General features: G+C 63.1%; 57 protein-coding genes and 1 tRNA gene (1 of these 58 only partly in view). 31 read left to right on the top strand and 27 right to left on the bottom strand.

The genetic code is table 11. From position 1 onward, the window contains the following. Nucleotides 1–19: 19 nt before the first annotated feature. The 4 genes from DRB19_RS12225 to DRB19_RS12210 all read right to left on the bottom strand — a co-directional run bounded on the left by DRB19_RS12225 (nucleotide 20) and on the right by DRB19_RS12210 (nucleotide 2,716). Nucleotides 20–295: a hypothetical protein gene (locus tag DRB19_RS12225; RefSeq protein ID WP_114186311.1), complete on the bottom strand. Its 276-nt coding sequence runs from the start codon at nucleotides 293–295 to the stop codon at nucleotides 20–22. 289 nt (nucleotides 296–584) lie between these two features. Beyond that, nucleotides 585–1,342, bottom strand: a protein-coding gene (locus tag DRB19_RS12220) for an IS5 family transposase (protein WP_114186310.1) whose coding sequence is annotated in 2 segments (ribosomal slippage) — nucleotides 585–1,009 and nucleotides 1,009–1,342 — 759 coding nt in all. Because the reading frame shifts where the segments join, the coding sequence is not laid out codon by codon here. A 119-nt stretch (nucleotides 1,343–1,461) separates the two neighbouring features. Continuing rightward, nucleotides 1,462–1,863, bottom strand: a complete 402-nt coding sequence (locus tag DRB19_RS12215) for a response regulator (RefSeq protein WP_162815672.1) — start codon at nucleotides 1,861–1,863, stop codon at nucleotides 1,462–1,464. A gap of 349 nt (nucleotides 1,864–2,212) precedes the next feature. Next, complete coding sequence (locus tag DRB19_RS12210; protein ID WP_162815671.1) at nucleotides 2,213–2,716, bottom strand: GNAT family acetyltransferase; 504 nt, start codon at nucleotides 2,714–2,716, stop codon at nucleotides 2,213–2,215. A 382-nt stretch (nucleotides 2,717–3,098) separates the two neighbouring features. Between DRB19_RS12210 and DRB19_RS12205 the strand changes: the two genes are divergently transcribed. After that, nucleotides 3,099–3,290 (top strand): hypothetical protein, encoded by a 192-nt coding sequence (locus DRB19_RS12205; protein ID WP_114186307.1) that lies wholly within the window; start codon nucleotides 3,099–3,101, stop codon nucleotides 3,288–3,290. A gap of 53 nt (nucleotides 3,291–3,343) precedes the next feature. Here DRB19_RS12205 and DRB19_RS12200 read toward each other — a convergent pair whose 3' ends face one another. Together DRB19_RS12200 and DRB19_RS12195 are read right to left on the bottom strand one after the other, a co-directional pair. After that, nucleotides 3,344–4,093 (bottom strand): hypothetical protein, encoded by a 750-nt coding sequence (locus tag DRB19_RS12200; RefSeq protein ID WP_114186306.1) that lies wholly within the window; start codon nucleotides 4,091–4,093, stop codon nucleotides 3,344–3,346. After that, on the bottom strand, nucleotides 4,093–4,338 hold the full coding sequence (locus tag DRB19_RS12195; protein ID WP_114186305.1) for a helix-turn-helix domain-containing protein: 246 nt from the start codon (nucleotides 4,336–4,338) through the stop codon (nucleotides 4,093–4,095). The genes DRB19_RS12200 and DRB19_RS12195 overlap by 1 nt, the downstream gene beginning before the upstream one ends. A 201-nt stretch (nucleotides 4,339–4,539) precedes the next feature. Between DRB19_RS12195 and DRB19_RS12190 the strand changes: the two genes are divergently transcribed. Together DRB19_RS12190 and DRB19_RS12180 are read left to right on the top strand one after the other, a co-directional pair. Further along, nucleotides 4,540–5,235 (top strand): MerR family transcriptional regulator, encoded by a 696-nt coding sequence (locus DRB19_RS12190; RefSeq protein WP_114186304.1) that lies wholly within the window; start codon nucleotides 4,540–4,542, stop codon nucleotides 5,233–5,235. Nucleotides 5,236–5,422: 187 nt separating this feature from the next. After that, complete coding sequence (locus DRB19_RS12180; protein ID WP_114186302.1) at nucleotides 5,423–6,472, top strand: tyrosine-type recombinase/integrase; 1,050 nt, start codon at nucleotides 5,423–5,425, stop codon at nucleotides 6,470–6,472. Between the two features lie 41 nt (nucleotides 6,473–6,513). Here the strand turns inward: DRB19_RS12180 and DRB19_RS12175 are convergent. The 6 genes from DRB19_RS12175 to DRB19_RS12150 form a co-directional block, all read right to left on the bottom strand. Then, nucleotides 6,514–6,587 (bottom strand) — tRNA-Gln (locus DRB19_RS12175). Between the two features lie 132 nt (nucleotides 6,588–6,719). Beyond that, a complete protein-coding gene (ruvX, locus tag DRB19_RS12170; RefSeq protein ID WP_245439448.1) occupies nucleotides 6,720–7,235 on the bottom strand; it encodes a Holliday junction resolvase RuvX in 516 nt (171 codons plus the stop codon). Between the two features lie 114 nt (nucleotides 7,236–7,349). After that, entirely contained in the window at nucleotides 7,350–8,480 is a 1,131-nt protein-coding gene (locus DRB19_RS12165; protein ID WP_114186300.1) for an ABC transporter ATP-binding protein, read from the bottom strand. Nucleotides 8,481–8,491: 11 nt separating this feature from the next. Beyond that, entirely contained in the window at nucleotides 8,492–9,316 is an 825-nt protein-coding gene (locus DRB19_RS12160; protein WP_114186299.1) for a carbohydrate ABC transporter permease, read from the bottom strand. Next, nucleotides 9,313–10,278: a carbohydrate ABC transporter permease gene (locus DRB19_RS12155; RefSeq protein WP_114186298.1), complete on the bottom strand. Its 966-nt coding sequence runs from the start codon at nucleotides 10,276–10,278 to the stop codon at nucleotides 9,313–9,315. Before DRB19_RS12155 ends, DRB19_RS12160 begins: the two co-directional genes overlap by 4 nt. 2 nt (nucleotides 10,279–10,280) lie before the next feature. Then, nucleotides 10,281–11,543: an ABC transporter substrate-binding protein gene (locus DRB19_RS12150; protein ID WP_114186297.1), complete on the bottom strand. Its 1,263-nt coding sequence runs from the start codon at nucleotides 11,541–11,543 to the stop codon at nucleotides 10,281–10,283. A gap of 123 nt (nucleotides 11,544–11,666) precedes the next feature. Between DRB19_RS12150 and DRB19_RS12145 the strand changes: the two genes are divergently transcribed. The 4 genes from DRB19_RS12145 (at nucleotide 11,667) to DRB19_RS12130 (ending at nucleotide 14,701) form a co-directional block, all read left to right on the top strand. Continuing rightward, complete coding sequence (locus tag DRB19_RS12145) at nucleotides 11,667–12,368, top strand: metal-dependent hydrolase (protein ID WP_114186296.1); 702 nt, start codon at nucleotides 11,667–11,669, stop codon at nucleotides 12,366–12,368. Nucleotides 12,369–12,482: 114 nt separating this feature from the next. After that, a complete protein-coding gene (gene gatC / locus DRB19_RS12140) occupies nucleotides 12,483–12,770 on the top strand; it encodes an Asp-tRNA(Asn)/Glu-tRNA(Gln) amidotransferase subunit GatC (protein ID WP_114186295.1) in 288 nt (95 codons plus the stop codon). Nucleotides 12,771–12,888: 118 nt separating this feature from the next. Then, the gene (gene gatA, locus DRB19_RS12135) at nucleotides 12,889–14,403 is read left to right on the top strand and encodes an Asp-tRNA(Asn)/Glu-tRNA(Gln) amidotransferase subunit GatA (RefSeq protein ID WP_114186294.1); all 1,515 of its coding nucleotides are present in this window, start codon (nucleotides 12,889–12,891) and stop codon (nucleotides 14,401–14,403) included. A gap of 64 nt (nucleotides 14,404–14,467) precedes the next feature. Continuing rightward, nucleotides 14,468–14,701 (top strand): hypothetical protein, encoded by a 234-nt coding sequence (locus tag DRB19_RS12130; protein ID WP_373867365.1) that lies wholly within the window; start codon nucleotides 14,468–14,470, stop codon nucleotides 14,699–14,701. On the opposite strand, the gene DRB19_RS12125 is transcribed toward DRB19_RS12130, so the two are convergent. Together DRB19_RS12125 and DRB19_RS12120 are read right to left on the bottom strand one after the other, a co-directional pair. Then, the gene (locus tag DRB19_RS12125; RefSeq protein WP_114186292.1) at nucleotides 14,698–15,246 is read right to left on the bottom strand and encodes a hypothetical protein; all 549 of its coding nucleotides are present in this window, start codon (nucleotides 15,244–15,246) and stop codon (nucleotides 14,698–14,700) included. The genes DRB19_RS12130 and DRB19_RS12125 overlap by 4 nt on opposite strands. A 53-nt stretch (nucleotides 15,247–15,299) precedes the next feature. Then, nucleotides 15,300–16,001: an ArsR/SmtB family transcription factor gene (locus DRB19_RS12120; protein WP_373867364.1), complete on the bottom strand. Its 702-nt coding sequence runs from the start codon at nucleotides 15,999–16,001 to the stop codon at nucleotides 15,300–15,302. A 135-nt stretch (nucleotides 16,002–16,136) separates the two neighbouring features. Between DRB19_RS12120 and DRB19_RS12115 the strand changes: the two genes are divergently transcribed. Further along, the gene (locus DRB19_RS12115) at nucleotides 16,137–17,060 is read left to right on the top strand and encodes a DMT family transporter (protein ID WP_114186291.1); all 924 of its coding nucleotides are present in this window, start codon (nucleotides 16,137–16,139) and stop codon (nucleotides 17,058–17,060) included. Nucleotides 17,061–17,130: 70 nt separating this feature from the next. Here the strand turns inward: DRB19_RS12115 and DRB19_RS12110 are convergent, their stop codons facing one another. Continuing rightward, nucleotides 17,131–17,442: a hypothetical protein gene (locus tag DRB19_RS12110; RefSeq protein ID WP_147021741.1), complete on the bottom strand. Its 312-nt coding sequence runs from the start codon at nucleotides 17,440–17,442 to the stop codon at nucleotides 17,131–17,133. A 224-nt stretch (nucleotides 17,443–17,666) separates the two neighbouring features. Between DRB19_RS12110 and gatB the strand changes: the two genes are divergently transcribed. Beyond that, nucleotides 17,667–19,142 (top strand): Asp-tRNA(Asn)/Glu-tRNA(Gln) amidotransferase subunit GatB, encoded by a 1,476-nt coding sequence (gatB, locus tag DRB19_RS12105; RefSeq protein WP_114186289.1) that lies wholly within the window; start codon nucleotides 17,667–17,669, stop codon nucleotides 19,140–19,142. A gap of 2 nt (nucleotides 19,143–19,144) precedes the next feature. Next, on the top strand, nucleotides 19,145–19,645 hold the full coding sequence (locus tag DRB19_RS12100) for a GNAT family N-acetyltransferase (protein WP_162815670.1): 501 nt from the start codon (nucleotides 19,145–19,147) through the stop codon (nucleotides 19,643–19,645). Nucleotides 19,646–19,709: 64 nt separating this feature from the next. On the opposite strand, the gene DRB19_RS12095 is transcribed toward DRB19_RS12100, so the two are convergent. After that, nucleotides 19,710–20,120 carry a DUF4345 domain-containing protein gene (locus DRB19_RS12095; protein ID WP_114186318.1) on the bottom strand — a complete coding sequence of 137 codons (411 nt, stop codon included), beginning with the start codon at nucleotides 20,118–20,120 and terminating at the stop codon, nucleotides 19,710–19,712. 148 nt (nucleotides 20,121–20,268) lie between these two features. Here DRB19_RS12095 and DRB19_RS12090 point away from each other — a divergent pair, with 148 nt between their 5' ends. The 3 genes from DRB19_RS12090 to DRB19_RS12080 are packed head-to-tail and all read left to right on the top strand — an operon-like array spanning nucleotide 20,269 to nucleotide 21,361. After that, nucleotides 20,269–20,775, top strand: coding sequence for a glutathione S-transferase family protein (locus DRB19_RS12090; RefSeq protein WP_162815669.1), 507 nt, complete (start codon nucleotides 20,269–20,271; stop codon nucleotides 20,773–20,775). Next, the gene (locus DRB19_RS12085; RefSeq protein WP_162815668.1) at nucleotides 20,721–20,906 is read left to right on the top strand and encodes a glutathione binding-like protein; all 186 of its coding nucleotides are present in this window, start codon (nucleotides 20,721–20,723) and stop codon (nucleotides 20,904–20,906) included. The genes DRB19_RS12090 and DRB19_RS12085 overlap by 55 nt, the downstream gene beginning before the upstream one ends. Further along, on the top strand, nucleotides 20,903–21,361 hold the full coding sequence (locus DRB19_RS12080) for a GNAT family N-acetyltransferase (RefSeq protein ID WP_114186286.1): 459 nt from the start codon (nucleotides 20,903–20,905) through the stop codon (nucleotides 21,359–21,361). The genes DRB19_RS12085 and DRB19_RS12080 overlap by 4 nt, the downstream gene beginning before the upstream one ends. A gap of 748 nt (nucleotides 21,362–22,109) precedes the next feature. Here the strand turns inward: DRB19_RS12080 and aac(6') are convergent. Both aac(6') and DRB19_RS12070 read right to left on the bottom strand, forming a co-directional pair. Further along, the gene (gene aac(6') / locus DRB19_RS12075; protein ID WP_114186285.1) at nucleotides 22,110–22,559 is read right to left on the bottom strand and encodes an aminoglycoside 6'-N-acetyltransferase; all 450 of its coding nucleotides are present in this window, start codon (nucleotides 22,557–22,559) and stop codon (nucleotides 22,110–22,112) included. Nucleotides 22,560–22,630: 71 nt separating this feature from the next. Further along, nucleotides 22,631–22,882 (bottom strand): hypothetical protein, encoded by a 252-nt coding sequence (locus DRB19_RS12070; RefSeq protein WP_114186284.1) that lies wholly within the window; start codon nucleotides 22,880–22,882, stop codon nucleotides 22,631–22,633. 191 nt (nucleotides 22,883–23,073) lie between these two features. Here DRB19_RS12070 and DRB19_RS12065 point away from each other — a divergent pair, with 191 nt between their 5' ends. Beyond that, a complete protein-coding gene (locus tag DRB19_RS12065) occupies nucleotides 23,074–23,784 on the top strand; it encodes a glutathione S-transferase N-terminal domain-containing protein (RefSeq protein ID WP_114186283.1) in 711 nt (236 codons plus the stop codon). Nucleotides 23,785–23,925: 141 nt separating this feature from the next. On the opposite strand, the gene DRB19_RS31685 is transcribed toward DRB19_RS12065, so the two are convergent. After that, nucleotides 23,926–24,051, bottom strand: coding sequence for a DUF2147 domain-containing protein (locus DRB19_RS31685; protein ID WP_246690417.1), 126 nt, complete (start codon nucleotides 24,049–24,051; stop codon nucleotides 23,926–23,928). Then, nucleotides 24,048–24,281 carry a DUF2147 domain-containing protein gene (locus tag DRB19_RS12060; protein WP_246690418.1) on the bottom strand — a complete coding sequence of 78 codons (234 nt, stop codon included), beginning with the start codon at nucleotides 24,279–24,281 and terminating at the stop codon, nucleotides 24,048–24,050. The genes DRB19_RS31685 and DRB19_RS12060 overlap by 4 nt, the downstream gene beginning before the upstream one ends. A 175-nt stretch (nucleotides 24,282–24,456) precedes the next feature. On the opposite strand from DRB19_RS12060, the gene ndk reads away from it, so the two are divergent. From ndk to DRB19_RS12045, 3 genes are all read left to right on the top strand, one after another. Further along, a complete protein-coding gene (ndk, locus tag DRB19_RS12055; protein ID WP_114186282.1) occupies nucleotides 24,457–24,879 on the top strand; it encodes a nucleoside-diphosphate kinase in 423 nt (140 codons plus the stop codon). 78 nt (nucleotides 24,880–24,957) lie between these two features. Continuing rightward, the gene (locus tag DRB19_RS12050; protein ID WP_114186281.1) at nucleotides 24,958–27,111 is read left to right on the top strand and encodes a molybdopterin-containing oxidoreductase family protein; all 2,154 of its coding nucleotides are present in this window, start codon (nucleotides 24,958–24,960) and stop codon (nucleotides 27,109–27,111) included. 88 nt (nucleotides 27,112–27,199) lie between these two features. Beyond that, entirely contained in the window at nucleotides 27,200–27,562 is a 363-nt protein-coding gene (locus DRB19_RS12045; protein ID WP_114186280.1) for a hypothetical protein, read from the top strand. Between the two features lie 443 nt (nucleotides 27,563–28,005). Here the strand turns inward: DRB19_RS12045 and purN are convergent, their stop codons facing one another. Beyond that, the gene (purN, locus tag DRB19_RS12040) at nucleotides 28,006–28,653 is read right to left on the bottom strand and encodes a phosphoribosylglycinamide formyltransferase (RefSeq protein WP_114186279.1); all 648 of its coding nucleotides are present in this window, start codon (nucleotides 28,651–28,653) and stop codon (nucleotides 28,006–28,008) included. Further along, nucleotides 28,653–29,720 carry a phosphoribosylformylglycinamidine cyclo-ligase gene (gene purM, locus DRB19_RS12035; RefSeq protein WP_114186278.1) on the bottom strand — a complete coding sequence of 356 codons (1,068 nt, stop codon included), beginning with the start codon at nucleotides 29,718–29,720 and terminating at the stop codon, nucleotides 28,653–28,655. Before purM ends, purN begins: the two co-directional genes overlap by 1 nt. A 194-nt stretch (nucleotides 29,721–29,914) precedes the next feature. Between purM and DRB19_RS12030 the strand changes: the two genes are divergently transcribed. The 6 genes from DRB19_RS12030 to ppx all read left to right on the top strand — a co-directional run bounded on the left by DRB19_RS12030 (nucleotide 29,915) and on the right by ppx (nucleotide 36,635). Further along, nucleotides 29,915–30,343, top strand: a complete 429-nt coding sequence (locus tag DRB19_RS12030) for a cupin domain-containing protein (RefSeq protein WP_114186277.1) — start codon at nucleotides 29,915–29,917, stop codon at nucleotides 30,341–30,343. An 81-nt stretch (nucleotides 30,344–30,424) separates the two neighbouring features. Beyond that, on the top strand, nucleotides 30,425–30,955 hold the full coding sequence (locus DRB19_RS12025; protein ID WP_114186276.1) for a CDP-alcohol phosphatidyltransferase family protein: 531 nt from the start codon (nucleotides 30,425–30,427) through the stop codon (nucleotides 30,953–30,955). Between the two features lie 27 nt (nucleotides 30,956–30,982). Then, complete coding sequence (locus DRB19_RS12020; RefSeq protein WP_170148920.1) at nucleotides 30,983–32,113, top strand: AI-2E family transporter; 1,131 nt, start codon at nucleotides 30,983–30,985, stop codon at nucleotides 32,111–32,113. Then, nucleotides 32,106–32,798, top strand: coding sequence for a P-loop NTPase family protein (locus DRB19_RS12015; protein ID WP_174799948.1), 693 nt, complete (start codon nucleotides 32,106–32,108; stop codon nucleotides 32,796–32,798). Before DRB19_RS12020 ends, DRB19_RS12015 begins: the two co-directional genes overlap by 8 nt. A 110-nt stretch (nucleotides 32,799–32,908) precedes the next feature. Then, entirely contained in the window at nucleotides 32,909–35,110 is a 2,202-nt protein-coding gene (locus DRB19_RS12010) for an RNA degradosome polyphosphate kinase (protein ID WP_114186316.1), read from the top strand. A gap of 1 nt (nucleotide 35,111) precedes the next feature. Then, a complete protein-coding gene (ppx, locus tag DRB19_RS12005) occupies nucleotides 35,112–36,635 on the top strand; it encodes an exopolyphosphatase (protein ID WP_114186274.1) in 1,524 nt (507 codons plus the stop codon). Here ppx and rnd read toward each other — a convergent pair. Both rnd and DRB19_RS11995 read right to left on the bottom strand, forming a co-directional pair. Beyond that, nucleotides 36,632–37,801 carry a ribonuclease D gene (rnd, locus tag DRB19_RS12000; protein WP_114186273.1) on the bottom strand — a complete coding sequence of 390 codons (1,170 nt, stop codon included), beginning with the start codon at nucleotides 37,799–37,801 and terminating at the stop codon, nucleotides 36,632–36,634. The genes ppx and rnd overlap by 4 nt on opposite strands. 45 nt (nucleotides 37,802–37,846) lie before the next feature. Next, the gene (locus DRB19_RS11995) at nucleotides 37,847–38,161 is read right to left on the bottom strand and encodes a hypothetical protein (RefSeq protein WP_245439444.1); all 315 of its coding nucleotides are present in this window, start codon (nucleotides 38,159–38,161) and stop codon (nucleotides 37,847–37,849) included. Between the two features lie 554 nt (nucleotides 38,162–38,715). Here DRB19_RS11995 and aspS point away from each other — a divergent pair. Both aspS and DRB19_RS11985 read left to right on the top strand, forming a co-directional pair. Beyond that, entirely contained in the window at nucleotides 38,716–40,524 is a 1,809-nt protein-coding gene (aspS, locus tag DRB19_RS11990; RefSeq protein WP_114186314.1) for an aspartate--tRNA ligase, read from the top strand. Further along, nucleotides 40,521–41,387: a glycosyltransferase family 2 protein gene (locus DRB19_RS11985; protein WP_114186272.1), complete on the top strand. Its 867-nt coding sequence runs from the start codon at nucleotides 40,521–40,523 to the stop codon at nucleotides 41,385–41,387. Before aspS ends, DRB19_RS11985 begins: the two co-directional genes overlap by 4 nt. 12 nt (nucleotides 41,388–41,399) lie before the next feature. On the opposite strand, the gene DRB19_RS11980 is transcribed toward DRB19_RS11985, so the two are convergent. Then, on the bottom strand, nucleotides 41,400–42,020 hold the full coding sequence (locus DRB19_RS11980) for a CatB-related O-acetyltransferase (RefSeq protein ID WP_114186271.1): 621 nt from the start codon (nucleotides 42,018–42,020) through the stop codon (nucleotides 41,400–41,402). Nucleotides 42,021–42,122: 102 nt separating this feature from the next. Between DRB19_RS11980 and DRB19_RS11975 the strand changes: the two genes are divergently transcribed. Next, nucleotides 42,123–44,426, top strand: coding sequence for an NADP-dependent malic enzyme (locus DRB19_RS11975; RefSeq protein WP_114186270.1), 2,304 nt, complete (start codon nucleotides 42,123–42,125; stop codon nucleotides 44,424–44,426). 167 nt (nucleotides 44,427–44,593) lie between these two features. On the opposite strand, the gene DRB19_RS11970 is transcribed toward DRB19_RS11975, so the two are convergent. Then, the gene (locus DRB19_RS11970; RefSeq protein ID WP_114186269.1) at nucleotides 44,594–46,480 is read right to left on the bottom strand and encodes a hypothetical protein; all 1,887 of its coding nucleotides are present in this window, start codon (nucleotides 46,478–46,480) and stop codon (nucleotides 44,594–44,596) included. Between the two features lie 83 nt (nucleotides 46,481–46,563). Further along, nucleotides 46,564–46,890: an iron-sulfur cluster insertion protein ErpA gene (gene erpA, locus DRB19_RS11965; protein ID WP_114186268.1), complete on the bottom strand. Its 327-nt coding sequence runs from the start codon at nucleotides 46,888–46,890 to the stop codon at nucleotides 46,564–46,566. Between the two features lie 80 nt (nucleotides 46,891–46,970). Here erpA and DRB19_RS11960 point away from each other — a divergent pair, with 80 nt between their 5' ends. From DRB19_RS11960 to DRB19_RS11940, 5 genes are all read left to right on the top strand, one after another. After that, nucleotides 46,971–48,185, top strand: coding sequence for a deoxyguanosinetriphosphate triphosphohydrolase (locus tag DRB19_RS11960; protein ID WP_114186267.1), 1,215 nt, complete (start codon nucleotides 46,971–46,973; stop codon nucleotides 48,183–48,185). 48 nt (nucleotides 48,186–48,233) lie between these two features. Next, nucleotides 48,234–49,994 carry an arginine--tRNA ligase gene (argS, locus tag DRB19_RS11955; protein WP_114186266.1) on the top strand — a complete coding sequence of 587 codons (1,761 nt, stop codon included), beginning with the start codon at nucleotides 48,234–48,236 and terminating at the stop codon, nucleotides 49,992–49,994. Between the two features lie 107 nt (nucleotides 49,995–50,101). After that, entirely contained in the window at nucleotides 50,102–51,532 is a 1,431-nt protein-coding gene (locus DRB19_RS11950) for an SPOR domain-containing protein (protein WP_114186265.1), read from the top strand. Between the two features lie 77 nt (nucleotides 51,533–51,609). Then, on the top strand, nucleotides 51,610–52,629 hold the full coding sequence (gene nagZ / locus DRB19_RS11945) for a beta-N-acetylhexosaminidase (protein WP_114186264.1): 1,020 nt from the start codon (nucleotides 51,610–51,612) through the stop codon (nucleotides 52,627–52,629). Between the two features lie 39 nt (nucleotides 52,630–52,668). Next, nucleotides 52,669–53,047 carry the 5' portion of a segregation and condensation protein A gene (locus DRB19_RS11940; RefSeq protein ID WP_114186263.1) on the top strand. Its footprint extends 422 nt past the window's final position, so the window shows 379 of its 801 coding nt (coding positions 1–379); its start codon is at nucleotides 52,669–52,671; its stop codon lies off the right edge, out of view.

Below are 53,047 nucleotides of genomic sequence, written 5' to 3'. Positions count from 1 at the left end.
AGTGCCGTGGCGGACCACCTTACGTGCGAGCGGCCATCAGGTCGTGCGTCAGGACGGTGAGCTTGCCAATAAGAGATGCCATATCGCTCGGCTCGCATGACCACTGGGTTCCGATAGCCGATCCATTTGCAGACACGGACACGACGGCGAGCGACCGCAGCTTGCCTTCACGGGCCAGGCGCAAATGCTCCTGCAACAGGTCGATCATGGAAGCGGCACTTTCATCGACAGGTGCGACTGAGACTGGGTGGAGCTTGGTAACCGGCCCCCCTCGGGTTGTGTGCGTATCGCTCATATCGCGGCGCTATCCATCACTGTTTCTGGGTTCTTGCAACCTTTTGGACGATCGAGGATGCGCACGAGACGTGAACCGAGTGTCAACGCCAGGCCACTACAGCCGAAACATCGGCTGTGTCGCACTCAGGCAACACAGACACGACCCGGATGGCAGGCGCTTCCTGCCGCTCCGCACCTCGATGGGCTGTGAAGCGACGATCGCCTTCGGCCCCTCCCGCAGTCCTCCAAGCGTGCTTAGAGAGGCACAGTTGCCGCAGACGTTCCCGATGTTCTAGGCTCAGGACTCGTTAATTGAGGTAGAAGGCGACGGCCGCTGCGATGCAGATGGCCGAGAAGAAGGTGTGGGCGCAGCGGTCATAGCGGGTTGCAATCCGGCGCCAGTCCTTGAGCTTGGCGAACATGTTCTCAACCTTGTGCCGTTGCCGATACAGCGTCTTGTCATAGGCGATGGGCACCTTGCGGCTCCTGGTCGGCGGAATGCACGGCGTGATGTCCTTCTCGGCAAGAGCTTCCCGGAACCAGTTGCTGTCGTAGCCCCGATCGGCAATCAGGGTTGCGCCTGTCGGCAGCGCCTCCAAGACGAGCCGGGCGCCTTTGTGGTCGCTCATCTGCCCTTCCGACAGCAGTAGGATGATCGGCTTGCCGGCGCCATCGCAGACGGCATGGAGCTTGGAGTTCAGGCCACCTTTCGTGCGCCCGATACGACGGGGAACATCCCCTTTTTGAGCAGGCTCGCCGCGGTCCGGTGCGCCTTCAGGTGCGTGGCATCGATCATGATCCGTTCGGGCTTGGGACCTTCACCCGCCAGCGCGGCGAAGATCCGGTCGAACACGCCCAGCCGGCTCCAGCGCATGAACCTGTTGTAGAGCGTCTTGTGCGGCCCGTACGCCTTGGGTGCATCCTTCCATTGCAGGCCGTTGCGGATGACGTACACGATCCCACTGACCACCCGCCGATCATCCACCCGCGGCACGCCATGGGCCAGCGGGAAGGACGGCGAGATCCGCGCCATCTGGCGCTCACTCAGCAGAAACAGATCATCCATTCAGACCTCCTCGACAGGAGACTCTGAATCACACCTCAGACCAAATTAATAGGTCCTGAGCCTAGAAAGGGAGATACCGACGTGGCCGCAAGAGTAGACGCGGACTGGCTACTATCTGGTCAAACCGCGTGTAGCTCGTTTCCGCTGAAAGAGGGCCGGTTCGATATCTGTCCGATGACACCGACAAGCTGGTGCGGATGGTATGGGGTACGAAGACAAGGCGCCCCAGTGACCTTCTCCCGGTCAGGAAGCTTGCTTGGAGCGCCGCAGGTGTAGACGATTTTGATGGTCGGATCGGCCGTACGGGCGGCTTTCGCGAGCGCTAAGCCATCAGAGGTTTTCTCAAGCCCTACATTGACCACCAGAACGCTAATGCGCCGGTTTGTGTGCAGGAGGTCTAGGGCTTCATCAATGCTGCCGGCCACCAAGACATCGTATCCATAACCTTGAAGACCACCCCTAGTCAGAATGCCAGTCAATCGATCACCGGGAACCAGAAGAACAAGCGGTTGTCTAGCCATCGCTGAAGCTCCCAAAAGAGCATGATCAGCGCGTATGGTTAACAGCTCGTTAACCCTGGGAACCCTGCTCGGAAGTTCAGAGCCGCGCAGGGTTTTAGACCGGGGCGGATACGCAACACGACCCCAGATGACGAATGCCTCTGCTGGGTTAACGGGGTGTAACCAGCAGCACCTCGACAGGCGAGCGCAGCCGAAACTGGGTGGACTGCCGATACTCCTGAGTAGCGGCACCCGAACAGAGACGGCAGGCCTGGTACGACTACTGGCCACCAAACGGGCCCAGAGAGGCACAGCCATCATGACAGACGCTATCGATGTTTTGGATTTGGAGATACTGACGTGCCGTCAGCTAGAACTTGTCTAGCTCCGCCTGCTCTTCCGCTGCTGCTTGTGGCGAACTCCGCACCTCACCTTCAGCGGCCGTACTAAGCCGCTGATACACGCCCAAGCCGACAACCATTGCAACTCCGCCAAACAGCAGGAGAGTGGGGTAGAGCATCATGGACATATCTGCCCCCTTACTCGTTTGGAAGACAGCGACCAGAGCCTCCAGGAAGACGGCGATGCTGATGGTAGAAACGAACTTGGTTATGCTGCGCCGTGCTTGGCCGGCATTCCGCATCTGAGTGGGGTCAATGACCTCTTCTTCAAGGATGTATTTGGCGACCTCAAAGACAGCAATGGCAATGACCATGTATCCCACAGAGTCAAGAAGCGCTCGGCCGATATCCTGTTCCGGCGCGCTGAAGGCGGAGACCTGTTGCAAGCCGGCATAGACGATGAGTCCGCCCGCGACCACCATCAGTGCCATGCTGACGGCGCAAAACACCGCTCGCGTGAGGAGTTGATACATCCACATACAGTGCTCCTGGGGCCTCATACCCAAGTGACGAAGTTCTGATCCGTAGGATCGGCGGCGTACCTCGTCACCAGCTCGCCTCTGAAGTCAGAACTTCCATGAATGGGTATCAAGCGCTAATTAAGCCTCAACAACCCAGACGATGCCACGATGACCGACGGGGTCTGCAGGTGATGTTCTACGCAGCCGAATACCTGTTGTCAGATGATGAGGTCTAGCCGGATCTCGTGGCTGCAGCAGACAGGCCGTGGGGCTGATCGGGCGGCTGAGGCCGTGGCGGCCACAAGCTAGGAGTGTCTTAACCGCGACACAGTCCTCGCTTATGCATGTCGGCAATCACAGGGGAAGGAGAGGCCAGGCAGCGGGAGATACCCCAATGCCGCGCGTGGTCTATTTCGCCTCGATCGTTACCCTAGCCTGTCTGTCAGCCGCGCTGGTGACGAGTACGGCCCTGCACGCCCTCTCGATCTCGCCCGACAATAGGATTGTCACGATATACCTGACATCGACAGCCTTCGGCCTGTTTGTTGTCGGCTTGATGGAGGGAGCCAGACGGCACCTGCCTTGATGAAGAGGCGGGGACTAGTTCGCAAGGCTGCCCGACCTTTTTATGTGAAGCGATCACACATCAGTGGCATGGATGCTCCAGAGGCGATCTTGAACATCCTTTTCGATAGCCTTCAGCAATTCCTGCCCTTTGCCGTTTAAAGCCTTCTGTTTTCCACGCTCGCGAGGCCTGATCTCGAGTTCTTCGTTTCCCTCATGCTCGATCAGAGCATTCCAAAGGATATCGCTGAACTCCGTAAACTTGGATTTCAAAGGATCTGGGATGAAGATCCCATTCTGCATCAGATAGACGTTGAAATCTCGAAATGCTTCACGCGCCCTTGCGGCATGATGCCAATAGATTGCCTTTCGATAATATTCATGTTTGTCGTATGACTCATGAAGCTCTGCCTTCTGCCATCCGGCAAGTGGTGAATTCGCAAGAAACTCCTCTAGATGGGCATCCGACATCCGCTTGATGTCAGGATACTGTTGGAACGCGGAGGTAAACGACTGAATGGCTGCATTGGCATAATTTAATTTGGCCCATGTCTCTGGAATGACGTCGAACTCGCGCTGATGCAGCTTTGTTGTCCGATCCATTAGCGTGTTGATCTTAAGCTTCAACCGCTCAAGTTCTTGCTGTTGGACGTGCTTATAAGCAGCTAGACGCTCCTCGAATTTCGCATTGATCCACTTCTCACCGAGGAAGCGGAAGAACAGGAATGCGACAGCAGCTGCGCCGCCGCCTACTGCAACTACGGTCCCGAGAGCAGCCATAGTGCTGGACCACATGGCCCAGAGAGTGTCGAGAGTGGTGGGCATTACTGATGCGCCTTTTTCAGCCGAACGCCTGGCCCTTCGCCATTCTCGGCAATGAAGATCACGCCGGCCGCCTGGAATGCCATCTCGAGGGCTTCGAGTGTGCCGGCCTTGGCTGATCGGAGTGGCCCTTCCAATCGCTCCAGCCGCTTGATGGATTCGACACTCACTCCTGATTGCTCGGCGGCGGTGGACTGATCCCAGCGGAGGAGAGCCCTGGCGGCTCTGAGCTGTTCGGCAGTAAGCAAGTTGGGTCCCCTAAAAATGGCGCGACTGAGGCTTGACTACCTCTGGCGCGTTACGTATTAACCTTTAGGTGTAACGGATGCCCCAGTCGGGCGCAACTTAGCCTTAATTGATCCACAGGAGCAGCGCGCCAGAGCTTTTTGAGCTCTCGACCCTTGCAGAAAGCACAAACTGCTTTATGCTTTCTATCAGGGAAGGTGCTTATGGCTGAGTCGTACACGATTGGCGAGATCGCCGCTGCTCATGACGAGAATGTCCGAACTGTTCGGTTTTGGGTCGACTCGGGCGTGATCAGACCCATCGAAGGCACCGGTCACGGAGGGAAGGGTTCGTCTCGGCGCTTTGATGAGGCCGAGATGCGCTTCGCCGGCCTTGCTAAGCGCCTCGCAGCTATGAACTCGCCTGTTGGCGAGATAGGTACAGTTATCGAAGCCATCCGATCGATGGAGCCTTGGAGCCTGTTCGCCGATCTTCAGGAGCAGGCAGGCCGAATGCAACAGGAGGCGTCTGAAGCTCTCGCCGGAGGGCCAAGGCCAACCCGTTTCGTAGCTCTCAACAAGCTTTTGGCCCTCCTGAGCAGAGCTGCACTTTGTAGTGCCAAAACAGAGATAGAGTTAATCATCAGCTACTATCAAGAAGCAGGTGAGGTTAAATCTCGGATCATCTTTCTGCCGAAAACGCCAGACCTGCGTGTGGATGGCATTGCCCGCGTAGCACTACATGGTTTTATCGGTTTCAAGGCTCTCACGCTAAACCCTGATAGGGATATCTGGGTCAGCTTCAAGCCGGATGCTGAAACAATAGAGATTATGAATACTGGCTATTCGATTGTCCTCCGCATGACGGCCAACATGATCGGCGCTTACAAGGACACCGCTAAGAAAAAGGCGGAGGCTTAAATGGCCCGCCGCAGGCCGCCGGTTACACAGGCTGAAATGTCCCGGGTCCTTAAGGCGGCCCAGAGTTCCGGCCAGAAGGTCGATCGGTTTGAGGTAGATCCCGTCACAGGCAAAATGACGGTGGTGTTTGAGAATGGATCTCAGACAGCGCCCCTGAGCCCATTCGATGCGTGGAAGGCTAAGAGCGATGCGCGTTCGGCTTAAGGGGATCAATCCGAAGCGGAAGAGGCTCGCAGACGGCACGTTCCGCACCTACTACTACGCCTGGAAAGGTGGCCCGCGGCTACAAGGCGAGCCCGGTACTCCTGAGTTCATCGCCTCTTACCATGCGGCCGTAAACACCAGGAAGGCGCCGCCTCAGGGTGTCATGCTTTCGATCCTGCAGGGCTTCCAGGCGAGTGACGATTTCTTCTCCAAGTCAGAGCGATACCGCGCCGACATGGTGCAGCACATCAGGAAGATTGAAGCCAAGTTCGGAGACTTCCCGCTAGGTGCGCTTGCCGATCGGCGATCACGTGGGGAATTCATGGCCTGGCGCGACCAGCTCGCGCTGCGGTCTCGCCGACAGGCCGACTACACTTGGACCGTTCTGGCGCGGATCCTCTCATGGGCGCTCAATCGCGGTCTGATCGCCGCAAACCCATGCGAGCGGGGAGGGCGCCTGTATCGGGGATCCCGAGCCGACAAGGTGTGGACGGATCAGGATGAGGCAGCATTCCTGCGGTCCGCCCCGGCTCACCTCCACTTGCCACTCCTGCTTGCTCTTTGGACCGGGCAGCGCCAGGGCGACCTCTTACGGCTGCCGTGGTCAGCGTACGACGGGACGCACATTCGGCTGAAGCAGGGGAAGACTGGCGCTCGGGTGGCAATCCCCGTAGGCGCTCCCCTGAAGGCTGCTCTCGATGGGATGCAGCGCCGAAGCACAGTGATGCTGGTGAACTCGGACGGAATGCCTTGGACAGGACACGGCTTCCGCTCGTCTTGGCGCAAGGCCTGCGCCGCGGCAGGCGTCTCTGGTGTCACTTTTCACGATTTGCGCGGGACGGCTGTCACCCGCCTGGCGATTGCGGGCTGCACTGAGGCCCAGATTGCGGCGATCACCGGCCACTCGCTCAAAGACGTCGGGGCGATCCTCGACGCTCACTACCTGAAACGCGATCCGGCCTTGGCCGAGGAAGCCATCAGGAAGCTCGAAACCAGAACACAAATTCCCGACCGGACACCCGACCGGGCCTGAGTGTTCTAACTGTGGAGAGGGAAAAACCTAGTAATTTCAAGTGGCTGGGGGACCTGGATTCGAACCAAGACTAGCGGAGTCAGAGTCCGCTGTTCTACCATTAAACTATCCCCCAACGTAAGCTCTTGAACCGTTTGCCTTTTCCGGAGAATGTCTCGATCCGGGCTTGGGCCGACGAACTTGCGTGAGTGGCGGTCAGATAGGATGCTTTTTGAGGAGCGTCAACCCCATTCTGAGGGAATGGCCGCTAAAGATCCTTATCGTCGTAATCGTCGAGCATTCGGCCTTCGGACGACGCGTCCATGTGAGAGTCCGCTCTTAAGCGAGCCTCATCCTCGGCATGCTCCGCATCGGCGGCGATGCGCTCATAGCGGTCGAGCGCCCCCTGCAGGATATAGGCAGCAGCCATCTTGTCGACTGCGTTGGCCCTTTTGGCCCGGGAGGCGTCTGCCTCGAGGAGGGTGCGGGTCACCACCATCGTGGAAAGGCGCTCGTCCCAGAACAGGATCGGGAGCGGGAGGATGGGCTTGAGGTTGCGCACGAAGGCGCGGGTGGCCTGCGAGCGGGGGCCCTCCGTTCCATCCATGTTGAGAGGCAGGCCGAAAACGAGGCCCCCGATTTCGTAGCGCTCGGTCAGCGCCTTGATGCGCTCGGCATCCGGTGTGAATTTCACCCGCTTGATCGTCTCAAGGGGCGTTGCGATCCGGCGCTCCACATCGGACAGGGCAACGCCGATGGTCTTCGTGCCGAGATCGATGCCCATGAGGCGGGCACGGGCGGGAAGGCCGTCGATCAGGCCAATCAGTTCATCGTCCTTGGCGTTCACGGGCTGCCTCCTCAGTGGCGCACCATATCCGGGAAGCCCTGCCGGGTCGAGTTAGGCAAGGTTCATCCGGGGTGACGAACCGGCGGGCGTCGGGCTAGACCCACGCGCTGCGAGCGCTTCTCCGGAAGCTTTGAACAGATGACAAGATTGCGCATCGAAGGTCACGGACACTCTCTCGCCAATCCGATGCCTTGCATTGCCGGGCGCCCGTGCGGTGAGGCGAGGGCCGTGCTCGGTGTCGACATAGAGGAGATGGTTTTCGCCAAGTTCCTCGACCAGCGCCACGCGGCCGGAGATCGGGCCTGCCGGGCCCACGGTAACGTGGTCAGGCCGAATGCCTACGGTAATCGGTTCGCTAGGCCGAAGATCGTCCGGCATCAACGGGAGCGATAGGGCGCTGCCGCCCGCTATGCGGACCTGAACATTGCCCGGCCCCGTCTGCGTCACCTCCGCAGGAATGAAGTTCATCTGCGGCGATCCGATGAAGCCGGCGACAAAGAGGTTGGCGGGGCGATGATAGAGCTCCAGCGGCGTACCCACCTGCTCGATGCGGCCCGCATTGAGGACGACGATGCGGTCCGCTAGGGTCATGGCCTCGACCTGATCGTGCGTTACGTAGATCATCGTGGCCTTCATGTCGGAGTGAAGCTTGGTGATTTCGATCCGGGTCTGGACCCGCAGCGCCGCGTCGAGATTGGACAGGGGCTCATCAAAGAGAAACACCTTTGGGTCCCGCACGATGGCGCGGCCGATGGCGACGCGCTGGCGCTGTCCGCCCGAAAGCTGCTTCGGCTTTCGGTCCAGAAGAGTGTCAATCTGAAGAAGGCGCGCCGCCTGCCGCACGCGCTGATCGATCTCCGATTTGGTCGCCTTCGCCAGTTCGAGGCCAAAGGCCATGTTGTCGTAAACGCTCATGTGCGGGTAGAGCGCGTAGGACTGGAACACCATGGCGATGCGGCGCTTGGCGGGAGGCAGGTCGTTGACGCGCTCCGCATCGATGAAAAGATCCCCGGCGGTAGCATCCTCGAGTCCCGCGATGAGCCGCAGGAGCGTGGACTTCCCGCAGCCGGACGGGCCCACGAACACCACGAACTCGCCGTCCCTGACCGTCAGGTCGACCCCATGGATGACCTTCACTGAACCGAATGATTTTTCGACGCCCTTGAGAACCACCTCCGCCATCGCAGCCTCCCTTAGCCCTTCACCGCGCCGGCCGTAATCCCGGCTACGATCCTGCGCTGGAAGACGAGCACCAGGGCGATGATCGGCAGCGTCACGATGACGGAGGCGGCCATGATGGCGCCCCAGGGCAGTTCATACGCCGTGCTGCCCGTCATCAGGGCGATGGCAGGCGGCACGGTGCGTTGTTCGTTGGTCAGCGTGAAGGTGAGAGCGAACAGGAACTCGTTCCATGAAACGATGAAGGCGAGAAGTCCCGTGGTGACGGCAGCCGGCGCCATGAGGGGCAGGAAGACGCGGCGCACGACGATCCAGGGCGTTGCGCCGTCTACGAATGCGGCTTCTTCGATTTCCTTGGGCAACTCGCGCATGAAGGTTGTGAGCACCCAGATCGTGAAGGGCATGGTCAGCATGAGATTGGCAAGGATCAGACCTGGAATCGTGTTGTAGAGGCCAAAGCTGCGGATCAGCTCGAACATGCCGGACAGCACCGCCACTTGCGGAAACATGGACACCCCAAGAATGGTGAAAAGCAGCAGCGAGCGGCCCCTGAAGGAGATCCGGCCGAAGGCATAGGCTGCTGTGATCCCGAGCGCCAGCGACAGCGCGACGACGGAGCCCGCCACCGCGATCGAGTTCAGGATGTTGCGCCCGAAGGGCTGGCGCTGGAACACGGCGAGATAGTTCACAAGGTCGAACCGCTCCGGCAGATAGGCGACGGAAAAGAGTTCCGTGCCCGACCGGAACGACGAGATAACCGCGTAGTAGAACGGGAAGAGCGAAAACATCGCGATCATGAGAACGAGAAGCCAGAATCCGATGCGGGCGAGGATCTTCATCGTGCATCCTCGCCGAAGCGCAGGCGGCCGACCGTCATGGTGACAACGACCAGAAGCGCGATGATGAGGAAGATCAGGGTCGAGGCCGCCGATCCGAGGCCGACCTCCTGGAAATCGACGAGTTGCTGGCGGGCATAAACCGACATCGACATGGTGTCGCGGGAATTGGCCGTGAGAACGTAGATCAGATCGAAGACCCGCAGGGCATCGAGCGCGCGAAAGATGACCGCAACGAGGAGAGCTGGCCTGATCAGCGGCAGCGTCACCCGAAAGAAGACCCGAATGGGATGGATTCCATCGACCCGCGCGGCCTCGTAGATGTCCTGAGGCAGCATCTGGAGGGCTGCCAGGATGAGAAGCGCAATGAAGGGCGTCGTCTTCCAAACGTCCACCATGACCACCGTCCACAGGGCCGTGTCGGGACTGGCCGTCCAGGTGATCGGTGCCGAAATCAGGCCGATGCGCAAGAGCATGTCGTTGATCACCCCGAACTGGTCATGAAGCATCCAGTTCCACATCTTGGCGGAGACCACCGTGGGAATTGCCCAGGGTATCAGGATGATGGCGCGCATGATCCCGCGGCCGGGGAACGCCGCGTTGAGGATGAGAGCGACCAACATGCCCAGCACCGTCTCGATGGATACGGACACGAGAGCGAACCACACGGTGTTCCAGACCGAGCGCCACCAGTCTGGATCGGTCAAAAGGCCGAGCCATTCGCCATCGTAGTTCGCGAGGTAGTTCTCGAAGCCGATGAACTCGTATTCGCGGAGATTGTTGAGGTTCGCATCCGTGAAGCTGAACCAGATCGTGCGAGCGAGCGGCCAGCCCGCGACCAGGCCCAAAACGATCAGTGGCGGCGCAATGAAGAGCCACGCGGCTCTGACACGGGAGCGAGAAAGCGAAGAGCGACGCCGGCGCGCGGATGCCGGCGTAATGCGGCCTGCGACGGCGTCGCTCATGGTCACCAGCCGCTGCGCTTGATCCGCTTCAGGTCACGGTCGAGCCGTGAGAGCGCCTGTGCGGGCTCGGCCCGCTTCGACAGAACCTGGTGGACCGTATTGAAGAACTCGGTCGAAACCTTGTTGTAGTTGTCGCCCGTCACGGTGGCCGGGCGTGCAACCGCGTTCGTGAAGACGTCCACGAGATCGCCGATGAAGGGGTTTGCTCTCGCGATGTCGTTGTCCCCGTAGAGGGACACGATGGTCGGGTTGAAGGAGCCCTGGATGCCCCGTCGCTTCTGCTCCTCCGGGCCCGTCAGGTACATGACGAGGTCGGCCGCCGTATCCGTGTTCTTTGAGTATTTCGAAACGGCCAGCAGCTGGCCGCCGAGGGTTCCGGCGTGGCGTCCATCCTGACCGCCCTTGGGCAGGGGCGCGATGCCGACCTTGTCCTTGATCGTGCTGTCGGCCCCTTGGGCTAGCGCCCAGGCATAGGGCCAGTTGCGCATGAAAAGCGCGTTCCCGGCCTGAAAGACGCCACGCGATTCCTCTTCCGTGTAGTTGAGGACGCCCTCCGGGGTGATCGTCCCGACCCAGCCGGCCGCAGCCTTGAGGGCTTCGGCGGCTTTCGGGTTGTCGATGGTGATTTCGCCCTTCTCGTCCACGATCGCGCCCCCGTTGTAGGAGCTCACCCATTCGACCGCGTTGGTCGTGAGGCCCTCATAGGCCCGACCCTGCCAGACGAAGCCCCAGAAGTCGCCTCGGCCTTCCTTCCGCTCCCCCTCTTGGACCAGCCGCGCCGTCTCGGTGAGATCGGACCAGGTCTGCGGCACAGGGCGCTTGTACTTATCCAGCAGATCCTGGCGGTAATAGAGGAGGCCTGCATCCGCGAACCAGGGCATCGCCATAAGCTTGCCGCCGACGCGGCTCGTCTCGACCATGGTCGGCAGATGATCGTCGATCGCGCCTTGCACCTTGGCGGTGAGGTCCTGCAAGTGGCTGCCGAGGAGGCCGGTCCAGACGACGTCGATCTGGAACACGTCCACATCGCTCGCGCCCGCCGCGAGGAGCTGCTGGTAGAGAGCCAGCCGCTCGGTGGCTGAGTTCGGCGTCGAGACGATCTTGACCGTGTTGCCGGTTTTCTTCGCCCAGGCGTCGACGCCCTGCTTGCAGATTTCGTATTCCTTGCCGAGAGAACTGCAGGAAATGGAAATCTCGACGGCCCAGGCGCCTGTGGACCAGACCAGACCTCCGGCGGCCAAAAGGCCAGCGAGGAAACGAGGCATGGCTTTCCTCCTGCGGATTTATTGCTTAGCTTTCTTAAAGCCTTATGCTGATTTTAGTTCCTTGTCCGACGTGGTCGGACGCCGATCCCGCCCCATCTTGAAGACGCTCAACGAGGGTTTGCCATGAAGATCACTTGGCTCGGCCATTCCGCTTTCAGGCTCGATTTCGCCGATAAGGTTGTGCTCATCGACCCGTTCTTCACCGGAAATCCGGCATTCGAGGGCGAGCGGGACAAGGTGTCCGAGGGCGTGACCCACATCCTCATCACGCACGGCCATGGGGATCATGTGGGCGATACGGTGGATCTCGCGAAGGCAACCGGCGCGAAGGTCGTGACGAACTTCGAGCTATGCATGCATCTGGCCTCCCAGGGGGTGGAGAATTTCGACCCCATGAACACCGGCGGCACCACCGACCAAGGCGGGTTCACCGTGACTCTCGTTCGGGCCGACCACTCCGCCGGCCTCGTAGAAATGGGAGTGAACTATCCGCTCGGGAGCGCCAACGGCGTCATCGTCAAGGCTCCCGGAGAGCCCACCGTCTATCACATGGGCGATACGGATATCTTCGGCGACATGGGGCTGATCGCGGAAATCCACCAGCCGGACGTCGTCATCACGCCGATCGGCGACCGGTTCACTATGGGACCGGAGGTCGCCGCGCTCGCGATCGAGCGCTTTTTCCCCAACGCGAGGGCGACCATTCCCTGTCATTACGCGTCGTTCCCGCCTCTCGTGCCCAACGCCGACCGGTTTGTCGCGGCCCTGGACGGGAAGGGGATACAGGTGGTGGTGCCCCATAAGACGGTCGGCCTGCGGATCTGAGGCTGCCGGGGAGCCGAAAGCACGGAACGCCCGCCTGACGCACATCCGACGTTGCGGCCCGGCGTGGGCGGGTGTTATAGCCCGTCCCAACTACATCAAAGGGTTTGGCCATTCATGTCGGTCGATCAGAAAACGGTTCGGCGCATCGCGCACCTGGCACGCATTGCCGTGACGGACGAGGACGTGCCTCACCTCCAGGGCGAGCTCAACGCTATCCTGTCCTTCGTCGAGCAACTCAACGAGGTGAACGTGGAGGGCGTGGAGCCCATGACCTCCGTCACCCCCATGACCATGAAGAAGCGCCAGGACGGCGTGACCGACGGCGAGTATCCCGAGAAGGTGCTGCGCAACGCGCCCGTAACCGAGGACAACTTCTTCGTGGTGCCGAAGGTGGTCGAGTAAGGCCTGACATCCCGGCTGCAAGCCGCTTTGCGGAAGCCGGAATCGCCATCGCCCGTTTCAATTTCCAGACGTTCCCGGCTCGCGGCTGCGCCGCATTCGGGATGACCAGGATAATCCCGTGACCGAACTGACCCATCTGACCATCGCCGAGGCCCGTGACGGCCTGAAGGCCAAGAACTTCTCCGCAACGGAACTCACCAAGGCCCATATCGACGCCATCGAGAAGGCGAGAGCCCTTAACGCCTATGTGCTCGAGACGCCCGAGAAGGCGCTCGCCATGGCCAAGGCCTCGGACGAGCGGATCGCAAAAGGACAGGCGGGCTCCCTGGAGGGCATTCCCCTTGGGATCAAGGATCTGTTCTGCACCAAGGACGTGGTTTCGACCGCCGGTTCGAAGATCCTGGGGAATTTCAACCCGGCTTATGAATCGACCGTCACCCAGAACCTGTGGAACGATGGCGCGGTCATGCTCGGCAAGCTCAACATGGACGAGTTCGCCATGGGCTCGTCCAACGAGACCAGCGCCTTCGGGCCGGTGGTTTCGCCCTGGCGACGCGAGGGATCTAACGTTAGCACGGGCCCTTCCGGCGCGATCGAAGGCACGCATCTGGTCCCCGGCGGCTCCTCCGGCGGTTCGGCGGCTGCCGTTGCGGCGCACCTCTGCCTGGGCGCGACCGCGACCGATACGGGCGGCTCGATCCGCCAGCCCGCCGCCTTCACGGGCACGGTCGGTATCAAGCCGACCTATGGTCGCTGCTCGCGTTGGGGTACGGTGGCCTTCGCGTCGTCCCTCGACCAGGCCGGCCCCATCACCCGCACGGTGCGCGATTCCGCCATCATGCTGCGCTCCATGTCAGGCCCGGACCCCAAGGACACCACCTGCGTCGACCTGCCCGTTCCGGATTTCGAGGCGGCGGTCTCGCGGGGCGTCAAGGGCCTGAAGATCGGCATTCCGAAGGAATACCGCGTCGACGGCATGTCGTCTGAGATCGAGGCGCTCTGGCACCAGGGCGCGGAATGGCTCCGCGAGGCGGGCGCCGAGATCGTCGAAGTGTCGCTGCCGCACACGAAATATGCCCTCCCGGCCTATTACATCGTGGCACCCGCCGAGGCCTCCTCGAACCTCGCCCGCTATGACGGCGTCCGTTACGGCCTGCGCGAGAACGGCCGGGACATCGTGGACCTCTACGAGAAGAGCCGCGCCGCCGGTTTCGGCCGCGAGGTCAAGCGCCGCATCATGATCGGCACCTACGTGTTGTCGGCGGGCTACTACGACGCCTATTACGTCCGCGCCCAGAAGATCCGCACCCTCATCAAGCAGGACTTCGAGAAGGTCTATGCCGAAGGTGTCCACGCGATCCTGACGCCTGCGACCCCGTCCGCCGCCTTCGGCATCGGCGAGAAGGGCTCGGGCGATCCGGTCGAGATGTACCTCAACGACATCTTCACCGTGACGGTGAACATGGCGGGCCTTCCGGGCATCGCCGTTCCGGCGGGGCTCGATGCTCAGGGGCTGCCCCTCGGCCTCCAGCTCATCGGCCGCGCCTTCGACGAGGAGACTCTCTTCGCCACCGGTCAGGTCATCGAAGACGCGGCGGGCCACCTCGCGCTGCCGCAGCCCTGGTGGGCCTGAAGACGTGACGCCTCCGTCCGTTCCTCTCGCGGTTTGGCTCCTCGCGGCGTTCGATCCGGTTCTCATCGCGGTTGCGGTTTGGCTCGGTTGGAAGGCGGATCAGCTCGGCAAGGTGTTCATCGCGGCCATCGCGGCGCTTGGAGCTTCGGTTCTGGTGTCCTGGGCGATCACGGGAATCGGGCTGCCGTGGATCGCACCCGTCAGCGCACAGGCGCCGACCCTGTTCCCCGTTCGCGTCATCGCTGCCCTTCTTTGGGCGGGCGGAGCCTATGCCGCCCGCCGCATGGCGAAGCGCTAGGTTTCGGCAATGCCGGCCGCAGGGCCGGAGGGGATGGCAGTTGGGCTTGCCGATGATGCAAGCGCCGTGGCGATCTCCTGCAGGGTGGCCTTCTCCTTGTCGCTCACCGCAACGCCGCCAAACCCAAGGAAGCCGCCTTCCGTGCCCGCTTCCGCGGCCTTCTGGGCAACCTGTTGAAGCCAGGATTTGAAAGCCGCCGCGTCCTCAGGTGCTTTCGCGTCTAGAATGCCCGAGACAGCGCGCAGCTCATCCATGGCCTTCTGCTTCACGTCGGCGAATTGGCTGCCCTTGAACTTGCCCGAGAACGAATCCCGGACCGCGTCCCGTGTCGTTGGGTCGCCGATATCGTCGGCGACTGCTTTGACTAGGGGATTAGCCTGCGCGCTCTGCTTGGCTTCCAGCAACGCCCATCCGCCGGCCATGGATTCCTTCAGAAGGCTCCACAAACCGCTTGGCTCGGCGGCCGTGATCGCCATGCTGACCACCATGGGACTTGCGGCGACGCGGGCCCATTCCTCGGGGGTGAAGCTTGCCTTGCCGGCCATCTCGACGCTCCTCTTGTTCCGTTGCGAACTTGCCTGAGCGTAATGGCCAAGCCTCAGCTTGGTTCCTCGATGCCGAAGGCTTCCCGCAAACCCTGGCGTCCCGTGGCCGTCACCGCCAGGGCGCGACTGTCCTTGATGCGCTCCACCCAACCCAGATCGAACATGCGGGTGCACAGGGCCGCCCCCAGTCGTCCGGCGAGGTGAGGGCGGCGCTCGCTCCAATCCAGGCATGTCCGACAGACGGCGCGGCTGTTCCCACGTTCGGGCGTGAGATCGATGCCAAGCGAGCAGACGAAGCGATGGCCCTCATCGGTCAGCGCGCCGGCGCTCTCGGACAGGACGATGTATCCGTTCGCGGTCAAAGAATCCGCAATGGCGATCCCGAGCCGCCCCGCCAGATGATCGTAACAGGTGCGGGCGTTGCGAAGAGCCTCGTCCTTCGGGCCAGCCGGCCGATGCCGCTTCGGCCCGAAGGAGGCGACCGCCATCAGCGTCTCGATCGCCTGGGCCACTTCCGGACTCGCTAACCGGTAATACCGGTGGCGGCCCTGTCGCGTCACGGCGACCAGGTTGGCTTCGCTGAGTTTCGCCAGATGCCCGCTCGCGGTCTGGGGGCTGACGCCGCTGTGCCAGGCAAGCTCGCTTGCCGTGAGCGCCCGCCCGTCCATCAGGGCGGACAGCATGTTGGCGCGCGCCACATCGCCGATCAGCGCGGCGATTTCCGCAAGTGTAATGCCTGAGATCATGGGTGCCATGGGCGCATCATAGGCCGGTCCAGCCGACCGGTCAGCCGGAAACACTTCGGCCGTCGCCGAAGCGTTCCTGGACGACGGATACGGCCAGCCGTGTCAGGTTCCGGCGATCGAAACAGACCAAACAGGACACCTGCCATGGGGACAAAGCCCTCGGACCACCCAAACCATCCCGTCGAGCTCGCACTGCTCGCGATTTTGGCGACCCTCTGGGGCGCGTCCTACACGTTCATCAAGCTCGGAATCGAGACGATCCCGCCGGTGACGCTGATCGCGGGCCGCACCATTCTGGCCGGAGCCGTGCTGCTGCTCATCCTGCGCCTCCGGGGAATCCGGATGCCCCGCGACGCGGGCACATGGCGACGGTTTACCGTTCAGGCCTGCCTCAACAGCGCCATTCCGTTCACGTTGATCGCCTGGGCCGAGACCTCCGTCTACGCCGGATTGGCCGTCATCCTCAATTCGATGACGCCAGTGTTCACGTTCCTGATCACCATCATGTGGTCGCGGCACGAGGCCACGAGCGCTCACAAGATGGCAGGAGTCCTCATCGGGCTCGCCGGCACATGCGCGATCGTCGGCTCACAGGCCTTCAGCCATGTGGGACAGGAGCTGGTCGCGCAGCTTGCCGTGGTGCTGGCAACCATCTGCTATGCAGGCGCGGCTATTTTCGGCAAGAACTTCAAGGGCCTCGATCCCATGGTGCCGGCCGCTGGGTCGGTAATCGCCGGAGCAGCGCTTCTGATTCCCGTCAGTCTCGTGGTCGACCGGCCTTGGCTGCTGGAGCCTTCGACCAGCTCGCTGCTGGGCCTCGCAGGTCTCGCACTCTTCTCGACGGCGGTAGCTTTCGTGATCTATTTCCGCCTCATCCGCACGCTCGGGTCCGTCGGCGCGACGGCGCAGGCCTATCTGCGCGCGCCGATCGGCGTCGCAATCGGGGCCTACTTTCTCGGTGAAAGGCTCACCGCCACAGCTTGGATCGGCTTGGTTTGCATCCTTGTCGGCGTGGCCCTCATGACGATCCCGCCGAGGCGCTCCAAGCCCGCCCTGGGAGCCGCCTGACCGGCCAAAGAAAATGGGTCTGACCCTAGGGTCAGACCCATACGCAGGTACTTCTACGCGGTACGCGAACTTACGGCTTCGGCGCAGCCGGCGAAGCAGGAGCCGGGGTGGTCGGCGTCGAAGGGGCAGTGGTCGAACCAGCGCCCGAGCCGGCGGAACCAGCACCCGTCGACGACTCCGTCTGCGTACCGGTGCTTCCGGTGGTGCTCACGTCGTTGTTGTCGCCATCATAGAACAGGAAGGCGAGCAGACCGAGGGCGATAACAAGGCCGCCGATCAGATAAGCAAGCGTGTTGGAACCACGTCCGTCTCGGTCAACAACGTTGGTAGTCGTTTCGCGATTGTAGACGTTGGGTTCGCGATCGATGGGATCCATAGCCATTTCAAACTCCTTGACCGTTTTACCACCCGGACAACGCTCGATGCAGGATAGGGTTTCATAGGAGCTTGGCCATTTCTTGTAATTATCTGTGCACTAATGATAAATGATCTTAACCAAGCGTTAGGAAACCTGAACACCCGTTCAGGTCCAAAGGGGGTTGACCCGGGTGGCCTGTGGCTCTTACTCCGGGCGGGAAACGTCGACATTCAAAGGCGCGAGACCTCATGAACGCTCCGGTCAATCCCAAGAAGATCATCAAAGGCGCGACAGGCGATTGGGAAATCGTCATCGGCATGGAGATCCATGCCCAGGTGACCAGCCAGGCGAAGCTGTTTTCCGGCGCCTCCACGGCCTTCGGCGGCGAGCCGAACAGCCACGTTTCCCTGGTGGACGCGGCCATGCCCGGCATGCTGCCCGTGATCAACGAGGAATGCGTGCGCCAGGCCATCCGCACGGGCCTGGGTCTCAAGGCCCAGATCAACCTCAGGAGCACCTTCGACCGGAAGAACTATTTCTACCCGGACCTGCCGCAGGGCTACCAGATCAGCCAGTACAAGAGCCCGATCGTGGGCGAGGGGCAGGTGATCGTGGACGTGCCGGAGACCGGCGAGACGATCACGGTCGGCATCGAGCGCCTGCACCTGGAGCAGGATGCGGGCAAGTCGATCCACGACCTGCATCCGACCAACAGCTTCGTGGACCTGAACCGGTCCGGCGTGGCCCTGATGGAAATCGTCTCGAAGCCGGACCTGCGCTCCTCCGACGAGGCGCGGGCCTATGTGACCAAGCTGCGCACGATCCTGCGCTATCTCGGCACCTGCGACGGTGACATGGAGAAGGGCAACCTCCGGGCCGACGTGAACGTATCCGTCCGCCGCCCCGGCGATCCGCTTGGCACCCGCTGCGAGATCAAGAACGTCAACTCGATCCGCTTCATCGGACAGGCCATCGAGGTCGAGGCGCGCCGCCAGATCGGCATTATCGAGGACGGCGGCACCATCGACCAGGAAACCCGTCTGTTCGATCCGGGCCGGGGCGAGACCCGCTCCATGCGCTCAAAGGAAGAGGCCCACGACTACCGCTACTTCCCTGATCCGGACCTCCTGCCGCTCGAATTCGACCAGCCTTACGTGGACGATCTCGCCCAGCACCTTCCGGAGCTGCCGGACGAGAAGAAGGCCCGCTTCATCGCCCAGTACGGCATCCAGTCCTACGACGCGGGCGTGCTCGTGGCCGAACGCGCGTCTGCGGACTTCTATGAGGAAGTCGCCAAGGGTCGCGACGGCAAGGCCGCGGCGAACTGGATCATCAACGAGCTGTTCGGCCGCCTCAACCGCGACGGCAAGGACATCGGCTCCTCGCTGGTCACGGCCGCCCAGCTCGGCGCAGTCATCGACCTCATCGGCGAGGGTGTGATCTCGGGCAAGATCGCCAAGGACCTGTTCGACATCGTGTTCACCGAAGGCGGCGATCCGCGCGATATCGTCGAGACCCGGGGCATGAAGCAGGTGACCGATACGGGGGCCATCGAGAAGGCTGTGGACGAGATCATCGCCGCGAACCCCGACAAGGTGGAGCAGGCGAAGGCCAAGCCCACGCTGCTCGGCTGGTTCGTCGGTCAGGTCATGAAGCAGACCGGCGGCAAGGCCAATCCGCAGGCGGTGAATGAGCTTCTCAAGGCCAAGCTCGGGATCGAGTGATCGTGGCGCTCCTCGAAGCCGAGGAGATCCTCGGCCTGCGTCCCGCCACCGACCGGGACGCGCAGGATCTCTTCGGCCTCCTGGCCCTGTGTTTCGCCGATTACCCCGGCTGCTTCATCGATCCCCACGACGATCTGCCTGATCTGCGTACGCCCGGGTCCTCCTTCGGCGAGACGAACGAAGCTTTCTGGGTTGCCGAGGACGAGCGCGGCCGCGTGTGCGCCTGCGTGGCGGTGAGCTTTCCCGAGCTCGGTACGGCCGAACTGCATCGGCTCTACGTCCGGCCCGACCAGCGCGGCAAAGGCCTCGGCGGATCGCTGGTTCGCAAGGTCGAACGTCACGCGCGCCTCCATGGAGCAACGCGCATCGTCCTTTGGTCCGATTCTCGTTTCTCCGCAGCCCACGGGCTCTACCAACGTCTCGGCTACAACCGGGCCGAGGAAAAGCGGGAACTCGACGATATTTCCCACTCCGTGGAGTATCGCTTCGAGAAGGATCTCTGATCTGGCGCAGGCTGCCTTGCGGGGGTGAGCTTAAACCCTGGACTGGCCTGGGGTTTCCGTGCCCTCAGGGCTCCGCGACGCCAAATCGTTCCGCGTACCGGTTCGCAATCCTCGTTTGCCACAGGCATAGGACCGGCGTGACGATGAGCTCCATCGCGAGCCCTCCGATCATGAACAGGGAGGGCAGGCCCGTGAAGACGAGGCCCAGGAGACGCGAGAGTCCTCCGATCACGATGAGGAGCGTCAGGATCCGGAAGCGGTTTGTCTTCTCCTCGATCCCCGGCACGGTGCTCCAGAAGCAGATGCCGATGCCGAGCAGGAGGCCGGACAGGAAGCGAAAATGGCTCTCGGCCGAGATGCTGACGGCGTCTCCGGTCAACGCCTGCCCGAAGAGAACTCCATAAAGACCTATGGCGGCCGGAACGATGGCCGCGAGGGCCACTGTCTGCTGCAGGAGCTTTCGCTCACGATCGATGCTGGCCATGATGCCTCCTGGCCTGAGATTCTGGTCCTTCCGACTCGTGAATCAATCGGCTAGAGCATCGTTCTGGCCGAAAACCCGGGTCCCTTCTCCGCACGATGCGCTAGGTTCCCGTCGTTCAACTCGATCACAGGTTTGCCCTATGCCCACACGTTTCGAGCTTCATGGAATTACCTTCTCGGGTCCGACCTACAAGGTCGGCCTGATGCTTTCGCTCGCCGGAGAGGCATTCGATTATGTGCACCTCGACATGATGGCGGGCGCGCACAAGCAACCCGCCCATATGGCAAGGCAGCGCTATGGGCAGGTGCCTCTCCTGATCGACAAGTCGAACGGGCGTCATCTGTGCCAGTCCGCGGCGATCCTGGAATACCTCTCCGATACCCTCGGCAAGTTCGGAGGCTCTACCCTCGACGAGCGGCTGCAGGCGCGCGAGTGGCTCTACTGGGACTTCGACCGCCTGGCAGCCCCGATCTATCGCGCCCGCACCATCAAGCTCGGCATCCGTCAGGCCCCGCCGGAGGTGCTTGAGGATTGCACCAAGGGAGGGCAGGCAGCCCTGAAGGTGCTCGACGCCCATCTGGCCGGACGCGATTGGCTGGTCGGGGAGGGCTCACCATCGCCGATATCGACATCTATGGCGTCGTAGCCTATGCGGGCGAGGCCGGAATCGACCTCGGTCCCTACGCCAACCTGTCCGCCTGGATGAAGCGCGTGGAGGCGCTGCCCGGGTTCAATGCGCCGGGCTTCCTGCCGCGCGAGTCCCGCGAGGCCGCATGAGCGAACTTCTGATCAGGGAGGCCCGGGCCGGCGACCTCGAGAGCATCATCCGTCTTCATGAAGAGGACGAGCTTGGGTCTCATGGCGATGCCTGGACGCCGGAAAGCCAGCCCGCCTACGAGGCGGCTTTCGCGGCGATCTCGCAGAGCTCGGAGAGCGAACTCTATGTGGCTTTGAGCGACGGCGAGGTGGTGGGCACCTTCCAACTCACCTTCATTCCGAATCTCACCGGCCGAGGGGCCCTGCGTGTGAAGGTGGAAAGCGTGAAGGTGAAGGCTGCCCGGCGATCCCTCGGGATCGGCGCGACCATGATGGGTTTCGCGGAGCAGCGGGCCCGCCAGAGGGGCGCGGCCATGCTGGAACTGTCATCCAACAAGTCCCGTGGGAATGCGCACCGGTTCTATGAGCGGCTGGGCTATGCCCGCAGCCACGAAGGCTTCAAGAAGAAGCTTTGAGGCGCTCCCCGAACGTACGGCGAAGACCCTTGTTCCGTGTTCCGTTGCCGTCACCGGCCTTATGCCGGCGACCTCGATCTATTGTCCACGTCCGATTGGGATGACCGCGACAGGTCCGAACATAACAGCGAATGCGTCGGGTCGGCCCACTATCCCCGGAACTATCAGCTGAACCTTTGGACATGAGCCCATAAAGAAGGTGTTCTGGACAAAGTAACGCTACTTCATCCCAGTGGGTTGTAAGTATCATCTCTGCGCTGGGGTGCGCTCAGAAGGAGTCTTGAGTGTCTAAGCCCGTATCTATCGCCGCGCCTCTGATGTTGCTGGTCGCTTGCGCCCCAGTCGAAAGATCATCGCCATCCATGGCGGATGATGGGGGAGAATTCCGTGTGACACTCACACAAGACTACTTCTGGCCAGCCTCTACAGCCGCAATGGGCTCGGATGGTGAACAGCATGTGATTGATGCCTTTCCCCTAGTTACGGCTATGGTCGTGTCTCGACGCGACAACAAGCCGCTCGATTACGAAGATGAAGCGGTGAGCAGGGCAGTTGCCCAAAGGTCCTGCGCTGCAAAGGGCGAGCGCTTTTCCGACGGATCCGCAGGTAGGCTAAGTGAAGGTGCTTGGGCTTTTTCGCCCGTTTGTGAATGAAGCAGAACTTGACGGCGAAAAGCCACTTTGCCCTCAGCCATGCGGGTTTCGGGAAGAAGCTTTAGGCGTATTCCAGTCACTGGATCTGAGTAATTTTAAGTCTTGAGCCGCTTTCGGTAATAGACGACCCGTTCCGTTTCCTCGAATCCGAGCGCGACATGCATTTGCTGGGAGCCGAGATTGTGGAGTTCCACGTCCGACGCGAATTCGGAGCATCCAAGCCGGATCGCCCAGTTCCCGACCGCCTGAACGAGCAGGCGGGCGACGCTACGGTTTCGACGCTCTGGGCGCACATAGATCCCTTCGAGGAAGGCAACCGGGGATGTGGTGCAGCCATTCACGTAATCGTGGCGCAGCGCCGCTTCGGCAAATCCCGCGGCCACGCCATCTGACGTTACGGCAAGATAGGCGACGGTCTGCTCGGGATGCTCGATCTGCGCTTCCGCCTCGACCCGATGCTCTTGCGCCGAGGTGTCCGGCCACAAGTCCTGCCGGAGGATAATCCAATCCTCCAGCGACTCTCGCGTGCACTGCTCGATCCGCATGCAGCCTCCGTCGTTCACCGGCTTGGAATTCCACCAACCGCACCGGGAAGCAATGGCCGCAAGATCCGAACTTAGACGTTCTTGCCCTTCAGGCGCGAATTGCAGGCGCTCCAGAACTTCGGCCACTTGGTGCCGGGCTCCATCTGGCCGCCGGCCTTGGCTTCCTTCCATTCGGCGCTGCACTTGCTCATGCGCTCACGGGCGGCCATCTGGGCAGCGGTCGGCTCCTTCTTGGGTTGGGTCTGGGCCGAAGCCTCCATGGACATGGTGAAGGAAAGAGCCATAGCGGCGACGAGCGTGGCGCTCAGGATGCGGTGCGTCATTGAAATCCCCCTTGGGTGCCCTGTTTATTGGGGCGCATGCATGATCTCATATGAAACAATGAAACATGCAAGACTGTCCGGGGGCAGGTTTTTTCTTTCCACGGATTTTCGTCGCGGATGATAGTATCCGGCCCGATCTTGTGCCCTAAGGTCACAAGCTGGCATCTTGTGAAACCGAGGAGTGGAACGCCATGGCGGTTCTCGCCGAGCAAAAACCGATTGATCTCTACTACTGGCCCACTCCGAACGGATGGAAGATTTCCATCATGCTTGAGGAAACGGGTACGCCTTACACGGTGCACCCGGTGAACATCGGCAAGGGCGAGCAGTTCAAGCCCGAGTTTCTGGCGATCTCTCCGAACAACAGAATGCCGGCCATCGTCGATCCCGACGGGCCGGATGGCCAGCCGATCTCGGTTTTCGAGTCCGGCGCGATCCTGCAATATCTCGGGCGCAAGACCGGACAGTTCTACCCACAGGACGAACGCAAGCGCGTCGAGGTGGAGCAGTGGCTGTTCTGGCAGATGGGCGGCTTCGGGCCCATGCTCGGTCAGACGCACCATTTCCGCATCTATGCGCCCGAGCAGGTGCCCTATGCGATCAACCGCTACACCAACGAGGCGAACCGGCTCTACGGCGTCCTGAACAGGCGTCTTGAGGACCGGGAATTCGTCGCAGGTGAGTATTCCATCGCCGATATGTCGATTGTCGGTTGGGCGAAGCTCTGGGAGCGCCAGGGCCAGAACATCGGGGACTTCCCGAACGTGAAGCGCTGGCTCGATACCATGCTGGCGCGTCCCGCCGTGCAAAGGGGTCTCAAGGTCAGCTCCGAGGTGCGCAACAACGGCGACATGCAGGACCCGGCCGTCCAGGCGGTTCTGTTCGGCCAGCGCGCGCGCTGACATCAAGCCTCGATCCGTATTCTGAAAGACGCCTGTCATTCCGCGGCGGCTCTGCGAGCCGGAATGACAGGCGTAAATTCCACTGCAGAGCTATCTCACCTTCGTCCAGGTCTGCGACCGGCAGATGAGACCGCCGAGGACTCAGCCCGAGAGCTGCATGGCGTTGCCGTCCTTGAAGCTCATTTTGCCGTTATACGTCTTCCCATCCTTGTAGTTATAGAGCTGCCCGGTGAAGCCATCACCGGCGGGCTGGATGTTCGAGATCATCTGGACGCCCACGAGGCTGCGCCCGCGCTTCCCCCATCCGGATTGTTCACGTCCTTGGCCTCGCCCTGGATCGCCACGATGGTGCCGCAAAAGGTCGACCCGCATTTGGCGACCCGCACCCGGGTCTCGCCGGTTTCGCTCAAATATGTGCCGCTGGGGTCGGAGGCTTGCGCTTGGGCGGCCCCGATGAGCAGCAGAAGGCCAAACGCGGCGAGGATGGTTGATTTCATGGTCGACTCCCTAAAGGTCGATCTTCGGTGGATCGATCCTCATTGAGACTAGGGGAGCAGCTTGGCCTTTCCAAGCTTGACCCTGCGAAGCCGCCAAAAGGCGCTTGAGGGCAGGGGGCAGCGCCGCTATAAGCGCCGCACTCCCGAAATTTTTTCTCCTCAAAAGTGAGTTGTCATGGCCACCGAGCGTACCTTCTCCATCATCAAGCCCGACGCGACCGAGCGGAACCTGACCGGCGCCATCAATGCGGTCATCGAGAAAGCCGGCCTGCGCATCGTGGCGCAGAAGCGCGTTCTCATGAACCGCCGCGAGGCCGAGACTTTCTATGCAGTCCACAAGGAGCGCCCCTTCTTCGGCGAGCTCGTCGACTTCATGATCTCCGGCCCGGTGGTCGTGCAGGTTCTCGAAGGCGACAACGCCGTGGTCCGCTACCGCGAGGTCATGGGCGCCACCAACCCGGAGAGCGCCGCCGAGGGCACGATCCGCAAGCTCTACGCCAAGTCGATCGGCGAGAACTCGGTTCACGGCTCCGACAGCCAGGACAACGCCAAGATCGAGATTGCCCAGTTCTTTGCGGGCAACGAGATCGTGGGCTAAAGCGCCACAGGCTTTCTGACGAGGCCGCCTTCGGGCGGCCTTTTCATTTTCCGGGCTTTCCCGCATCATCCGCCCGCCATGAATCAAGCCCCACGCATCGAACATCGCCCCTCCGTCTGCCCGCATGATTGCCCTTCGGCCTGCTCGCTGAAGGTCGAGGTCATCGACGGGCGCACCATCGGGCGTGTGCATGGGGCGCAGACCAACCGCTACACGGCTGGCGTCATCTGCGCGAAGGTGGCGCGCTATGCCGAGCGGATCCACCACCCAGACCGGCTGCTCCATCCCCTGAAGCGCACTGGCCCGAAGGGCTCCGGCCAGTTCGAGCGTATCTCCTGGGACGAGGCGCTGGACATCGTCGCCCGCAAGTTCCTGGAAGCCGAGCGCGATTTCGGATCGGAATCCGTCTGGCCTTACTATTATGCCGGCACGATGGGCCTCGTGATGCGCGACGGCATCAACCGTCTGCGCCACGCGAAGAATTATTCCGGTCAATACTCCACCATCTGCACCGCCATGGCCTGGACGGGCTATGTGGGAGGCACCGGCAAGCTGGCCGGAGTCGATCCGCGCGAGATGGCGGTGTCGGACTGCGTCGTGATCTGGGGCACGAACCCGGTTCACACCCAGGTCAACGTGATGACCCACGCCATGAAGGCCCGCAAGGAGCGCGGGGCCAAGATCGTGGCCGTCGACATCTACATGAACGCCACCATGAAGCAGGCCGACATGGCGCTTCTCGTCCGTCCCGGCACCGACGGGGCGCTCGCCTGTGCGGTCATGCACGTGCTCTTCCGCGACGGCTACGCGGATTGGGACTATCTCAAGCGCTACACCGACCATCCCCGCGAGCTGGAGGCTCATCTGCGCACCCGCGACCCGGCCTGGGCCGCGTCGATCACGGGTTTGACAGTCGGGCAGATCGAGGAATTCGCCAAGCTGGTGGGCGAGACCAAGCGCACCTTCTTCCGCCTCGGATACGGGTTCGGACGCCAGCGCAACGGCGTCGTCAACATGCATGCGGCGGCCTCCATCCCGGCCGTGACAGGCGCCTGGCAGTATGAGGGCGGAGGCGCCTTCCACAACAACGGCGCGATCTTCCATTGGAACAAGTCGCTGATCGAAGGGCGTGAAGACGCCGACGGGTCGATCCGCAGCCTCGATCAGTCTCAGATCGGCCGCGTGCTTACCGGTGATCGTGAGGCCCTTTATGGCGGCCCTCCCGTCAAGGCGCTCCTGATCCAGAACACCAACCCGATCTCCGTCGCGCCGGAGCAGGAGCTGGTGAAGCGGGGCTTCGCCCGTGAGGACCTGTTCGTCTGCGTCCACGAGCAATTCATGACCGAGACGGCCCTCATGGCCGACATCGTGCTGCCCGCGACCATGTTCATGGAGCACGACGACCTCTACCAGGGCGGCGGACACCAGTACTTCCAGCTCGGGCTCAAGCTCATCGATGCGCCAGGCGAGTGCCGCTCCAACCACGAGGTGCTCCAGGGGATCGCCAAGCGAGTGGACGCGAAGCATCGCGGCTTCGGCATGACGCCGCGCGAAATCATCGACTGGACCTTGCAGAATTCCGACTGGGGCACGGTCGAGAATCTGGAAGAGCAGGTGCATATCGATGCGCAACCGCCCTTCGAACAGGCGCACTTCCTCGATGGATTCGGCTATCCGGACGGCAAGTTCCATTTCAAGCCCGACTGGACCAAGGTGCCGTCCTACAACAACGGCCCCATGGGGCCCTGGGCCGAGATGCCGTCGCTGCCCGATCATTGGGCCGTCATCGAAGAGACCACCCACGAGCATCCGTTCCGCCTCGCCACCAGTCCGGCCCGGCAGTTTCTCAATTCGACCTTCACCGAGACCCCCACCTCCCAGGCCAAGGAGAGGCGGCCCGAGGTGATGATCCATCCGCTCGATGCCGAACCGCAGGGGATCGTGGACGGCGACTGGGTGAAGCTGAAGAACCAGCGCGGCGAGGTCTATCTGCGCGCCCAACTCTTCGATGGTGTTCGGCGCGGGGTGCTGATCGCCGAATCCATCTGGCCGAACGCGGCTCATCCCTATGGCCGGGGCATCAACACGCTCACGGGCGCGGATCAGGTTGCGCCTTACGGCGGAGCGGCCTTCCACGACAACCGGGTTGCCCTCGAAAAGGCCGAGCCAAAGCCATCAACCGTGCCTGTCGCAACGGCAAAACGTGAGCGTACAGAGCCGGTTGTTGGGTAAGTTTTAAGGCTGTTTCTGAATCCCGCTTGACCCTGGACGGCCAAGCCTGTCCTTTGGCCCGATTGTTTCATTATCTCGGGGTCTTCCGATGACGTTCGCCTTCCGCTCCATGTTGGCCGCGGCTGCCATTGCCGTCTCCGCAGGTGCCGCCTTCGCGGCGGCATCCAACATGCCGACCCAGTACCAGCCGGATCCGGCCCTCAAGACCGCAAGCGCGAGTGAGCTTCGGGCACGTGTTCGCCAGGCCTGCTCGGTTACGCAGGCCAAGCTCCAGAACGTCAGCGAAGGATCGGTTTCCAGGAAATGCGATTGCTATGCGGGCCAGACCATGCGCGCCTTGAGCGCCGACGAGGTGCAGGCCTATCGCGACACAGGGATCTTCAGCGACAGCGCCCGCGCCAAGGCCCTCGCGGCCATCGATTCCTGCAAGCTCGAGCGTCCGACCCTGTAACGTCCCGAAAAGTGTCGGAGCGCCGGCGGTCGCAGACTCGAGGTCCGGCCTACAAAAAGAGCGCCCTCTTGTGGAAACAAGGGGGCGCTCCAAGGTTCGGCTCGAAGGGGCACTAAAACGAAGCCGGGTCGTTTCATATAGGGTCGGAAGTGCATTTGAACATTGCGGTATGTTAAGAGATCGCGAGCGGTGCTGTGTGCTAAACTGACACATAACAGCCTTGTTCGATCTCCTACCCCTTGTTGATTAGTTCTTTTGCTAGTAACAGATTCGTTACTCGAAGGGGCAATTTCGAGTCAGAGGGCCGCGAACACAGTTCAAGCAAGAACTGGGCGCGGCCCTTTTCCGTGTATGGGCAGCTCAAGCTTGGTGTTTATTGCCAGGCTGTTCGGAAAAGTCGTGCCAGGACGGAGCTAGGCGCACGGCCTGCCCGAAGCAGCGTCCTAGACCGGCGAAAGAAGGGCTGCCGAGGCATCCCAACTGTCCGTGAAGATCACACGTCCGCCATCGAGCCGCGCGCGGCCGCTGCAGATCATCCGAAGCGCCTGCGGATAGAGGAGGTGTTCCTGCTCCAGAACCCTTTCCGCCAGGCTGGTCTCCGTATCGTCCGGCACGACCGGCACGACCGCTTGAGCCACGATGGGGCCGGCGTCGAGCTCAGGCACCACGAAATGCACCGTGCAACCATGAACTAGGACGCCTTCCTCCAGGGCCCGCCTGTGGGTTTGGGTGCCCCGAAACAGGGGCAGGAGGGAAGGGTGGATGTTGACCATCCTGCCTGCCCAGCGCTCCACGAACCAGTTCGTCAGCACCCGCATGAAGCCCGCAAGGCAGATGAACTCGATGTCCCGCGCGTGGAGCGCTTCGTCCAAAGCCTGCTCGAAGCTCTCGCGGGTGGAATAGGCCTTGTGGTCGATGGCCAAGGCCTCGATTCCCGCGTCCCTTGCCCGGTCCAGCCCCTCCGCGTCGGGGCGGTTCGAGAGCACGAGGGCAATCTCCGCCGGGTAATCGTGGGCGCGCGCGGCCTCCATGAGCGAGACCATGTTCGATCCGCGCCCGGAAATCAGGATGGCGATGCGGCGGCGGGTCATCAGATCTTCAGGCGGCCCGACGTCTGCACGGGCTCGCCGCCCGTATGAGCGATGGTCGCGCCGATGCGGACCGGGTTCTCGCCAGCTGCCCGCAGACGCTGCATGACGCCCTCGGCCTCGCCGGCATCGGCCACGACAATCATGCCTATGCCGCAATTGAAGGTGCGCAACATCTCGGCCTCGGCAACGCCGCCGGTTCGCGCCAGCCAGCCGAATACCGGCGGAACCGGGATAGAGTCGAGGTCGAGGCGCACGCCGACGCCGTCGGGCAGGACGCGCGGGATATTGTCGGGGAAGCCACCGCCGGTGATGTGGCAGAGCGCGTTGATCCTGCTGCCCCCCTTCAGCACGGCGAGGAGCGCCTTCACGTAGATCCGGGTTGGCTCCAGAAGGGCCTGGGCGAGGCTCTCGCCTGCCGCAAACGGAGCCGGTGCGTCCCAGGCAAGGCCTGAGCGCTCGACGATGCGGCGCACCAGGGAAAAGCCGTTGGAATGGACGCCGGAGGAGGGCAGGCCGATGAGCACGTCGCCTGCCTTCACGTCCTTCGGCAGCAGGGTTCCGCGCTCGGCCGCGCCGACCGCGAAGCCCGCAAGATCGTAGTCGCCCTTGGCGTAGAGGCCCGGCATTTCAGCCGTCTCGCCGCCGATGAGGGCGCAGCCCGCCTGGCGGCAGCCATCCGCGATGCCTTTGACGATGGCGACGCCAACCTCCGGCGAGAGCTTGCCGGTGGCGAAGTAGTCGAGGAAGAACAAGGGCTCTGCGCCCTGAACGATGATGTCGTTTACGCACATGGCCACGAGGTCGATGCCGATCGTGTCATGGATACCGGTGTCGATGGCGATCTTCACCTTGGTGCCGACGCCGTCATTGGCCGCCACCAGGATGGGGTCGGTAAAGCCCGCAGCCTTGAGGTCGAACAAGCCGCCGAACCCGCCGATCTCCGCATCGGCTCCGGGCCGGCGCGTGGCGCGCACCAGGGGTTTGATCTGGTCGACCATGGCGTTGCCCGCGTCGATATCGACGCCTGCTTGCGCATAGGTCAGGCCGTTCTGCTGCTTCTCGGTCATCGGCGGTCCCCGTCTCCCCGCGGGCAGTAAGGCGAGAGGGACCCGTAGGCAAGGGGCTTTGCTGCAGATTGATGGGCCTTTCCAAGGGAAGCGGGCCCCCATTGCACGGCCTTGCAACCCGGCGACGAACCCCGCTACCTTGCGCTTTCCCTGGGGCCGGCGATGCGGTAACCCGCGGGGATTGGGAGACGCCCATGACAGCAGCCTCTTCCGTTCCAGACGGCAAGCCGACCTGCCGGGTCGTTCGCGCGGGGCCGGATTTCATCGGCAAGCAGGCGCTTTCCTACGCGCCCGGCATTTCGGCCGAATCCGTGGGCGCGAAGGGAATCCACCTCCAGATCGTCACCATGCCACCGGGCGCCAAGGCTAAGGCCCATCTGCACGAGGCCCATGAAACGGCGCTCTACGTCCTGAGCGGCGAGGCCGGCATGTGGTTCGGCGAGGGGCTGGAAGAGCATGTTTCGGCGAGGTCGGGAGATTTCATGTATATCCCGGCCAATGTTCCCCATCAGCCGTACAATGCCAGCCAAACCGAGAGCTGCATCGCGGTGATCGCCAGAACCGATCCAAACGAGCAGGAGAGCGTCGTGCTTCTTCCGGAGCTCGATCAGGTCCACCGCTGAGGAAGTTCGCTCCTCCCCGCTGTCCCCATGGACCGAGGCCAACATTGCAGTCGGCCCGCCGACCCGTCATCATCTGACCCGATGACCATTCCGAACATCATCACCATCGGTCGGCTCATCCTCGTTCCGTTCGTGATCATGATGATCATGCAGGAGCGGTGGGGGACGGCCTTCGTGCTGTTTGCCATTGCGGGCATTTCGGACGGGATCGACGGGTTCATCGCCCGGCATTTCGACATGCGCAGCGAATTGGGGTCCTATATCGATCCCCTGGCCGACAAATCCCTCCTGGTCTCGATCTACGTGTCCCTGGCGATCGTGGGGGTGATCCCAAGCTGGCTTGCCATCGTGGTCGTCTCTCGGGACGCAATGATCGTGGCGGCGGTTCTGTTGTCCTGGGTGATGGATCGGCGGGTGGCCATCAAACCGCTGCTCGTCAGCAAGCTGAACACCGGGGCCCAGATCGGTTTTGCGGCCTTTGCCCTTGCGGCAAACGCCTATGGGGTCGACCTTGCGGGGCTCGAAGATGTGGCGATGGTGACAGTCGCCGCCTTGACCGTCGCTTCCGCCGGTGCCTATCTCGGAGGCTGGCTGCGGCACATGACGGGCTGATGCGGGGTTTTCTGGGGTGAAGACGGCATGACGATCCAACGGCAGATTTCATTCTGGGTCGCGGCGCTGGTCGTCGCGGTGCTGCTGCTCTTCGTCCTGCGCGGCATCCTCCTGCCGTTCGTGGCGGGCTTTGCGCTGGCTTATCTGCTCGATCCCCTGGCCGACCGGCTACAGAAGGTCGGCATCGGGCGCCTCGGCGCAAGCCTCCTCATCCTCGTCCTGTTCGTCCTGGTCTTCATCATCTCCCTCATGATCCTGGTGCCTTTCGCCGCGCAGCAGGTGACGGCCTTCGTGGAAAGGCTGCCCGGCTATGTGGTAAGGCTGCAGGAACTGGGCGCGGAGCAACTGGGCCCGCTCGTCAGGAAGCTCGGCATCGAGGAGTCGCTTCCCGCGGCGCCGCCATCCGTCGGCAATCTCATCAGCCAGGGTATCGCCTGGATCACAGCTTTCCTGCAAGGTCTCTGGTCGGGCGGACAGGCCCTCATCGGCATCTTCTCCCTGCTTGTGGTGACGCCGGTCGTGGCCTTCTACATGCTTGTCGACTGGGACCGCATGGTGAGAACCGTCGATTCGTGGATGCCCATGCGCCACCGCGACACGATCCGCTCGATCGCCCATGACATCGATGTTGCCATCGCGGGCTTCGTCCGAGGACAGGCCATGGTCTGCATCATCCTCGGGACCTTCTATGCGGTGAGCCTCGCCCTCCTTGGGCTCAATTTCGGCGCCTTGATCGGCATGACCTCGGGCATCCTGAGCTTCATTCCCTATGTGGGCTCGCTCACCGGTCTCATCCTGTCCATGGGCGTAGCCATCGTGCAGTTCTGGCCGGACTGGACCATGATCATCGCAACGCTGAGCATCTTCATCTTCGGCCAGTTCGTGGAAGGCAACATCCTGTCGCCCAAACTCGTCGGCGACTCCGTCGGCCTGCACCCGGTTTGGCTCATGTTCGCCTTGGTGGCCTTCGGTGCGCTCTTCGGCTTCGTCGGCCTGCTGCTCGCGGTGCCGCTTGCCGCCGCCGTTGGCGTCATCGCGCGCTTTGCGCTGCGTCAGTATCTGGCGAGCCCGCTCTATCGTGGAAGCGAGTCGGCGATCCTGCTGCCTGGGGCACGGATGGACATCGAGGCTGAGCGGAAGGCCGATGTCGATGCGTGAGGTTCCCAAACAACTCGCCTTCGACCTGCCCCTCGACCCCCGCTACGGGCGGGAGGACTTTCTCGTCAGCCCCTCCAACGAGCAGGCCTATGCGTGCATCGAAAGCTGGCCGGGCTGGCCTGATACGATCCTGCTGTTGCGAGGGCCGCGCGGGAGCGGCAAAAGCCATCTCGCGTCGATCTGGGCGGAAACGGCTCATGCCTGGACGGTCGACGCCGCCGAAGTCACGCAGGACAAGGTCCCGCATCTCGTCTCCAATGGTGCCCTCGCCATCGAGGACATGGATCGCGCCGAGCGGGACGAGGCGGCCCTGTTCCATCTGCTCAACCTCGCCCGGGAGCGGAAGGCCTCGGTGCTGGTGACCTGCGAAACGCCCCCGGACACGTGGGGCCTGAGAACGCCGGACCTTCTCTCGCGGCTGCGGCTCGCGCCGAGCGTCTCCATCGATGCGCCGGACGACGCCCTGCTGAGGGCCGTGCTGGTAAAGCTGTTCGTCGACCGGCAACTCGTGGTCGACACCAGCGTTGTCGACTATATCGCGCTGCGGATCGAGCGGTCGCTGGCCAAAGCGTCCGAACTCGTGACTCTTCTCGACAAGGAAGCTCTGAGCAGGGGGCGGCGCGTGTCCCGGGCCATCGCGGCCGAACTTCTTGGCGCTACCCAGGAAACGGATGAGATCGAGTGAAATCTGACCCAGAGACCCTGTCGTCCGACCGTCGTGAAACCGTCACGAAATCCAAGGCAAAACGGCTGCCGCGGAAAGTGCCGGAGAACGATGTGCGCGGTGCGTTGACGATGGACGAGGCCGAGATCGTCACCGATGCCCCGTTGCCGAAGGCCCCGCCGGATATCGAGCTCGACGGGGCTGCCCTGAAGCAGTTCCCCCAGCGCTTCATCAATCGGGAATTGTCCTGGCTCCAGTTCAACCGCCGAGTTTTGGAAGAGGCGTCGAATAAAAACCATCCACTTCTCGAGCAACTGCGCTTCCTGTCGATCTCGGCCGACAACCTCGACGAATTCTTCATGGTGCGGGTCGCAGGCCTCAAGGGGCAAGTCCGCACGGGCGTGGCCGCGCCCTCCCAGGACGGACTGACCCCGCAGGAGCAACTGTCCAAGATTTCGACGGCTGTGTCCCTCTTGGCGTCCGACCAGCAGCGGCGCTGGCACGAATTGCGGGACGCCCTACTCGAAGAGGGCATCGTCCTCGTGGACGGGCCTGGACTGACGAAGTCCGAGGCGTCCTGGCTCGAGGACTACTTCCTCAACCACATCTTCCCGGTTCTCACCCCGCTAGCCATCGATCCGGCGCATCCTTTCCCGTTCATTCCCAACCTCGGTTCCTCGATCGCGCTCAAACTGGCGCGACAGAGCGACGGAAAGGTCCTGAACGCGCTTATCCGGCTGCCGCCCCGCGCCGAACGCTTCATCCGCCTGCCCGATTTCGCCGAGACGGGCGCAAACCGTTTCATCGCTCTCGAGCAGATGATCGCGCTCTACACCATGCGGCTTTTTCCTGGCTACAACGTCCAGGGGCAGGGCGCTTTCCGGGTGATCCGCGATTCCGATATCGAAGTGGAGGAAGAGGCCGAGGACCTGGTGCGCCTCTTCGAGACGGCTCTCAAGCAGCGCCGTCGCGGCACGGTGATCCGCCTCGAGGTCGAGGCGGCGATGCCGGAGGACCTGCGCCAGTTCGTGGCGGAGGAGTCGGAGGTGTCCGACGACGAGGTCTTCGTGGTCGAGGGCATGATGGGCTTGAGCGATCTCTCCCAGCTCGTCGCTCTCGATAGGCCGGACCTCAAGTTCAAGCCCTATAACCCGCGCTTTCCGGAACGCATCCGCGAGCATAGCGGTGATTGTTTCGCTGCGATCCGCCAGAAGGACATCATCGTCCATCACCCTTACGAATCCTTCGACGCGGTGGTGCAGTTCCTGCATCAGGCGGCGCGGGACCCGAACGTGGTGGCGATCAAGCAGACCCTCTACCGCACCTCGTCCAATTCTCCCATCGTCGCGGCGCTGGCCGAGGCGGCGGAAGCCGGTAAATCCGTCACGGCTCTCGTGGAGCTCAAGGCGCGGTTCGACGAGGAGGCCAACATCCGCTGGGCGCGCGATCTGGAGCGCGCCGGCGCCCAGGTGGTGTTCGGCTTCATCGAGCTTAAAACCCACGCCAAACTGTCGATGGTTGTCCGGCGCGAGGGCGGCCAACTCATCACCTATTGTCACGCGGGCACGGGCAACTACCACCCCATCACGGCCCGCATCTATACCGACCTTTCGTTCTTCACAGCCGATCCGGTGATCGGGCGGGACGTATCGCGGATCTTCAACTACGTGACGGGCTATGCGGAGCCGGCGGAACTGGAGCGCATGGCGGTTTCTCCCCTGAACCTCAAGAAGCGGCTGATCCAGCACATAGAGGAGGAGATCGCCCACGCCAAAGCCGGCCGTCCGGCGGCGATTTGGGGCAAATGCAATTCCCTGGTCGATCCGGTCATCATCGATGCGCTCTACAACGCCAGCGCGGCCGGCGTGCAGATCGACCTGATCGTGCGCGGCATCTGCTGCCTCCGGCCTGGAATTCCGGGTCTGTCGGAGAATATCCGGGTCAAGTCCATCGTCGGTCGCTTCCTGGAGCACACCCGCATCTACGCCTTCGGCAACGGGCAGGCCCTGCCGAACCCGAAGGCGCATGTCTACATCTCGTCGGCCGACCTCATGCCCCGCAACCTGGACCGGCGCGTCGAGGCGCTTCTGCCGATTCTCACGCCCACCGTGCATGAACAGATTCTTGAACAGATCATGCTGGCGAACCTGCTCGACAACGAGCAGAGCTGGACGGTATTGGCTGACGGAACCAGCCGGAGAATCGTCCCCGCCAAGGGTGAGGAACCGTTCAACGCTCATAAGTATTTCATGACCAATCCGAGTTTGTCGGGCCGTGGAAAATCTCTCAAGACATCGAGCCCAAAGGCGCTCCCCAAGCGTGGGCAACGCTGACATGCAGGCGGTCGAGCGCGAGGCTCCGGGGCGGCTCAAGATCGGCCGCCCGGTGGCGACCATCGACATCGGATCCAACTCGGTTCGTCTCGTGGTCTATGAGGGCCTGACCAGGGCTCCGACGCCGATCTACAACGAGAAGGTCCTGTGCGGTCTCGGACGGCACGTGGCGACCACCGGGCGCTTGGACGACGAGGCGGTCGACCGGGCCTTGAGGGCGCTCGCGCGCTTCCAGGTCCTGTGCAAAACCATGAACGTGTCGGACGTGTTCGTGCTGGCGACGGCCGCCGCCCGTGACGCGTCCAACGGGCCGGCCTTCCTGGAGGCCGCAGCCGAGGCTTGCGGCCACGGCATCGAACTCCTGTCCGGCGCCAGGGAGGCGATGCTCTCCGCCTTTGGCGTCGTGTCGGGCTTCTTTGATCCGGATGGCATCGTCGGCGACATGGGCGGCGGCAGCCTGGAGCTGGTGGATGTGAGCGGCCCGACCGTGGGGCAGGGCGTTACCATGCCGCTCGGCGGTCTGGCCTTGCAGGACCTGAGTGGCGGGTCCCTCAAGAAGGCGCAGAGAATCATCCGGGCGGCACTTGAGCGCGCACCCGAATATCTCGAACATCTCCATGGGCGGACCTTCTATGCGGTCGGCGGCACGTGGCGCGCATTGGCGCGGCTGCATCAGGCCGCGAAGGATTATCCCCTCCACGTCATGCACGGCTACACCATCAAGCCCGACGACGGCCTGGACTTCCTTCACCTCATCGAGGAGGCGGACACCAAGACCCTGAAGGACATCGAAAGCGTTTCCGAAGCCCGCCGCCCTCTTCTGGCCTATGGGGCGATCCTGCTGGAGGAGATCATCAGGCTGGGCGAGCCGAAGGACATCGCCATCTCGGCCTATGGCGTGCGCGAAGGATTGCTGTACGAAAAGCTCGACCCTGGGATCCGCCGGCATGATCCGCTCATTTCGGCGGCAGGCGACCTCAACCTGCTGCGCTCCCGCTCGCCCCGGCACGGGGAGCAATTGTGGGAGTGGACCGAGCAGTTCATGAAGAGCCTCGGGCTCCCGGAGACCGAGAACGAGTATCGCCTGCGCCATGCGGCCTGCCTGCTCGCCGATATTGGCTGGCGGGCGCACCCGGATTATCGCGGGGAGCAAAGCCTCAATCTCATCGCCTATGGGGCTTTTGCAGGACTCGATCATCCCGGCCGCGCCTATTTGGCATTGTCGATCTTCTTCCGACACGAAGGTCTCAACCCGGACAAGGTCGGCTCCCGGATCAAGGCGCTTGCGGGAACGCGCCTGATGGAGCGCGCGCGGCTGCTCGCGGCGCTCATGCGCGTGGCTTATCCTGTTTCAGTCGGGATGGAGGGAATCCTGCCCAAGACGCCGGTCTTTGCCCGTGGCGGCGAGGTCGTGCTGCAACTGCCTGAACACATGGAAGCCCTGGCGAACGAGCGCCTCTCGGGCAGGCTTCGGGCGCTGGGCAAGCTCCTGAACCTGTCGCCAGCCATCGAGATTGCCGGTTAAACCGCCTCGGCCCGCGTCAGGTCACGCACGACGACCCGGCTTCGTTCCAGCACGAGGCCGAGCTGGCCGTTCTTGAGGGCAAGGGCCTTTTCGCCGAACAGGCTCCGCCGCCAGCCGTGGAGGGAGGGCACGTCGGCCGTGTCGCTTTCGGCGATGGCCTCAAGCTCCTCGACGGTCGCGATGATCTTGGGCGCGACGCCTTCCTGCTCGGCGACGGCCTTCAGGAGAACCTTCAGGAGCTCCACCACGGCGCCTGCCGCCCCGCGTCCACGGGATCGCTCCGGCATGGGAACGGTCGCGGGGTCACGGGTAAGGCCGCGCTCGACCGCTTCCAGGATGTCGGCTCCCGTGCGGGACCGCTCGAACCCATTGGGGATCGAACGCAGGCGTCCCAGGGCTTCGGTGCTGCGAGGGGCTGAGACGGCGACGTCGATGAGCGCGTCGTCCTTGAGGATGCGGCCCCGGGGAACGTCGCGGTTCTGGGCCTCACGTTCCCGCCAAGCGGCAACCTCCATCAGAACGGCGACTTCCTTGGCCTTGCGCAGGCGGCCGGACAGGCGGCGCCAAGCGTTATCCGGGTCGGCCTGATAGGTCTCCGGGGAGGTGAGGACCGACATCTCCTCGCTCAGCCACGCGAGCCTGCCGTTCTTCTGCAGCTGCGCCATGAGCGCCTCGTAGACGCTCACCAAGTGGGTGACATCGGAGAGCGCATAGGTGAGCTGGGCGTCGGTCAGCGGGCGGCGTGACCAGTCGGTGAAGCGGGAGGACTTGTCCACCCGCGCCTTGGCGAGGTCGTTGACCAGCTGCTCGTAGGACACCGAATCCCCGTAGCCGCAGACCATGGCGGCGATCTGGGTGTCGAACAGGGGCGTGGGGACGAGCTGCCCCAGGTTCCAGATGATTTCGAGATCCTGCCGGGCCGAATGGAACACCTTCACGACGTTGGGATCGGCCATGAGCGCCATGAAGGGCTCCAGGCTGATTTCCTCGGCCAGCGGGTCGATCAGATAGGCGTCAGCCGGATCGGGACCCGCCATCTGGATCAGGCAGAGCTTAGGGTAATAGGTGGTCTCGCGCAGAAACTCCGTATCGACGGTGACGAACGGATGAGCGGCGAGGCGGATGCAGGCGGCAGCCAGGGCGTCGGTCGTTGTGATCAAATCCATGAGATAGGCTTTTAGCTGAACGCGAGCGTTCCCGCGACTCCTCCGTTAGGCGGCTTTTGCCGCTTTCTTACGCTCCTTGGCCTGCCGCTCGGCCCGCTTGATCAGCCAGTCGATAATATTCCTGTCGATGACCCGACCGGTTTCGGCATCGACGATGCGCTCGATCCGATCCGCCCGGAAGCCGCGATAGCCGTCGTCGGACATGTCGATGCCGCCCAGAAGGGTCTTGCCAGGGCCGACCTTCAGCTCGCGCGCAATGACCCAGCGCCGGCTCGGGTTGCCGGCCTGATCCGTATAGTGAAGCTCGAGCGCGCCTTCCATGGGATAGACGTGCCAATTGCCCTCGAACCTCTCCTCCACAGGGGCGTTCCGGACCGGCTTCAAAAGGGATGTTGCATGAGTGGAAATCATAGAGGGAATATGGTGGTTCGTGGTTTGTTCCGCAAGAGTCCTGGGCGCTGGAAGGGCTGAAAAATCGAGGCCTGGAAAGGGTTTTTGCAGTCGTAGGCCGCTCGGATGGCCTGAGTTTCACGCTGCCTCCCGTCATTCCGGGGCCGCGCCAGCGGAGCCCGGAATCGATTGCAGAACGAGGCGCCACTCTCGTCAGACGATCCCGGATCGCCTGCGGCGTCCGGGATGACGCAACGGCTTGCGATGCGATCCGTCATCCCCGGCTTGGTTCAGGGCAGGTTTTTGCCAGCGCGGCGGCTCCCAAGCGTAGATGGCCGGGGAGGCCCGACCATGACACGATGAGACTGCCGCCGCCCAGGCGCCCGAAAATATACCGGTATCGGCTGCCGGAGCCTGATGATCGGCCTAGGGCACTCCGATTCGCCCTTCTGCCTTGACATCCCCTGGCTGCCATGAATGTTGCGCCAAACACGTAAACATCAGGCTCTTCCATGTCCGCCCCCCTGCACCGTTACCGCTCCCACACCTGTGGCGCGCTTCGCGAATCCCATGTCGGCGAAACCACCCGCCTGTCCGGCTGGTGCCACCGCATCCGCGACCATGGCGGCGTGCTGTTCATCGACCTGCGCGATCATTACGGCATGACCCAGTGCGTCATCGATCCGGATTCCCCTGCCTTCAAGCAGGCCGAGGCTGTGCGCTCGGAGTGGGTGATCCGCGTGGACGGCAAGGTGCGCAAGCGTCCGGCCGGCACCGAGAACCCGGACCTGCCCTCCGGCATGGTCGAGGTCTACATCACCGACATGGAAGTGCTGGGCCCGGCCAACGAGCTGCCGATGCCGGTCTTCGGCGACCAGGAATACCCGGAGGAGACCCGTCTCACCTACCGGTTCCTGGACCTGCGCCGGGAGAAGCTGCACAACAACATCATGAAGCGCGGCGCGATCGTCGACTCGCTCCGCAGCCGCATGAAGACGGGCGGGTTCTTCGAGTTCACCACCCCGATCCTGACCGCCTCGTCGCCCGAAGGCGCGCGCGACTTCCTGGTGCCGTCGCGCATCCATCCCGGCAAGTTCTATGCGCTGCCGCAGGCTCCGCAGCAGTTCAAGCAGCTGATCATGATCTCCGGCTTCGACCGGTACTTCCAGATCGCCCCCTGCTTCCGCGACGAGGATCCCCGCGCCGACCGGCTGCCGGGCGAGTTCTACCAGCTCGACGTGGAGATGAGCTTCGTCACCCAGGAGGACGTGTTCCAGGCCATGGAGCCTGTGATCCGCGACACCTTCAAGGAGTTCGCGGACGGAAAGCCCGTCACCGAGGTGTTCCCGCGCATTCCGTATTTCGAGTCGATGCTGAAATACGGCTCCGACAAGCCGGACCTTCGCAACCCGCTGGTCATCGCCGATGTGTCGGAGGTGTTCGAGCGTGAGGACGTGACGTTCAACGCCTTCAAGAACGTCATCAAGTCCGGTGGCGTCGTTCGCGCCATTCCGGCCACGGGCGCAGCCTCCCAGCCGCGCTCCTTCTTCGACAAGCTCAACGACTGGGCCCGCACGGAAGGCGCGCCCGGCCTCGGCTACATCGTGTTCGAGGAAGATGGCGGACAGATCACCGGCAAGGGACCCATCGCCAAGTTCATCCCGGAGGCCGCCCAGGCAGTCATCCGCGAGAAGGCAGGCCTGAAGGCCGGGGATGCCGTGTTCTTCTCGGCAGGCGCCGAGGACAAGGCCGCCTCGCTTGCCGGCAAGGCGCGTGTGCGCATCGGCGACGAGCTGGGTCTGGGCAACAAGGACCAGTTCGCTTTCTGCTGGATCGTCGACTTCCCGCAATACGAGTGGAACGAGGACGAGAAGAAGATCGACTTCTCGCATAACCCGTTCTCCATGGGGAACATGGACCACGATGCGTTCATGGCGCTCGATCCGTCCGACAAGGAGAAGATCCTCAAGATCACCGCCTTCCAGTACGACATGGTCTGCAACGGCTATGAGATGGCGTCGGGATCGATCCGCAACCATCGTCCCGATCGGATGGTGAAGGCCTTCGAAATCGCCGGCTATGGCGAGAAGGAGGTCATGGAGCGGTTCGGAGGAATGTACCGCGCCTTCCAGTACGGCGCGCCGCCTCACGGCGGCATGGCGGCAGGCGTCGACCGCATCGTGATGCTGCTCTGCGGCGCACAGAACCTGCGCGAGATCACGATCTTCCCCATGAACCAGAAGGCCGAGGACCTGCTGCTCGGCGCGCCCTCCGAGGTGACGCCCAAGCAGCTGCGCGAGCTGCACATCCGGCTGAACGTTCAGGAGAAATGACGCCCGTTACCGCGATCGTCGTGGCCTTCGACAGCGCCCATGCGCTGCCGGAGTGCCTCGGCGCGCTAAGAGCCGCCGATGTGCCGGTGATCGTCGTCGACAATGCCTCGACGGACGAGAGCGTCGCCATCGCCGAGGGGCATGGCTCCCGGGTGATCCGCAACGCGCGCAACGAAGGCTATGGCCGCGCCAACAACATCGGCGCGCGGGCGGCCGAGAGCGAGTTTATCCTCGTGGTGAACCCAGACGTTCTCGTCGAGCCCATCACCGTTGACCGTCTCGTCGATGCGGCCCGCCGCTATCCCGACGCGGGGTTCTTCGCTCCCAAGATCGTGGAGCCGAGTGGTCGGGTTTTCTTCCAACCGCGCTCGCTTCTGGCCTCCTATCTGACCAATCCGCACGGCCAGCTTGCGCTGCCGGAGGGCGAAGTCTGCGCGCCGTTCTTTTCCGGGGCCTGCTTCCTCATCCGCCGGGAGCTTTTCCTCAGGCTAGGCGGCTTCGATGAAAACATCTTCCTGTTCTACGAAGATGATGATCTCTGCCGCCGGGTGGCGGATTCCGGTTCTGCCCTCGTCTATGTACCGCAGGCGGTCGTGCGCCACGGGCGGGGACGTTCCAGCACGCCGCAGCCCGGCCGCGTCTTCAGGACCCGGTGGCATCAGGCCTGGTCCCGGGCCTATGTGAGCCGCAAATACGGACTGCCGAATCCGGCTCCTGGGATGTTTGCGGTCAATGCCCTGAAAACTCTCGGCGCGAGCCTGACCTTCCGGCGCAGCCTCGTCGAGCGCTACGGCGGCTCGGCCGCCGGAGCATGGGCGTTCCTGCGCAGGAAAGAAGCGCTTCGGCAGGAGGGGCTTTCGTAGAGCTCAGGTGTCTCAGGCCGATCGGGCCCGCAGCACCCGGACGGCGGCGATCAGCTCCTTGATCCGGTCGCTCTGCAAGAGCGGGATGAGCGTGGCGATCTTCTCCCTGGGCAGGTCCCACCATGCGGCTTGCAGCAGGGCCTCGACGGTGGCCTCGTCAAAACGATGGCGGATGAGTTTGGCCGGGTTGCCCCCAACGATCCCGTAGGGTGGCACGTCCTTGACGACGACGGCGTGAGCCGCAACGACAGCACCGTGCCCGATGGTCACTCCCGACAGGATAATCGCGCCCGATCCGAGCCACACGTCATGCCCGATCGTCACGTCGCCCCGGGAGCTGTGGTAATCCTCCGTTACGGGCGCCGATGGCCAGAGGTCGCGCAGGGCCGAGAAAGGGTATGTGGTGCCCCAGTCCGTTCGATGATTGCCTCCGAGCAGGATTTCCACCTTGTCGGCGATGGAGCAGTAGCGGCCAATGGTGAGCTTTTTGCCGGATTCGGGGAAGCGCACCTTGGGTCGGCCATAGGAGAACTCGCCGATGTCGTAGCCGTGGCGCCCCGCAATCCGGGCCAAATGGAGCTTGGTTTGATTATGGGGGTTGCGCCAGTTCTTCAGGCGGTGGCGCAGGCTCATGACATGCCCCTCATGGCAAGACGGCGTTGACGGCATCGGTCAAGACGCGCACAAGGACCCCTTGAGTAAGAACAATGGCTTTTGGCGCAGGGAGCGTTTGGGATGGCTGACAACATCTCGCAGGATCTGAAATCGGGAGCGCTCTTCTACCATCGCCACCCACGTCCCGGAAAGCTCGAGATTCAACCGACCAAGCCCCTGGGCAATCAGCGGGACCTGGCGCTTGCCTATACGCCGGGCGTTGCGGCCCCGTGCGAGGCGATCGCTGCCGATCCGCTCGAGGCCGCCAACTACACCTCCCGCCAGAACCTCGTCGCCGTTATCTCCAACGGTACGGCGGTCCTGGGCCTCGGCGATATCGGCCCGCTCGCATCCAAGCCCGTGATGGAGGGCAAGGCGGTCCTGTTCAAGAAGTTCTCCGGCATCGATGTGTTCGACATCGAGGTGGCGGAAAAGAACGTGGACAAGCTGGTCGAGGTGATCGCCGCCCTGGAGCCCACCTTCGGCGGCATCAACCTGGAAGACATCAAGGCGCCCGAATGCTTCGAGGTGGAGGAGCACCTGAAGGCCCGCATGGCCATTCCGGTCTTCCACGACGACCAGCACGGCACCGCCATCATCGTGGCGGCGGCCGTGACCAACGCGCTTGAACTTGCGGCCAAGCGCATCGAGGAGGTGAAGATCGTCACCTCCGGGGCCGGAGCGGCGGCGCTCGCCTGCCTCAATCTGCTGGTGTCGCTCGGCGCGCGGCGTGAGAACATCTGGATCACAGATATCGAAGGCGTCGTCTACGAGGGCCGCGAGAAGCTCATGGACCGGTGGAAATCGGCCTATGCACAGAAAACGGACGCGCGGACGCTCTCCGACGTGATAACCGACGCGGACGTATTCATCGGCCTCTCGGCCGGTGGCGTTCTCAAGCCCGAACTCCTGGCCAGGATGGCTCCGCGCCCACTCATCATGGCGCTCGCCAACCCCTATCCCGAGATCATGCCCGAGGAGGCGGAAGCGGCCCGTCCCGACGCCATGATCTGCACCGGCCGCTCCGACTTCCCGAACCAAGTCAACAACGTCCTGTGCTTCCCATACATCTTCCGCGGCGCGCTCGATGTGGGTGCGACGCAGATCAACGAGGAGATGAAGGCCGCCGCCGTGAAGGCGATTGCGGGCCTTGCCCGCGAGGCCCCGTCCGAGGTCGTGGCTCGGGCCTATGGCGGCGAGGCGCATCCCTTCGGGCGCAAGTCCCTGATCCCGAGCCCCTTCGATCCGCGCCTCATCCTGCGCATTGCGCCGGCGGTGGCGAAGGCCGCCATGGATTCAGGCGTCGCCACGCGGCCGCTCGAGGACCTCGACGCTTACGCGGATTCCCTGACCCGGTTCGTGTTCCGCTCGGGCTTCATCATGAAGCCGCTCTTTTCCCAGGCGAAGGAAAATCCGAAGCGGGTGATCTATGCGGAGGGCGAGGACGAGCGGGTCCTGCGCGCGGTTCAGGTCATCGTCGAGGAGGGCATCGCCAAGCCGATCCTCATCGGACGTCCCAACGTGGTCGAAGCCCGGATCAAGCGCTTCGGCTTGTCCATGGAGATCGGCCGGCACTTCGAACTGGTGAACCCTGAAGACGACCCGCGCTACCGCGAATACGTCGCCTGCTACGTGGAAGCGGCCGGCCGCAAGGGCATCACGCCGGACGCGGCCAAGACGTTGGTTCGCACCAACACCACGGTCATCGGCGCCGTCGCGGTGAAGCGCGGCGACGCTGATGCGTTGATCTGCGGCCTCGAAGGGCGCTTCCAGTCCCGCCTCAAGCACATCAAGGATGTGATCGGCCTTGCGCCCGGCGTCCACGAAATGGCGGCCCTGTCGCTGGTGATCTCGAACAAGGGTGCGTTCTTCCTGGCCGACACCCATGTTCAGCCCGATCCGAGCGCGGAGGAGATTGCCGAGATGACAGTCGCGTGCGCCAGCCATGTGCGCCGCTTCGGAATCGAACCCAAGATCGCGCTCGTGTCCCACAGCGATTTCGGCGCGGCGGACACCCGTTCCGCCGTCAAGATGCGCAATGCCCTGGCGATGATCCGCGAGCGCGCGCCCGATCTCGAGGTCGAGGGCGAGATGCAGGCGGATTCCGCCCTCTCGGAAATGATCCGCGATCGGGTCTATCCGGCCTCGAGGCTAAAGGGCGAGGCGAACGTGCTGATCATGCCGAACCTGGACGCGGCCAACATCGCGTTCCAGTTCACCAGGATGTTGGCGGATTCTCTTCCCGTGGGACCCATTCTCATCGGGCCGGCCAAGCCCGCGCACGTTCTCACCCCATCGGTGACGGCCCGCGGCATCGTCAACCTCACGGCCATCGCCGTGGTCGAGGCTCAGGCCGCCGAGCAGGATCAGCCGACGCTGATTTGAGGAGTATGCCCATCGTCATCCCGGGGCCAAGTGAGCGGAACCCGGGATCGTGTGACGAGAACGGTGCTTCTTTCGGCAGACGATCCCGGATCGCCTTGCGGCGTCCGGGATGACGCAGCTGGTACAGGTCCGGCCATGACAAAAGGCTTTGCTTCCCGGAGCGGGTGCTATTCCGCCACAGCCGTGACGTTGAGCTTCTGGAGCGCCGCCGCTGCTCCGGTGAACATGACCGCCTCAGCAATGGCCAGTCCCTCGGCTTCCTTGGCCCGGGCGCTGATCGTGAGCCGCCCTGGCTTCGCGATGAAGCGCGCAACGGCCTGACCAAGGGACTTTGCCTGTTCGGAATTGCCGAGCATCGACGGGATGCCCACTGCCGCGATGGCGCCGTAAGTCCGCCGGAGGGATTCCGGCGTGGTCTTTCCGTCTTTCGCCGCCTTGGCGAGATAGCGGTCGAACAAGCCCGTGTTCTCGACCGTCATCTCAAGGGACTTCGCCCGTGCGCCGATCAGAGCGACCGATGCGACGGCGGTGTCCGGATCGAAGGCATCCTTCGAGATATTGCCCAATAGACCGCTCAGGGAGATGCGCCCCAGCTCCTGGCCTTGGACGGAGAATTCGCGGATCGCGATTTCCTTGCCGGCCTCGTTCCAGCGAGCTGCGAGCCCAAGTGAGAGGTCGAGGTTCTTGTAGCCGAGGGCAACGAGATCCTTGATCCCGTCCTCGCTGCTCTTGGCCGGGAGCTCCATAGCGAGGTTTTGAAGCCCGACCTTGAAGTTGGTGGGGACGCCGTTGAACGGGTTGTCGGCGGTCAGCTCGAAATCCTTGAGCGTGGCCTTCACACGTTCCGGCGTCTGGCCTTTGCCGGTCTCGCTCAAGGTATCGATGTCCACGCCTGAGACGTGCAGAGTGCCGATCGTCGGAACGAGGGCGCGCGCCGCCGCCGGATCGATTTCCTCGAGCCAAGCGCTCTGGAAGTCTTTGAGAGCTCCAAGAGTCGATTGAAACGAGAAGCCTGTGAGGCTCAAGGCGTCGATCTTTACCCGACCGTCACGGTCGACCGCCTCGATCCCTTCGACGCGCAGATCAGCCGGCTGAGCGCCCGTTGCGCTGGTATAGGCGACCCGGTTGACCCTGGTCGTGACCTCGGACGTCGTTTCCTTGCTGCCTGCCGATGAACCGGCCGGAGCTTTCAGTTCGATCCCTGTCACTTCGGCAAAGGCGACGTCGAAAGCGCTCAGCATATCCGCCGCCGTCGTAATCAGCCGCGTCTGCTCGTCGGCGCTCAGCTCGTCCTTATCGGCCAGCTCCGCGAACAGGGCCGTGCTGCCGGACCAGGATGCCTTGGTGGGGCGCGCGAGGAAATCCCGGCCGCTGAACCGGCCGATTCTCAGGGACGTTCCCTCCTGGTCGAGAACGTCGATGGTGTCGATCGAGAAGTCCCCGTGGATCTTTGACAAAGGGCCAGATGCAGTCTCGGACGTTCCCTCATAAAGGCGTGCGAAAGCCGGCATATCGAGATCGCGAACGGAAAGGCGCCCATAGGTGAGGGAGGTTCTCGTCTTGCCCTCCGAGACATCGATGGCTGTCGTGTCGATCGTCGTCAGGCCGACCCGGCCCTGCGCCACATCGCTGAGCACCACATTCTTATAAGTGGCGGTCTGGTCGTCAGCACCGACCTTCTGCCTCACCTTGAGTTCCGGAACCGTGATCTGTTTCGCGTCGATCCGCGCGATCCGGGGGCCGAACGGCTCACTGCTGGACGGCGAGAGCAAGGCCTCCACGTCTGCCCGCGAGGAAGCGAGGCCTGAAATCTCGATCCGCTTGGCCTCATAGGTTGCCGATCCCAGGGTGAAGGCTACATTTTCAAGGCTGAACGTATCGGGGGTCTGCGCCCAGGCTGCACTCCAGAGGGGAACCTTGACGGCCCCGACGGTCAGGCGCCGGCCGTCGCCGTCATACGCAAGGTCGCGCAGGACGGCAGGCTCGAGCTGCAGGGCAGTGAAGCCCGCCACGAGAGCCAGCGCGCAGACGCCACAACGGTGAAGAACTCGCATCAAAACCCCCGATTTCGGCAATAAGCCAAGGCCGTCATAACGCGTCCTGCCAGAAAGGGAGGATTTTGATACAATGTTTCGCTCTAGAGCGAAAACGACGTGCCGCAGCCGCAGGCGGCGGTCGCGTGGGGGTTTTCGATCTTGAAGGACTGGCCGATCAGATCGTCCACGAAGTCGATGACAGAGCCGTCCATGTACTGGATCGAGACCTCGTCCACGAGCACCGCGGCTCCGTCCCGCTCGATCACGAGGTCATCGTCCTGCTTGGTCCGGTCCACGTCGAAGGCGTACTGAAACCCGGAGCAGCCGCCTCCGTTGACGCTGATTCTCAGCATCGACCCGGCCGGCTCCGTTGCCATGATCTCGTTGATACGGCGGGCCGCGCGTTCGGTCAGGGTAATTCCGGTCATTCGTGTATCCAGTCGGTGGTAGTCTTGGACAACCTCTCAAGAGCAAGGTAAGTGCCCGAACACAAGGCTTCAACCCGAGGATGACCGTGCGGCCCTATGGCGAACGATGGCGAGCTTCCTACGCCTGCGACCCCTGGGGCAGTCGCGGGCGGCTTTTTCCCGAGGCGGTCTCGCCCACCCGGAGCGAGTTCCAGCGCGACCGGGACCGTATCATCCATTCGTCCGCCTTTCGGCGACTCAAGCATAAAACTCAGGTCTTCGTGTACCATGAGGGCGACCATTACCGCACCCGTCTGACCCACACCATCGAGGTCAGCCAGATTGCCCGTGCTCTGGCCCGGTCCCTTGGCCTCGACGAGGACCTGGCGGAGGCGCTCGCGCTGTCCCACGACCTTGGCCATACGCCCTTCGGCCATACGGGCGAGGACACCCTCGACGAGTGCATGAAGGAGTTCGGCGGGTTCGACCACAACGCTCAGGCCCTGCGGGTGGTGACCCGGCTGGAGCGGCGCTACGCAGAGTACGACGGCCTCAACCTGGCCTGGGAGACCCTGGAGGGGCTGGTCAAGCACAACGGCCCACTGCTCGACCCTGAGGGGCAACCAACCCTTCGCTATGCCGAACGGGGCGTTCCCCTCGCGATCCTCGAATACAACGCCCAGCATGACCTGGAGCTCGCCACCTATGCGAGCGGCGAGGCCCAAGCGGCGGCCATCGCGGACGACATCGCCTACGACTCGCACGATATCGACGATGGCCTGAGGGCCGCGCTCTTCGATATCGAGGAGTTACGGGAGGTGCCGTTTCTCGACGAGATCCTGACGGAAATCGATGCCCGCTATCCAGGGCTCGAATTGTCCCGGCGAATCCACGAGCTGACCCGGCGGGTCATCACCCGCTTCGTGGAGGACGTGGTGGCCGAGGGGGATCGGAGAATCGCCGCTCTTGCTCCGACAACGGCCGACGACATCCGCCATGGCGCCGAGACGGTGATGTGCTTTTCGCATAAAATGCGGGAGGCAGATGCCTCCATAAAGCGCTTCCTCTTCGCCCACATGTACCGCCACCCGAAGGTGATGCAGGTCCGGGCCGAGGCGGACGATGTCCTGCGCGACCTGTTCCAGCGCTTCAAGAACGAGCCCGAAGCCATGCCCGAGGAGTGGCGAGCCGACCTGACGCGGGATGACGAGGCGCGCTTGGCGCGGCGGGTCGCAGACTATATTGCGGGCATGACGGACGGTTACGCGATCCTTGAACACCGCCGGCTGTTTGACGTAACCCCCGACCTGCGTTAGGCGCACCAAAGCATTTGAGGGCCAAAGGCCCCGTCGAGATCAACACATATGAACATTTTCGGTCTGTTTGAGAAGCGAGTGGCGGATGCGCTTGGCCGTCTGGCCGAGGCAGGGAAAATTCCTGTGGGGCTCGATGCGAGCCGCGTCGTGGTCGAGCCACCGCGCGATCCGTCGCATGGGGACCTCGCCACCAACGCCGCCATGGTGCTGGCCAAGGAAGCGCGCATGAACCCGCGCGCCCTGGCGGACCTTCTCGTGACTGATCTCCAGGACGATCCGCGCGTCATCAGGGTCGACGTAGCCGGCCCCGGCTTCATCAACATCAGGCTCGCGCCGCAGGTTCTCCATGAGGTCCTGCGCGCCGCCGTCATCGACAGCGAAGGCTTTGGCCGAAGCGGGCAGGGGGCGGGGACCTCGGTCAACGTCGAGTATGTGTCCGCAAACCCGACCGGTCCTCTGCACGTCGGTCACGGGCGCGGCGCGGTCTTCGGCGACGCCCTGGCGGCTCTGCTGGCGTTTGCGGGCTACGACGTCGCCCGTGAGTACTACACCAACGACGCCGGAGCCCAGGTCGATGTGCTGGCCCGCTCGGCTTACGTCCGGTACAGGGAGGCCCTGGGCCAGGAGATCGGCGCAATCCCGGACGGGCTCTATCCGGGCGATTATCTCAAGCCCGTGGGCGAGAAGCTTGCCCGCGAGCATGGCGAGAGCCTGCTCGACAAGCCGGAAGCCGAATGGCTGCCCCTTGTCCGCGAGATTTCGATCAACGCCATGATGGATTTGATCCGCGACGATCTCGCGGTGCTCAACATCCATCACGACATTTTCTTCTCGGAGCGCTCCCTGCAGGAGAATGGCGGCGGCGAAGTCGCCAAGACCATCGCCGATCTCCAGAGCCGTGACCTTGTCTATATGGGCCGCCTTCCGCCGCCCAAGGGCCAGAAGGACGAGGATTGGGAGGACCGGGAGCAGCTTCTCTTCCGGGCCACGGCGTTCGGCGACGAGGTCGACCGGCCGCTCCTCAAGTCGGACGGCTCCTTCACGTATTTCGCCTCGGACATCGCGTATCACCGCTCCAAGTTCGAGCGTGGCTATCCGGCCATGATCGACGTGTGGGGGGCCGATCATGGCGGTTACGTCAAGCGCATGCAGGCGGCCGTGAAGGCGGTAACGAGCGGCAAGGGCGAGCTCGACGTGAAGCTCTGCCAGCTGGTCAAGCTTCTGCGGGGCGGCGAGCCGGTGAAGATGTCGAAGCGCGCCGGCGACTTTGTGACGCTGCGTGATGTTGTCAATGAGGTGGGTCGCGACGCGGTGCGCTTCATGATGATTTTCAGGAAAAACGACGCCACCCTGGACTTCGATTTGGCGAAGGTCGTGGAGCAATCCAAGGACAATCCAGTCTTCTATGTTCAGTACGCCCATGCCCGTTCGGCGTCCATTTTCCGGCAGGCCGCGGAGGCTTTCCCGGGTGTGAGCTTCGCCGCAGAAGCTCTTGGAAAAGCTGACCTTTCGGTCTTGAAGGATGAGGCCGAAATGGACCTGATCCACCGGATCGCCCAGTACCCTCGCATGATTGAAGCGGCGGCCGAAGCCCATGAGCCGCATCGGGTCGCGTTCTACCTTTACGACCTGGCGAGCGCCTTCCATAGTTTGTGGAATAAGGGCAAAGACTTGCCGCAATTACGCTTTGTTAATCAAACTGATAAAGATTCAACCGAGGCGAGGCTCGCTCTGGTGCATGCTCTCAAGGGCGTGCTCGCATCGGGTCTAGCAATCCTGGGCGTCATGGCTCCCGATGAGATGCGCTAGCGGTTTTTGAGGCGGTTCAACCGTTTCGAGCTGCATGCGCCGGGCTCCGTCACGTCGTGCCGGTGGAGCGATGGTCGCTCCTGTGGCGTAACCGGAGGTCCGGCGCAATGAGCGAATCAGCGAAGTCCCGTTTTGCAGTCGATCTCGGCGAGTTCGAGCGGCAAATCACCCAGGCGCACAACGCCTCGGCGCAATCGACCCCTGCCGGGCGGAACGATCCGCTGGCCGAACTGGCCCGCATCGTTGGCCAGGACGATCCTTTCCAGTCCATGCTGGCCAACGACGCTCCGGCACGCCCCCGGAACCAGGCGTCGGCTAGCCTCGACGATATCTTCGCTACCCGCGAACCGGTTGCCCCGGCTGCGCGCGCGGCTCAGCCGCAGGGCGGCAGGGGCGGGGTCGAAATGCCCGCCTACGATCCATACGCTCAGCAGCCGCAAAGCCATGCCGGACACCAGGGGTACGGCTACCAGGCTGCTCCGTCCCAAGGACAGGGCTACGATCAGGGCGACTATGCCGACGAGTATTATGACGATCATGCCGGGCAGCATGCAGGCCAGTACGAGCAGTCGGACGACATGCATTACGATGCGCCGCGCAAGCCTCGCTCCCGCAAGGGCATCCTGGCCATCGGCGCCGTTGCCGGAGCGATCGTGCTTGGCGCAGGCGGCGCATTCCTTCTCGGCGGCAACACCACCGCGTTGACCGGGGGCGAGCCTCCGCTGATCAAGGCGAGCGCGGATCCGGTCAAGGTGCAGCCGCAAAATCCAGGCGGGGTCGAAATCCCGAACCAGAACAAGCAGATCTATGAGCGCGCCGATCAGTCCGGTGACACCAAGGTCGTCAATCGCGAAGAGCAGCCGGTCGACGTGAAGCAGGCGGTTCGCATCAATGGCGGCAACTCGGCCGAGTCCACGGGGGCAACCGCGCCTCATGCCGCGCCGCATGCTCAGCAACAGGCCGGTGGTCTGAACCTCGGTGAGCCACGCAAGGTGCGCACAGTTGCGATTCGGCCCGATGGCACCACGGCTCGCCCAGAAGGTCAGCAGCCGCCTCGTCCGTCGCCCGTTCCGACGATGGCTCTGCCGGCAGCCGCTCAGGCGACCCCAGCCGCGAATGTGGCCCAAGCCCCTCCAGCCCAACCCCGCCCAGCCGCGACCACTCCGGCGGCCACGCCAGCGCCGAAGCCGGTTGCAGCGGCCGCAACCCCGGCCAGCGACGCTTCGCCGCAGCGCGTAGCCTCGGTCCAGCCCGTCGCTCCTGCGGCGGCGGCGGCGGCGGCGGAGGCGACGGCCACAGGCGGCTTCGCTGTCCAACTCGGCGTCAGCGGCTCGGAAAGCCAGGCGCAGTCCGCCCTGGAGCAGTATCAGCGGAAGTATTCGGACCTGGAAGGATTGCCGCCGCTGATCCGCAAGGCCGAGGTGAACGGCAACACCGTCTACCGCGTCCGGGTCGGGCCCATGTCGCGGGACGAGGCCTCGTCTCTCTGCTCCAAGCTCCAGGGGCAGGGCGGTCAGTGCTTCGTGGCCAAGAACTAGGCCGACTCAAACGATAGCCTGGGCGGAATGCGCCGAGGCTTCTTGACCCTGCCTGGCAGGAGACGTAAGGCGCGGGCATGATCACCCGCGCCTTCATTGCTGGCTGCTCAAGCCAGGAGCTGACCCCGGACGAGATTGCCTTCTTTCGAGAGGCAAATCCCTGGGGGTTCATTCTTTTTCGGCGGAACATCGACAATCCGGCCCAGGTGAAGGCGCTCTGCGACGCCTTGCGGGATACGGTAGGGCGTGCCGACGCGCCGATCCTGATCGACCAGGAGGGTGGGCGGGTCCAGCGCATGGGACCGCCGCACTGGCCCAAATACCCCCCGGGACGCTCCTACGGCCAAGTCCATTCCAATGATCCGCTGGTCCAGCGGGAAATCGCCCGCCTGGGAGCCCGGCTCATCGCCCATGACCTGCGCTCCGTCGGCATCACGGTGGACTGCCTCCCGGTTCTCGATGTGCCGTCGTCCGGTTCTCACGACATCATCGGCGACAGGGCCTATGGCAAGACGGCCGAGCAGGTTGCCGTCCTCGGACGCGCAGCGGCCGAGGGGCTTCTGGCCGGCGGCGTGCTGCCGGTGATCAAGCACATGCCGGGCCACGGCCGCGCCGGCGCGGACAGCCACCTCTCGCTGCCGGTGGTCGACGCCTCGCGCGAGGCGTTGGAAACGCACGATTTCAAGCCATTCCGGATGCTCACGGACATGCCGCTCGCCATGACGGCCCACGTGGTCTACACGGCGATCGATCCCGAGCGTCCCGCCACCACGTCGCCGACGGTCATCCACGACATCATCCGTGGCCATATCGGCTATCAGGGCCTCGTCATGTCCGACGACCTGTCCATGGAGGCTCTTTCCGGTTCCTTAAGGGAAAGGGCGGAAGCTGCTTTCGCGGCCGGTTGCGACGTGGGGCTCCACTGCAACGGCAAGATGGAGGAGATGTCCGCCGTGGCCGAAGCAGCGCCAGCCCTGGAGGGCGAGGCGCTTCGCCGGGCCGCGGCGGCGCTCCAGCGCATCACCCATGACCCTGAGCCGCTGGATCCTGTGGATGCCCGCGCCAGGCTCGATGCGGCCCTTGCGATGGTCGCCTAGACAGCCGAAGCTCCGAACCCGTCGCGTTGAGTACATCCCATGGCACAGCCTCTCCCCTTCGAAGATGTGGCGCCCACAGAGCGGGCGGAGGGCGAACCTGCGCTTCTGGTGGATGTAGACGGTTTCGAAGGCCCGCTCGACCTGCTGCTCGAGCTCGCCCGCCGCCAGAAGGTGGATCTCCACCGCATTTCCATCCTGGCTTTAGCCGAACAGTACCTTGTCTTCATCGAGGCGGCCCGCCGCATGCGGCTCGAACTTGCGGCCGATTACCTGGTGATGGCGGCTTGGCTCGCCTACCTCAAATCCCGCCTCTTGCTGCCGGAGCCGCCCAAGGGCGAGGAGCCGAGTGCCGAGGAGCTGGCCACGGCTCTCGCCCTGCGCCTGCGCCGCCTGGAGGCGATCCGCGCCGCCGCCAAGA

The sequence above is a fragment of the Microvirga aerophila genome, assembly GCF_003332305.1.
Taxonomy (GTDB): Bacteria; Pseudomonadota; Alphaproteobacteria; order Rhizobiales; family Beijerinckiaceae; genus Microvirga; species Microvirga aerophila.
Note: the sequence above shows the minus strand (reverse complement) of the source record. Positions and strands in the feature narration are given on the sequence as shown.

Bases quoted from the DNA above. Each gene is read 5' to 3' on its own strand.
- DRB19_RS12225 (WP_114186311.1), bottom strand. From the start codon at position 295: ATGAGCGATACGCACACAACCCGAGGGGGGCCGGTTACCAAGCTCCAC.
- DRB19_RS12215 (WP_162815672.1), bottom strand. From the start codon at position 1,863: ATGGCTAGACAACCGCTTGTTCTTCTGGTTCCCGGTGATCGATTGACT.
- DRB19_RS12210 (WP_162815671.1), bottom strand. From the start codon at position 2,716: ATGTATCAACTCCTCACGCGAGCGGTGTTTTGCGCCGTCAGCATGGCA.
- DRB19_RS12205 (WP_114186307.1), top strand. From the start codon at position 3,099: ATGCCGCGCGTGGTCTATTTCGCCTCGATCGTTACCCTAGCCTGTCTG.
- DRB19_RS12200 (WP_114186306.1), bottom strand. From the start codon at position 4,093: ATGCCCACCACTCTCGACACTCTCTGGGCCATGTGGTCCAGCACTATG.
- DRB19_RS12190 (WP_114186304.1), top strand. From the start codon at position 4,540: ATGGCTGAGTCGTACACGATTGGCGAGATCGCCGCTGCTCATGACGAG.
- DRB19_RS12180 (WP_114186302.1), top strand. From the start codon at position 5,423: ATGCGCGTTCGGCTTAAGGGGATCAATCCGAAGCGGAAGAGGCTCGCA.
- ruvX (WP_245439448.1), bottom strand. From the start codon at position 7,235: ATGGGCATCGATCTCGGCACGAAGACCATCGGCGTTGCCCTGTCCGAT.
- DRB19_RS12165 (WP_114186300.1), bottom strand. From the start codon at position 8,480: ATGGCGGAGGTGGTTCTCAAGGGCGTCGAAAAATCATTCGGTTCAGTG.
- DRB19_RS12160 (WP_114186299.1), bottom strand. From the start codon at position 9,316: ATGAAGATCCTCGCCCGCATCGGATTCTGGCTTCTCGTTCTCATGATC.
- DRB19_RS12155 (WP_114186298.1), bottom strand. From the start codon at position 10,278: ATGAGCGACGCCGTCGCAGGCCGCATTACGCCGGCATCCGCGCGCCGG.
- DRB19_RS12150 (WP_114186297.1), bottom strand. From the start codon at position 11,543: ATGCCTCGTTTCCTCGCTGGCCTTTTGGCCGCCGGAGGTCTGGTCTGG.
- DRB19_RS12145 (WP_114186296.1), top strand. From the start codon at position 11,667: ATGAAGATCACTTGGCTCGGCCATTCCGCTTTCAGGCTCGATTTCGCC.
- gatC (WP_114186295.1), top strand. From the start codon at position 12,483: ATGTCGGTCGATCAGAAAACGGTTCGGCGCATCGCGCACCTGGCACGC.
- DRB19_RS12125 (WP_114186292.1), bottom strand. From the start codon at position 15,246: ATGGCCGGCAAGGCAAGCTTCACCCCCGAGGAATGGGCCCGCGTCGCC.
- DRB19_RS12120 (WP_373867364.1), bottom strand. From the start codon at position 16,001: ATGGCACCCATGATCTCAGGCATTACACTTGCGGAAATCGCCGCGCTG.
- DRB19_RS12115 (WP_114186291.1), top strand. From the start codon at position 16,137: ATGGGGACAAAGCCCTCGGACCACCCAAACCATCCCGTCGAGCTCGCA.
- DRB19_RS12110 (WP_147021741.1), bottom strand. From the start codon at position 17,442: ATGGCTATGGATCCCATCGATCGCGAACCCAACGTCTACAATCGCGAA.
- gatB (WP_114186289.1), top strand. From the start codon at position 17,667: ATGAACGCTCCGGTCAATCCCAAGAAGATCATCAAAGGCGCGACAGGC.
- DRB19_RS12090 (WP_162815669.1), top strand. From the start codon at position 20,269: ATGCCCACACGTTTCGAGCTTCATGGAATTACCTTCTCGGGTCCGACC.
- DRB19_RS12080 (WP_114186286.1), top strand. From the start codon at position 20,903: ATGAGCGAACTTCTGATCAGGGAGGCCCGGGCCGGCGACCTCGAGAGC.
- DRB19_RS12070 (WP_114186284.1), bottom strand. From the start codon at position 22,882: ATGACGCACCGCATCCTGAGCGCCACGCTCGTCGCCGCTATGGCTCTT.
- DRB19_RS12065 (WP_114186283.1), top strand. From the start codon at position 23,074: ATGGCGGTTCTCGCCGAGCAAAAACCGATTGATCTCTACTACTGGCCC.
- DRB19_RS31685 (WP_246690417.1), bottom strand. From the start codon at position 24,051: ATGATCTCGAACATCCAGCCCGCCGGTGATGGCTTCACCGGGCAGCTC.
- DRB19_RS12060 (WP_246690418.1), bottom strand. From the start codon at position 24,281: ATGAAATCAACCATCCTCGCCGCGTTTGGCCTTCTGCTGCTCATCGGG.
- ndk (WP_114186282.1), top strand. From the start codon at position 24,457: ATGGCCACCGAGCGTACCTTCTCCATCATCAAGCCCGACGCGACCGAG.
- DRB19_RS12050 (WP_114186281.1), top strand. From the start codon at position 24,958: ATGAATCAAGCCCCACGCATCGAACATCGCCCCTCCGTCTGCCCGCAT.
- DRB19_RS12045 (WP_114186280.1), top strand. From the start codon at position 27,200: ATGACGTTCGCCTTCCGCTCCATGTTGGCCGCGGCTGCCATTGCCGTC.
- purN (WP_114186279.1), bottom strand. From the start codon at position 28,653: ATGACCCGCCGCCGCATCGCCATCCTGATTTCCGGGCGCGGATCGAAC.
- purM (WP_114186278.1), bottom strand. From the start codon at position 29,720: ATGACCGAGAAGCAGCAGAACGGCCTGACCTATGCGCAAGCAGGCGTC.
- DRB19_RS12030 (WP_114186277.1), top strand. From the start codon at position 29,915: ATGACAGCAGCCTCTTCCGTTCCAGACGGCAAGCCGACCTGCCGGGTC.
- DRB19_RS12025 (WP_114186276.1), top strand. From the start codon at position 30,425: ATGACCATTCCGAACATCATCACCATCGGTCGGCTCATCCTCGTTCCG.
- DRB19_RS12020 (WP_170148920.1), top strand. From the start codon at position 30,983: ATGACGATCCAACGGCAGATTTCATTCTGGGTCGCGGCGCTGGTCGTC.
- DRB19_RS12015 (WP_174799948.1), top strand. From the start codon at position 32,106: ATGCGTGAGGTTCCCAAACAACTCGCCTTCGACCTGCCCCTCGACCCC.
- DRB19_RS12010 (WP_114186316.1), top strand. From the start codon at position 32,909: ATGGACGAGGCCGAGATCGTCACCGATGCCCCGTTGCCGAAGGCCCCG.
- ppx (WP_114186274.1), top strand. From the start codon at position 35,112: ATGCAGGCGGTCGAGCGCGAGGCTCCGGGGCGGCTCAAGATCGGCCGC.
- rnd (WP_114186273.1), bottom strand. From the start codon at position 37,801: ATGGATTTGATCACAACGACCGACGCCCTGGCTGCCGCCTGCATCCGC.
- DRB19_RS11985 (WP_114186272.1), top strand. From the start codon at position 40,521: ATGACGCCCGTTACCGCGATCGTCGTGGCCTTCGACAGCGCCCATGCG.
- DRB19_RS11980 (WP_114186271.1), bottom strand. From the start codon at position 42,020: ATGAGCCTGCGCCACCGCCTGAAGAACTGGCGCAACCCCCATAATCAA.
- DRB19_RS11975 (WP_114186270.1), top strand. From the start codon at position 42,123: ATGGCTGACAACATCTCGCAGGATCTGAAATCGGGAGCGCTCTTCTAC.
- DRB19_RS11970 (WP_114186269.1), bottom strand. From the start codon at position 46,480: ATGCGAGTTCTTCACCGTTGTGGCGTCTGCGCGCTGGCTCTCGTGGCG.
- erpA (WP_114186268.1), bottom strand. From the start codon at position 46,890: ATGACCGGAATTACCCTGACCGAACGCGCGGCCCGCCGTATCAACGAG.
- DRB19_RS11960 (WP_114186267.1), top strand. From the start codon at position 46,971: ATGACCGTGCGGCCCTATGGCGAACGATGGCGAGCTTCCTACGCCTGC.
- argS (WP_114186266.1), top strand. From the start codon at position 48,234: ATGAACATTTTCGGTCTGTTTGAGAAGCGAGTGGCGGATGCGCTTGGC.
- DRB19_RS11950 (WP_114186265.1), top strand. From the start codon at position 50,102: ATGAGCGAATCAGCGAAGTCCCGTTTTGCAGTCGATCTCGGCGAGTTC.
- nagZ (WP_114186264.1), top strand. From the start codon at position 51,610: ATGATCACCCGCGCCTTCATTGCTGGCTGCTCAAGCCAGGAGCTGACC.